The following is a 54,261-nucleotide window of genomic DNA, read 5'->3' on the forward strand; positions in this document are numbered from 1 at the left end:
TTAGCAAAGGCTCAACGAGTATTATCAAGACGTACAAAAGGTTCAGGGCGTTGGAATAAACAACGTATCCGTGTAGCTAAGCTGCATGAAAAAGTAGCAAACCAACGTAAGAACTTCCTTCATCATAAGTCTAAAGAGTTAGCTACTCATTTTGATGTTGTAGCTATTGAAGATCTAAATATGAAGGGAATATCGCAAGCACTTCATTTTGGAAAAAGCGTCGCTGATAATGCTTGGGGTATGTTCACTTCTTTCTTAGCTTATAAACTAAATGAACAAGGCAAACAGCTAGTGAAAATAGACAAATGGTTTCCTTCCACAAAAACATGTAGCAGTTGTGGAAATGTGAAAAATATGTCATTGTCTGAGCGAGTCTATTCTTGTATATGCGGTGTAAATCTCGATAGAGATTATAACGCAGCTATCAATATTAAAAATGAAGCAATACGCCTATTGGCGTTAGCATAGATAGCAATAAAATAACCCTTGGAACAAGGGAGTTAGCTCGGCTGTCTTAGGACGAATTCGTTAGCTACCAAAAGTAACGACTAACCGAGAAGCCCCCACTTCAAACAGTCCGTTAGGGCGTTAAGTGGCGGGTAGTTCACTAGGTGGGGAGAACCTAATGATATAGCTGATATTGTAGGTTTTCTTTCTTCATCAGACAGTCGTTGGATAACTGGTGAGTTAATTGATGCAAGTGGTGGATCTTGTTTATAATGCTAGAGGAAAAGCCGACTTAAATAGAGTTGGATTTGCAACTCTATTCTTTATTTGTTAAAACACCGAACTACACAGCATTTATTAGCTCTTACAAAAAACAGCTTGAAATAAGGCAAAATGTATTAAGTCAATCAAGATAGAGAAGCAATTATGCTGTAGTAGGATTAGTAATAAGTGTAAATAGTAAAAATGCAATGAATATGCACAATTTCATATGTAAATAGGTACTTTTTGTTAATTCTTTCATAGAGAAGGAAAGGTATGAATTTAGTATGATAGAATCAATTTGTATTAAATATAAAGGGGATGAGTATATGCTAAAAAGAATGATTTTAGGAGTTTCATCATTAGTAGTGGGAGCAACAGTTGGCTTAGCGACTGATGTATCCGCAGCACCTGCACCACCATTAACATCATTAAATGTGGTAAAAGTTGAATCTCAATTAGGCGGGGTTGAATTTATTGGTCCTAATAATTTAAGTACAGTTAAAGATCATGGAGGGAGCTATTTATACATTTATACAAATGAAATGGGATATGGTAGAAATCCAATTGCTCAAATGAGTGGTCAAAAACTAAAAAAAGTAGATTCTAAGATGATTGATATAAATGGGGATAGAACAGTGGATGGATGGGAATATAAATGGGATGCTTCAGGACAGCAAAATGGGCAATTTAAATATCAAAATACATCTACAAATGCACCTTGGAATACATTATCTATGTCATTAAATATTAAATAAACTAACAGAAGAATGCGATGTTATTTTTTTATGTTTGTTATATATGTAATGTATAGATACCTAAAGGAGTCTACGTTTTTAAGTAGGCTCTTTCTAAATAATGATAAGATATCAGCAAATTGATAAACTATTTTGTCTAATCGGCAAACCGAAGTTTACATAACATTTTTCTAGTAAACAATTCTGGGTTTAATAGTGTAATCAATAACGAAAGGAAATCTTTTATAAAATCAATTAAGTTATTTAGTGGGTCTTTCATCATAAATATCTAAAACTACATATTTATGAAATTTTATAAAATTTTCACTTTATATTTAGCCCTAAATCATATGATTTTAATACAAAATACTATAATTTGATTAATAATAGCAGTGTAAAAAACATTAAATATATTTAGATTTTAGAGCTAATGTTACTTTATTACCTAATTTGTTTAAAGGGATATATAGGGTTATTATTCAATGTAACTAAAATAATTTAAAAGGAGATAGGAAGTTATGTTTAAAGTAAAAACAAGGGGAAAAATAAAAAGAATTGTTATGGTTTCAACGGCTTGTACCATGTTGTCAATGTATGGAGCACCAATTTCTAGTACAGAGGCAGCAACCCGATCGCATGCCCCATCAGTTTATGTAACACCACAAAATACTGCTGCTTCAGATATTATTAGTATAGACTGGTCACCAGTCCAAACAGCACCTTATACGTATTGGGCTGTGCATAACTGGAATCAGGGAGGGGAGGGTGGTGGTTATGCGGGCTTCCAACAACAAAGTGGTTTTGATCAATTCGGTAAACGTACCCTTCACTTTGCACTTTGGGATCCAATAGCATCAAACCAAGCAATAAAAGCTGAATATTTATCGCCGACTTCAGAAGCCAGCAGATTTGGTGGAGAAGGAACAGGTCTGAAGGTACAAACAACTTATAATTGGAAAGATAGTGAATGGTATAGAATGACTCTACGCTCTTGGCAAGAAGATGGCCATACAAAGTTTGGCCAGTGGATAAAAGATAATACATTAAATCAATGGAAGTTAGTTGCTATTATGGATCATCCAGTTGCGAATGTTGCATTTAACTATGGTTTATCGATGTTTCAAGAGGACTGGGCTGGTAATGGACAAGATGTAAGAGAAGCACGTCTTAAAAATGGATACAGCAGAAAAGTTTCAGATAAACAATGGAATTCTTGGAATAATCAGCGTATCTCTGGGCAACATGATACGTCCTATCAATACGATGGAGGAGCAACTTCAGAATATCTATGGGTTAGGGCAGGAGGAAATACTCAATCAACTATTGGTACTGGAAAAACTTTTAATATAAATCAGCTTAGTCAACCAGAAATGGGAAATTTAGATTTTGATATCCAAAATACTCGCTTTGAAGCTGGAAAATTAAATGTTTCATGGAAATTGAAAGAACAAAGTACTCCACAGTTTAAAGGGAAAATTGAAATCTATGACAATGAAAAGTTAATGGGACAACCTTTAAAAGTAATTGATAATATTAAGTCCTACCAAACTGAGGTAAGTCAAACTATGCAATTGCCTCAAACAGCTTTTGCTAAAATTACATTAACAGATATATTTGATCGAACTGTAGAGAAAAAAGTAGGAATTACAAATGGAAATTCTGATATTTTAGTAGGGAATCGATTTGCATGGTCCCTAAAAGGAATTAGTGATTTTGAGTTTGCAAAAATCAATTTCAATAAGTCGACAGAAGAAATGCAAATTGACTTAAAAGCAGGCGTACCGCATCATTATTTTAATGAAACGTATGCGAGTATTAAAGTACAAAATGCATCAGGAAAAGTAGTATATAATAATGACATTTATGGAAACAAACAACAAAATGCTGAATCGCAAAAAGTTCCAGTGAAAGTAGGAGATTATATTGAATTAACACATCTTGAAGGTGTACATAGAGCGAATTTCACAAATTTAGACAACAGTAAACAAGAAAGCTTTGGAAAAAAAGCAATGTATGAAGTCACACAAGAAGGCTTGAAGAAAGTAGAAAAAATGCCAGAAGCAACAATTTTAGACGGAAATCAATTTACATGGTCCCTAAAAGGATATAGTGATCGAGAAATTGCAAAGATGGATTATAATAAAGCGGCAGAAGAGCTGAAAATTAAATTAGAAGCTGGTGTACCGCATTCTTACTTCAATAGTACATATGCAAGTATTAAAGTCCAGAACTCGTCTGGTAGCGTTATGTACAATAAGGAAATCATAGGAAATAGACAACAAAATGCTGAAACCCAAACAGTGCCCGTAAAAGTGGGAGATTACATTGAATTAACTCATATAGAAGGAGACGCTGTAAAGGAAAAAACACGCGCAACATTAATGAATCTTGAAAATAACAAAAATGAAACTATTGGAAAGACAGCAAGATACCAGGTTACAAAAGAGGGCTTAAAGAAAGTAGAAAAAATGCCAGAGACAACAATTCTAGATGGAAAACAATTTACATGGTCATTAAAAGGATATAGTGATCGAGAAATTGCAAAAGTAGATTATAATCAAACAGCAGAAGAGCTGAAAATCAAANTATGCAAGTATTAAAGTCCAGAACTCGTCTGGTAGCGTTATGTACAATAAAGAAATCATGGGAAATAGACAACAAAATGCTGAAACCCAAACAGTACCTATAAAAGTGGGAGATTATATAGAATTTACTCATATAGAAGGGGATGCAGCTAAGGAAAAAACAAGAGCGACTTTAACTAACCTTGAGAATGGAAAACAGGAATATATAGGAAAGAAAAGAACATATCAGGTTACATCTACAGGATTAATAAGACAATAAATGTATAAAAAAGTTGGGGGAATCCTCAACTTTTTTGTCATTTTAGCCAAGAAGACTCCTTCCTCAAGGAGCGTGAAGGGTCACAGCCCAGTGAGTAGGTGGGAGATGAATTGGCTTCGAACAAGGGATGGCAGGAAGCCATCTTAAATGTTCGACATATAGAAAGTATTACTCCACTAACTATCGAATGTATGTTTGGTGTGTAATAGTCATATAACGAAATGGAGGTGAATTAAATAATGATGAATAAAGCCTATAAGTTTCGTATCTATTCAAATCAAGAACAAGTAATTCTAATCAACAAAACGATTGGGTGTTCTCGTTTTGTATTCAATCATTTCCTAGCCTTATGGGATCACGCATACAAAGAGACAGGAAAAGGCTTGACCTATGGTATATGCTCTGCCAAACTACCTGCCATGAAGAAAGAGCTGGTTTGGCTAAAAGAAGTGGATATTATTGCGATTCAGTCGTCTGTTCGCAACCTTGCGGATGCTTATACGCGCTTTTTCAAAAAACAAAACAGCGCACCGCGCTTTAAATCTAAGAAGAACAACGTACAATCTTATACCACAAAACAAACAAATAAAAACATTGCCGTTGTAGGGAACAAAATAAAGTTGCCGAAACTAGGCCCTGTTCGATTGGAGCGTTTTTCGTAATAATACCATCGCGGCCCAAAAACAACCATCATGATATAGAGGCAAATAATAAGAACATGTTAATTAAAACATGTTCTTATTTAATATAATCGATTCACTTCTTTATAAAAAGTTTGGTTATTTTATTGAAGCTTATTCCACAAAACCCAACCGCTTGTTAACTTTTTTACTGTTTGAAAGCCATACTTTTTATATTGATTCATTTATTGGAAAAACTGAAAGTTTTAAAATCTCTCTATTACATATTTATTTTTGGAAAAATAGCCTAACTCCAAATACTAATAATACTGTGCCAGTAATACCCTCTATTGTACGGTTCACTTTTTCTTTTCTTAAAAAAGTTCTTAATTGACGTATTAGAGAGATATAAAGTAAATACCATATTGCTGTCAAAGTCGTAAATGTGAGTCCCAACAAAAGAAATTGGAAGAAATGACTTTGATTACTCACAATAAATTGGGGTAGAAAACTAAGGAAAAATACAGCCGTTTTTGGGTTTAAGATTGCCGTGGTAAATCCTTGTCTAAAACCTTTGACCGTTCCAATATCCTTAGAGTTTATTTCCACTGAACCTGACATATCTTCTTTTTTAGAAAAGGCACTTTTAATTGACTTTACAGCTAAATAAATTAAATAAAATGCCCCAGCATATTTTATTAATGTAAATAGCATAGCAAATTTCATTAAGATAGCAGAGAGTCCTAGTGTAGCCATTATTGTATGAATCATCATTCCAGATACCGTTCCTAAGACGGTCTTTATCCCACCATTTCTACCATGAGAGATAGTGTTTTTTGTAACTAAAGCAAAACCAGGACCAGGCATCATTATAATAAGGAGTGCTGTAAGGATAAATAGCAAATAGTTTTCCATGTTCTGGTATTTCCTTTCTGATTTTTAGTTTCGCTTATAGTATAGCTTTTTTTCTTAAAACATTAAATATAAAAAGTGTGATCAGGATAGTATCATAAACTTTCAAGGTGTTGTAATTGAATTATAGAGGGCTTCACTTGAATAATGTTCTTCTGTAAATGAGCATTTTAATGGAATGCCAATTAAATAAATAATCAGATTTTTGTATGAAAGGATAACTCAATTAAATAAATTAAGAGTATTCTTTAATTGCTTTTTCTCGGAACACTCTTAATTTTCTTTCGTTTATCGAGGGTATTAGTATCAACTTGACCAAATATTATCCAAAAACTACATTGATAAAATACACAGCAAAGCTATGCATACATTTTCTTTAGACAATTAGCTAAATATCATCTAAGCTGTAATTTTATGAAAATATAATAGCTGATTTCAAACGTAATTGGAAATAAACGTAAGTCTATGCCCTATTTTTACACGTATCTCGGCTATACCCCATATTGATAAAAAGACGTTATCCTTTCCTATGATTTCTCAGAAAGAATAACGCCTTTTTCTTTTTAGGGGGTATTTTCTCTAGTTAGCTTGATAGCGATGTGGTGGTACCCCATGCCCATCAATTTAAGGAATGTAAACACCCCCAAAACAAAAAATGAGCTGACTTCTCAAAATAGTTTCACAGAAAAAAGAAAAGCAGACTCCCATAAAAGAGCCTGCCTTCCCTGCTTTGTAAAATTAAGAAGCTTTACGTACGTTTGAAGCTTGAGGTCCACGTTGACCTTGTTCCAAATCAAAAGTCACTGCTTGACCTTCTTCTAAAGTTTTATAACCTTCGCCTTGAATCGCTGAGAAATGAACGAATACATCGTCTCCACCTTCACGTTCGATGAATCCGAAGCCTTTTTCGCCATTAAACCATTTTACATTACCTTTTTCCATTTGTATTGCCTCCTAGTGTGTAAACACACACAATGTAATACTATCCTTGCTCTCAGTGATCATAAAGGTGAAAAGTTACAAATCCTTTACACCGAACAAAAATAATTCATTTTAATAATAACATTTTTTGTAATAAATGTCAAGGTGAAGAAAAAACAATCAATTTAACTGCTATCTTTAAGAGTTTCTTACATCTAATGAGACAGTGTATAGTAATTGTTTATCTTCTTTACGTAAAATTGATAAACGAACTGGTAACACTATATGGTCAACTACAAAAAAATGGTTTCCAGAACAGGAAACCATTTTAAATTTTATTTACATACAAATAGTAAATTAAGCAATAAGAAGGAGTGCACACATGAAAAAAATGTTAACAAAAGAATTAAGTAATGAATTAAAGAAGCGAGAAGAGAGGATCCTTTTTGTTTGCTGCAACTTTTATTTGATGTGTTGGGGCTAAAAGGAAGGAGAGGGTCGGGATTATCATGGTGGAAAGCTTAATATTGGTAGGATTTCTTTTTACGTTATATAAATTAGTTAATAAAAAAACAAACTAATTTATATAACGATATATTGTTTCCTTTTTAAGGGCGAGATTTATTTGATAGTGAAATGGATAATTTAAAGGAGGAATTTAGATGGATGCAAGGAAAGAACGCATAAAATACGAAAAGATGTCAAAGAATTATGACCGTATTTATTCAGTTTCGTTTATCCTATTAATTATACTTGTTTGTAGTAGTGTGATTATCATAGGAGCAACAGGAGGAAAATATGGAGTGTTTTTATTGTTAGCAATTTTACTTAATGCACGTATTACGAAAGAATCTCAAAAAAAGTATGAGCACTATTCTAATAAAGGGCGTATTTAAAATCATACATATGCTAAAAGGAACAAACTAGATGTACATTCAAAATATCCCTTTATCATCTCCTGTTAACTGGTAAAAGTAGCTTTTTAAATCATTTTTTTAGCAATGTAGAAATAGAAACCGTACCCTATTAAAATGTTATTTCCGTTCCTATAATGAATTATCCTTCTAGCATATTTATAAGATTTATATCATATATTAGGAGAAAGAATGCAAGTTAGAAAGGAGTCTTATAGAATGAGTTATTCGAAAGGAAATGACTTGAGTGAACAACATATGGTAAGTACATCTAATCCCTACGTATATCAGACATTACAATCAGTAATTGGTAAGCATGTGGTTATTGAAACTGTAAGAGGTAATGTAAGAGGAAAGTTAAAAGATGTGAAACCAGATCATTTGCTCATTGAAGATACGGCGCCATATATTGTACGCATTCAACAAATTGTATGGATTATGCCAAAACAATAATCCAATTTATAAAAAATTAATGTCATAGTCCACCAAGTAAAAACACAGGGTTTTATCTCTGTGTTTCTTCAAATTTCCGTTTTTGAATATATGCTTGAGCATGAATAAGTTCTTTCTGAAGCTCTTTTAATTCTTTTGTAGATTCTGATTCAATAGCCATGTAAGTAGTAACTAAACTAATCATCATATCCATCTTCTCTACTATATTTTGAATGACCTGTTCAGAATGCTCTTTTTCAGGATGTTGTATTGCTATTAAAGCATTTTCTATATAATTGTTTTTTCTTTGCTGGATATCATAAATAAACTGTTTTGTGTTTGAATTCATTTGTTATCCCTCCGTTTTGGATATATTTTTATTCTATCATATTTGAATAGAAAATATTGAATGGGCCGTTCTTACTTGCAACATTCATCAGTCAAAGGAATTGTCACAAGTGATTTTGATGAAGAACTCAATTATAAATGGTATGAAGTTAAGGGGTAGGTGAAAAGAGTGATTCTAAACCGAGTCCCTCTTTTGTTGTATGATTTTTAAATCTTAATAGGTTAAATTTATTGTAAAGAAGAACAAAGTGATGGTGAACGCAATAAATTTTTACCATTTTGTTTAGGAGGTGCTACTGTGAAAACTATAGAAATTGAAATTGTTAGATCTGGGAGTTGGAAGAATTCAACAGTACTTACAGAAAGTAGCTCCATATACTTATGAAGGTCCAAATGGCCCGAAGACAATAAGGTTAAGAATGGGTGAGTTAGCGGGAGACAAACATCCTGTTACAGGCATTCGGTATGATTTAGATGATTTCCTTATTTTTTAAAGCTATTTCTGAAGTTAAATTAAAAGAAGCTGATTTTAAAAAATCTAGACCAACACATGATAGAATATGTAGTAAAGCATTATACGAAAAAATAATGAAAGACCCTAAGTTAGCTGCAAAATTCACAGAAGAAGAAATAGAGTTGTTCAAGCTAGGTGAGGTACCAGAAAATTATACATGGCATCATCATCAAGAAGCAGGACGAATGCAACTTGTTGATTATGAAACACATCGAAAAACAGGTCACACTGGTGGATATAAAATTGGGGAAAAGACAGCGATACGTAAGGAAGAGTACATATGAGAAACGTTACTTGGATTGGAGTAAATAAAAAAGAAATTACAGATGAAAACATTCAGAAAGTAGAACAATATTTCAATATTATATTCACTTTTATCTTTTCTTTTAAATTACAACATATACATGGGCAGAAACAATAGGATTCATAGAATCATACCAATCAATTCAGTCCTGCAAAGACGGTAGAGTAAATATTACACATTAAAAATAAAAATCTTATATTATTTGAAGTGTAAACCTGGAAAGAGACTCTTATTTTAGAGTTCAATTTTTGGTTTTTTACTACCTTAACGAACAGATAACGTCTAGTTCTTATATAAATCACTTTTTCAAGATTTATGTTACTGGTACTTATTCAGTTACTAAAATGGGTGGGGGGGATGGATAACATTGCTAAGCGTTGCAGCACATGTATTGAAAAATCCTCCAATTATACCATACAATAAGAAGGTACACATCTAAAAAAATAAATATATTCAATTTACGAAGAGGGGAATTAGCATGGGAGGAACCATTAAACTAGGAAGATTGTTTTCTTTATCAGAAGATATGTTACGCCATGATATTGATTACCAGGTTGTAAATGGAATACGCTATAAAAACAATTTAGAAATATGTGCAATTTTCAAGCATGATTATAAAGATATAAATAATAAGAAAAAGTATGATGAAATTACAAATAAAGTATATACATTGGGCTTATTTAAAAGAGGAACTAGAGAATTTTTGGAATTACCATTAAAATATGAAGTTAAAGGGAAATATAAGTCATTTACATTACCATTAGTAGGCCCAAACGATAGTTTATACAAAGACCTTTGTGAGTTCTTGGAAATTGATTATACAAAAAACGGTCCTTTTAAACCACTAGATTTTTTCAAGGCTCTACATAATGCTATTCCAACAAAAGCTAGTATTAAGTTTAAAGATAGATTGGCTTGTTCATATTCATATCCTACCAGTAAAGATAATGAACAAGAAAAAATTTATTTTCGCAGTTTCCTTAATAATGATATAAATGGAAACAAACGGAGTTTAGAAAATAAAGCGAAAACGGAAAAACTTTTACCAGATGCTCATAAGGTTATTGGTACAAGGAATATTTCCGTATGTTTCACGCATACACCAAAAGATGAACAAAAAGAAAAAGAAGAGATCGCGTCTAAATTTAATGAACTCCAACCTCAAATCTAGCTCAGAAGAACCAGGCAAAAATTGCCTGATTCTTTTTGTATATTTAACTGCTTGACATTCAATTTTTAGCAGTTAATTGAAAATTTAACATGATAGAGGGAATCGTTTATAAAATAATGTCAACTTTCTTGTCCAAATGGTTTAGACTTTCATATCTTTTTACAGTACGAGAATAACTACAGCAGGGGATAGTAACGCCCTTTCTAACTGTCCGCAAATTTTAATTTAACGAACAGTTGACAAAAGAAAAACAACTTTGCGATACCTGTTTCAATAAAGGGGAGATTTACCGTATAAAAATAATATAAAACAAGGATGATTATTTTGAAATCAGGGGTCACCATACACATCCATCAACCTAAGAAGAATAAACGCCACCTAAACAAAAAAGCCCTAAATTTTTCTTGAAAATAAGTTAGGGCTTTTGAACTAGAAAAGTATATTTTTAACTATGAAAACTACGATAAATTTTTCCTTTTTTCCTACTTACTAAATTCAGCAAGTAAAATATTTTTAAAAGGATTAGGACTATCAATTCTACCCAAACTATTCCAATTGACGACCAACGTATGCTTGCCCCCAAGTTTACCTCCAACAAGAGTTGTAAACCCTAGAATGCCACCTGTGTGTCCCCATATCGAGACACCGCTTGGAAGCTTAGTTTCATAGATTCCAAGACCATATCCATCGATTCCTTCTTTTCCTGTAGGAACTGTAGTAAGCATTTGTTTTAGTTGCTGTTCCTTCAGTAATTTGCCACCGAGCAAGTAAGAGAAGAATTTGTTTAAGTCGTCAGCAGTAGAAATCATATCTCCAGCAGAGCTAGCTGCACTTGGGTTATAATAAGTAACGTCTTTTAGCTCGCTTGCTCCGTCTGGTTGGACATATCCACGGGCATGGTTAGTGCCTGCAATAACACTTGAGTTGCCTGGTAGGAATGTATTCGACAATTCAAGTGGTTCAATAATCCGATTTTCAATCTCTTCCGCATAGCTGTTTCTGGTTACTTTTTCAATAAGAATGCCCAGTAATACGTATCCTGTGTTTGAATAAGACCAGCCCTTTCCTGGGGCAAAGTCTGGAGGCAGAGAAACCCCCATCTTCACTAACTCTTCAGCCGTATACGATTTTTTTGTATCCGTAAAATCAGCGTCTTTTGACCTTGAGTATTCAGCGATACCACTTGTATGGTTCAATATATGCCGGATAGTAATCTTGTTACCATCATATCCATTTCCTTGAATGACACCAGGCAACCAGTCTTCGATGTAATCGTCTAGATTCAGGCGATTCTCTCCAGCTAATTGAAGTACAACTGTTGCGGTAAACGTCTTCGTCACACTCCCAATGCGAAAGCGAAAATCTGTTTTCATTGGTTTCTTGGTTCTCAGATCCGCTATTCCAGTGGCATACCCCCACGTTTTTCCAACCTCAGAAGTTTTAGCAAGTATCCCCGGGTATCCAAGTTGCAATGTATCCCGCATTGCTTGCTTGACGGAAATATGATCTCGTTGAGTATTTGTTTGTAACGAACTAGATACATTTTGAGTGGGCTCTGCTTTTACAATTGAGGTTGGTATTGTATATAACAGGGAACTTCCAGCTATTAAAAGGGCCAGACTTGCACATGTAATTTGACTACGTATTTTCATAAGGCATTCCTCTTCTCTATTCATATTGTATCAGTGTTTGCTTACTGTTCCTTACTTCCTGACAAGACTTAGGGAAAGGCCCTCACGCATATAGATTAAAGCCCCAGTACAAAGGTATCTATCAATACCAACAATTTGAGCCATTTAAATCTCCATCCCTCCTATAACAAAATTATTCAAAGGTATGAAAGCATATTATGTACCCTTAGTTATTGTTAGGATTAACACAACACGAGACATAACCTCAACCCATATTTTACTTTATTTATCTATAATATGTATTGAGAAAGAATGTAAATTCGAATCCTTTCCATAACCCAACTATTGATCGTTTTTTCACCTATTATAATTAGTTATTTAGAATTTCATAATAAAAAACTGTAAAAAAAATAACGAGTCCCTTAACGTACAGGAAGCGCTTGAAAAATATGTCTATACGCACAATTTTCTTTTTTTGATATGGTGACCCCATCGCCATCAAGCTAAGGTTTTGAAGTACCCACTAAATGAAATTTTTCTTTCTCTACAGTTAGTTATTTTGAGAAGTCATCTCATTTTTTTGTTTTTGGGGTGTTTCTTTTTCTTAAGTTGATGGATGTGGGGTCTCGCCACATCGCTATCAAGCTAAGCTTATACAACTTCAATTATAGTAGAGGTTATTTCTTTTTTCTAAAGGCTACGTGTAGGGAATTTAAAGATTTGCATACGAAATAAACCCTAACGGGTTTCATTTTTTTGATTTAAGCCGCTTGATTATCAGACATGATACAATTGTAAACGACACCTAATATATCAAAGACTGTTTTCTTCTCATACCTATGAGATTTTCGCCCGTTTTGCTGTAAGAGTTTGAACAGGCGAATGAGAATCTTTGATAGCTCTTGGGTGTCTTTCTGTATAGCTTGGAAAAGAAGAAGAAAGTAATCTTTAATCATATATATGGCCTTATATTCACTCAGTTCTCGTTTCTTTTTCATAAGAAGTAATTGCCGCATTTGAAACATAGTAGAAGAACAGAGTAAAATGGCAATCAGTTGCCCATACAAATGGCATTCTAATCGTTCTCGTTTTATTTTTTTACAATGGTGAATATGAAAGAATGATTTCCACGTTTTAAATAAAATCTCGATTTGCCAACGTAAAGAATACCAATCATGCACTTGTCCCATCGGGACAATCTCTATAGGCGTGTTTGTCATATATACATTGATACCACTGAGTCGTTTGCTACGGGGAGAATACTTCATTCCTTTCTTTTTTTCTCGTATAGCTTGATCCCGCAATCTTTTTTGTTGCTGTTCTGCTGTAAGTCGATGAACAATGACACGAGCTAGTACTTTATCGACCATTCCTACATAAGCATCAGATATTTCATGTGTTTGTCCTGGCTGAAGAGAATTCATTACTACCTCCATATCTACCTGTTTATATTCTGTTCCCTTCTTTAGTTTTCCATTTTGATAATAAGTAGGATTGGGATTTTTTTGATAAATACGTGTATTCGATTTGATACGTGAGATGTAATAAGCCTTTTTATCCTGTATATATTGAAGATCTTTCAGATGAAAATAGCCTAAATCCCGAATACACAAATCATCTTCTTTTACAGTGGGTACGCAAAGAGAACCGTAAGTTCGATCATGTTGTTTCCCTGGTCCTGTATGAATATGTAGAAAACGCCCACTTAAAAGATCATACTCAAGTTGAATTTTCATTCCTGCAGTATGGCTGCAACCTCCCGCACCAGGATAAACGGAAGAAAATATATTCGGAAGCTGAAAAGCCGTAGAATCTAGAATACGAATACGCTTAAAAATTGAAGTACATGGAGAAGCAATTGATATAGATGAAGTTAATTTTTTGTTTAAGAGCTCAGCTAATATATGTTGTAAAAGTTGTACAGCTGCTGGATTAAATCGTTGATTCAGTCCCTCAGGACTGATAAGTATTTCTGTTGATGCCTCTAAACAACTAGATAGCTGAGCTAAAGAAGTTGTCGCGACATTTTGACTCATCCATACACATAAAGCGACTAAATCTTGTGCTTGATATTTACTAATCCGCTTTACAAAACCAACACTTCGCGCAACAGACCTTAAGGTCTTTGGAGATAGGGCACTTTGAATCTCTTGAGCAAATAGTTGTAATTCGTCAGACACAGAAACAGACATAAAAAACGCCATCCTTTCCTATGATTCTACAGAAAGAATAGCGTATTTTTTCATTTTAGAGGAATTTTATATTGTCGGCTTGATAGCAATGTGGTGCTACCTCATCGCCATCAACTTAAAAAAATCATTGCAACATTTCTTTAGAAATTAAAGCTTTAATTGAACCAATTCTAAAAACTTGTTCACTTTTGATGGACTTGAAAAATTAGAGAATACAATAAAATCATCTTTATGATTCATTGTTAATTTTTGGATAACAGGAAGAGCAGATATCTCTAAAATTAGACCTCTTGTATCACCGAAGTTCGAAATTTCAGTGTATTCATACTCCCACTTAAGTCCTTTTCCAAACATAGCATCAGCACAGAACAATAGCTTTTTATTTGTAGCAACTAAGATTCCAGATCTACTAATATAACCAAAATTTATTGTGCAATAAATTGTAGAAAGGATTTCTTCATTGTTTTTCAAATGTTCTTTTACGGTCTCTAAATTGGCTTTCACAATTAATTCCTCCATGGTTGATTGTTAATAGTAAACTACATAAATTTTATACAATACTTATTATTGACGTTTCTTATGCATTTATTATTACATTTAAATAAAGATAGAACTATCTAATAACCTTACATAAAGGTGACAATTTTGTAATAAATTCAATAATATTAAGAGTGTTTAATACAGCACAATTTAAAACAAGGTTAAAATGACTCAAAAAACACTTAACAGGTTTTTTTTCAAAGATACTAGTATACCAATAACTTGAAATTCATGGAATTTTATGAGTTTATTCATATAGCGCCACACTGGCATCAAACTAGGCCAAAACAAAAAATTTACAATTTTCGTTTTGGGGGCACTTCTAAATATTAGCTTGATGGCGATGGGGTCTCGCCACATATCCATCAAGTTATCTAAATAAAATACCCTCTAAAAATTAAGGGTATTCAAAAATAAAAATAGACATTTATTTACTTCGTTTGTTATAATTCAAACAAAATAAAAAAACGTTTACATTTTACACTTAACGATATCAAATTTACTGGAGGGGACAAAGATGAAAAAAGCACTTTACATCAATATAGGTGGAGAAGGACACTTAAATCCAACGTTAGGATTAGTACAGGATTTAGTACAACGTGGAGACAACATTGTCTATTATTCATCAAATGATTTTAAAGAAAAAATCAAAAAAGCAGGTGCACAATTCCGTCCTATCAATCAAGAGGCACAAAGAGAGCTTTCGGAAACTATGAATCTTATGACTTCCCATCCTCAAGAGTATTTATTACACTTCTTTCATGCTATGGAAAGAATTACTGATTCCATTTTTGAAGAAATCTCCAAAGAAACATACGATTACATCCTCTATGATGCACAGTCTTTACCTGGAAAATGGGTTGCTCACCATAGAGGTTTAGCATCTATTGCAACTTGGACCACGTTTGCTTTTTCACAAGAACTAAAAGAAAATATGAACCTGACAGGAACAAGAAACATAGAACAAAAACAGGAACGTTTAGCCATGCTACAAGCATTTTTGCAATTAGAAGAAATAGCAAAAATGAAACAATATTTAGAAGGAAAATATGAAGTATCTCTATCTGATAATTTTTTACTTTGTCCGGGTTCAGGCGATTTGAATATTGTTTTTACTTCTCGCTATTTCCAAAGAAACAGCAAGGATTTTAAGGATGACTATATTTTTATCGGTCCTTCCATTGCTGAAAATGAAACTCTAAATGATTTTTCGGTTGATGAATTAAAAGGAGAACGTGTGATTTATATTTCTATGGGAACCATAATTAATAATCAGCCTGAATTCTATCAAAAATGTTTTGTCGGTTTAAAAGATCTCAATGCGAAAGTAGTACTTAGTATAGGCAAACAATTAACAGTGGAGCAGCTAGGAGATATACCTGATAATTTTATTGTTGGTAACTATCTTCCACAATTAGATATACTGCGTCAAGCGGATGTATTTATTAGTCATTGTGGAATGAATAGCACAAGTGAATCACTTTATTTTGAAGTACCTCTAGTTATGCTCCCATTTATAAATGATCAGCATACGATTGCTGAGCGAGTATACGAACTTGGCGCAGGATTTATGTTAAATATCCAGCAATTATCGGCCGAGGATTTAAAACGTGCCGTTAATGAAGTGTTGCAGCATTCGATTTACAAAGAGAATGCCAAAAAAATTAGTCAATCATTCCGTGAGGCAGGTGGTTATATCAAAGCTGTTGATGAGATTATTACATTTACTCGTTAATTCTGCTATGTATGCCACTCAAGGCCTATTAACTTAAGAATTTTATAACACCCTATAACAAGAATATAGAAGATAGAAGAAATGCTGGCAGTATCCCATAATCATCAAGCTAAGAAATTAAATACCCCATCACTATCAATTCTTAAGTTGATAGTAATGGGGTACAGCCACATCGCTATCAAGCTAAGCTTATGCAAAGTCCATTTTAGGCGAAATTGTTTCTTTTTCTAAAGGGCAAGTGTAGGTGATTGAAAGATTTGCATACGAAATAAACCCTAGCGGGTTTCACTTTTTTGAATTAAGCGGCTTGATTATCAGACAGGGTACAATTGTAAACGACACCTAATATATCAAAGACCGTTTTTTTCTCATATCGATGAGATTTCCGCCCGTTTTGCTGTAGAAGGTTGTACAGACGAATGAGAATCTTTGATAGCTCTTGGTTGTCTTTCTGTATAGCTTGGAAAAGAAGATGAAAGTAATCCTTAATCATATATATGGCCTTATATTCACTCAGTTCTCTTTTCTTTTTCATAAGAAGTAATTGCCGCATTTGAAACATCGTAGAAGAACAGAGTAGAATGGCAATCAGTTTCCCATACAAATGACATTCCAAGCGTTCTCGTTTTATCTTTTTACAATGATGAATATGAAAGAATGATTTCCACGTTTTAAATAAAATCTCGATTTGCCAACGTAAAGAATACCAATCATGTACTTGTCCCATAGGAACAATATTTATAGGAGTATTCGTCATATATACATTGATACCACTAAGCCTTTTACTACGAGCAGAATACTTCATTCCTTTCTTTTTTTCTCTTACAGTTTGATCGTGTAATCGTTTTTGTTGTTGTTCTTTTGTTAGTCGATGAACAATTACACGAGTAGAGACTTTATCGGTCATTCCTACATAAGCGTTGAATATTTCGTGTGTTTGTTCTGGCTGAAGAGAGTTCATTAAAACCTCCATATCTAGCTGGATATACTCTGTACCTTTCTTGATTCTGCCATCTTGAAAATAATCAGGTTTAGGATTTTTTTGATAAATACGTGTATTCGATTTGATACGTGAGATATAATAAGCCTTTTTATCTTGTATATGTTGAAGGTCTTTCAAATGAAAATAGCCTAAATCTCGGATACATAAATCATTCGCTGTTACGGTTGGGGCACACAGGGAACCGTAGGTTCGATCATGTTGTTTACCTGAACCTGTATGAATATGAAGGAATTGACCACTTAATAAATCATACTCAAGCTGAATTTTCACCCCGGCTGTATGACTACATCCTCCTGCACCTGGATAAACGAATGAAAAAGGATCTGGAAGTTGAAATGCAGTTGAATCTAAAATACGAATACGCTTGAAAACAGAAGTGTATGGCGAAGAAATCGGCATAGATGCGGCCAATTTTTTGCTTAGTAGTTCGGCTAGTAGCTGTTGTAAGAGTAGGACGGCCGACTTATTAAACCGTTGATTCAGTCCCTCAGGACTGATGAGTACTTCTGTTGATGCTTTTAAACAGCTAGATAACTGAGTTAAAGAAGTCATAGCTACATTTTGGCTCAGCCATACACATAAAGCTACTAAATCTTTTGCTTGGTACTTACTGGTTCGTTGTACAAAACCAACATCTCTAGCAAGATCCCGTAAGGCATTTGGAGATAAAAAACTTTGAATCTCTTGAGCAAATAGTTGTAATTCGTCAGACACAGAAACAGACATACAGAAACGCCATCCTTTCCTATGATTCTACAAAAAGAATAGCGTGTTTTTGCGTGTTATGAAAAGCAAATACCCCAAAATAAGAAATTTGACATCTCCAGATAAAATGTACTGTCATAGACAACAAAAGCAACATAGTTTTATCGATTTTTAAATAAGAAATCTACTTGATTCTTTAAAAATATGGGGGAATTCTAGATATGTAAGAGACCGAAGGCTACTTACTAGATATATTTTAAATCCCTAAAGAATAATGAAGATGTCCTTAAAAAGTAGGAAGTATCATATATGATAAACTTAAATGATTTGGAATCTGGTATCTGGATCTTGTTCGCTCAATTCATAGTGGCTCGTCGAACTTCTACAAGACAGCAGAGCTTTTAAGAACGTCTACAAGGATATTTGAATACAATTGATTTTGCCAAAGAAGCTGTGCCTGTATGGAATATTTTTGAGCAAACAGTAGACGGCTGTATGATTACAATAAAGCCATGGATTATACAAGAAGATTGTAGATATACAAAGTTGTATATTGATGCATAAAATTACTTAATAAATTATACAGATAAAAAGCGTGGCTATTTTTAGACCATGCTTTTATTTTGTTAATGAGTTCTTTTTAAGTGTGAATTTAAAAGAAAATACTACATTTTTGGAGTAATGAATGGAAAAAAGCGGGAGTTTTTTTCTTGATTTTAAAAGGAACGCTATTGAAATGTCTTTTACAAATGGTACAACTTATTAGTAAACATCCTTTTTTGTTTCATTATATTTAAACCATTGTGTATTTTATATTTTTTAGGGAGAAAATAAATAAAGGGAAATCAATAAACAAGAATATATACCATGAAGTAAGGGACAATTGCATGCTGATATTGAAAAAATACTCATTTGCTTTTTGAATATTTTAATCGATAAGAATAGTAGAGTTAAGAAAGGAAAAAATAATGAAACTAGGTTTAGCTTTAGGTGGCGGTGCTGTACGGGGATTAGCACATATTGGTGTACTAAAAGTATTAAAAAAGCATAACATTCCCATTGATTTTATTGCAGGAACCAGTATGGGAGGAGCCATTGGTGGATTAATTGCTGCCGGCATTGATGTGGAAGAAATTGAGGATTTTGTTCTTACTACTACACCATCGTATCGCATGGTTGATTTGGGGATTGGAAAAAGGGGGCTTGTGGCAGGAAATAAACTGTATGGAATGTTACTTCAATTTTTAGAACAAAAGGGATTATCCAATATTCAAATTGAACAACTTCCAATTCCATTTCGTGTGGTCTCTGTAGATTTAAAAAAGGGAAAAGTTTTCATTTTCGAACAAGGAAATTTAAGTTTAGCTATTCGAGCAACTACATCCGTACCTGGACTTTTTATACCTGTAAAGCATGAAGATAAAGTATTAGTGGACGGAGGAATATTCAATAATTTGCCAACGGATATCCCACGAAAAGCAGGAGTAGAAATTGTGCTCGCTGTAGATGTGGAGAGAGAGCATGAGGAAAGAGAGCCAAGAAGTATAATTGAGGTATTAAATCGATCCTTATCTCTTATGATGGTTGAAATGAGAAGAAAAAATCTTCAGTTTGCAGATGTAATTTTTCGTCCAAGTGTAGGACAGATTCAAGCATTTGATATTACAAAGATTAAAGAATGTATAGACGCTGGAGAACAAGAGGCAGAACGAAAAATCATGGAAGTAGTTTCATTAATTAAAAATTGAAATCGAAATTGACAATGCGGAGTTGACTTCAATGACAAACATATTAAAAAAAGGATTGACATTAGGATTAGGAATGATAGTTACTACACAAGAACAAGCTAAAAGAATTGCAGATGAGCTAGTGAAACGAGGAGAATTAAATCAAGAAGAATCTAAAGAGTTTATTAAAGAGATGCATGAAAAAGGAAAAGAAACCAAATTAGAGTTAGAACAACTAATCAATGAAAAAACAAAAGAATTATTAGGCGAATTAAATATAGCTACCAAAGAAGATATCCAACGACTAGAACAGCGTATTGCAAACATAGAAAATCAACAAAATAAATTTGAGTAAGTGTATTATAAGGAGGATGTATTATTCTTGAAAATAAGAATACGACACATTCAACGTTATCGTGATATCGCAATGGCCTTTTCTCGTAATGGGTTTGGGCTGATTGTTAAGGAATTGGGGCTGCAAGACTTACTTTCACTTTCTAAACGATTTAATACGGTGGAACAGCCGGAAATTCATTTGAAAACAAAAGCTGAGCGCATTCGATTGTTCTTAGAAGAATTAGGCCCCACTTTTATAAAAATGGGGCAAATTGCTAGCACAAGACCGGATTTAATCCCGGATGACATCATTCATGAGTTGGAAAAACTTCAAGATAAGGTAGCTTCTTTTTCTTATCAGGAAGTAAAACAGATAATTGAAGAGGAATTAGATTGTACTATAGGAGATACATTTGAAGAGATTGAAGAAAAGCCTTTGGCTGCAGCTTCTATTGGACAAGTCCACTATGGATTATTGAAATCTGGTGAACGAGTAGCAATTAAAATTCAACGTCCTAATATCGAAACAATTATTAAGACCGATTTAGAAATTTTGCAGCATTTAGCAGAACTCGCTGAGCTTCGATTGGAGTGGGCTGCTAGATATCAGATACGTAATATTATTGCAGAATTCTCTAAATCTCTTCAAGCTGAATTAAATTACACAATAGAGGGCCAAAATGCAGAAAAGGTAGCTCACCAATTTAAGTATCATCCTGATATTTGTGTTCCGAAAGTCTATTGGGATTATACATCTTCAAAAGTACTGACTATGGAATACATGGAAGGAATAAAATTGAATGAGTTCAAAAAATTGGATGACCAAGGGCTAAATCGTAAGGTACTAGCTGAACGGGTAGTTCAAGCTATCCTTCATCAAATTCTAATTGAAGGCTTTTTTCATGGCGATCCACACCCTGGTAATATTCTTTTGTTACCAGGCGAAGTCATTGCTTTTATGGATTTTGGTATGGTTGGAAGTCTTAGCCCTGAATTAAAACAGCATTTAGCGTCGTTAGTTATTTCTATGATGCGTCAAAATACAAGAGGGGTTATCAAAGCGATTACAGGGATGGGGTTGGTACCTGATGATGTAAATATGAAACAACTGACAACTGATGTGGATTATTTAAAACAAAATTATTATGATGTCCCTTTAAGCCAGGTTAGTCTTGGGAAAGCTCTCCATGAATTATTTAATATTGCATATAAGCATCATATTCAAATTCCATCAGATATAACGTTATTAGGAAAAACTCTTCTTACTATTGAAGGGGTGGTGGAAAAGTTAGATCCCGAACTTAGTATCCTTAAAGTAGCTGAACCTTTTGGTCGTCAATTATTAAAGGAACGTTATCATCCAAAAAAAGTTGCAGAGGATGTACTAGACTATGTAATAGAAAATGGAGAGATTTTGATTCAACTCCCAAAACAACTCAAAGAATTAACCTCTGTAATGCAAAAGGGTAAAATGCGTATAGCCATAACAATCCCAGAATTGAACCTATTATTAACAAAATTAGATCGTATCAGTAATCGACTTTCATTTAGTATTGTATTGCTTTCCTTTAGCATCATCATGATGGGTCTTATTATTGGTTCAGCATTGAGTAGGAAATCCACTCTTCTTTGGAACCTACCAGCCATTGAAATTGGATTTGGAGTAGCAATTTTGATGTTTCTTTGGTTGTTATATTCTATATTTAAATCGGGTAAATTCTGATTTTGTATAAAAAAGAAAAGTAATATCTCTTCTTATATTGCAAGAATGATATCACTTTTCTTTTTAAAGATATAAATGGTATTTATTTACGTTTTCTAAATAAAACAATTAAAGCTGGTAATATCGTTAAAGCACAGAGTAAAGAAAGTGTTGTGTCTATAACGGTTGTAATACCAAATTCACGTAAAATTGGGAAGTTTACAAAGATTAATGCTGAAAATCCAACAATTACTGTTAACCCAGAAGCGGTAATTGCTTGTCCAACTTTTGAAAGAGAAACACGAATTGCTTCTTGAGCAGACAATCCTTTTTCCTCTTCCTCGCGAAATCTTTCCATAATAAGAATGGTAAACTCTGTCCCAATTCCAAGTACAAGACAGCTAAGAGCGGTTGTAAGTGGATTATATGAAATATCGAGTAATTTTAAAGCGCCAGGTGAGAATCCTAATACTAAAGCAATTGGTATCAACGGATATAAAGCATGTTTTACACGGCGATACACAAGGAATAACGATAGGAAAATAATTAAAAGTCCTGCACCAATCATGAGTTCACTGTTTGCACCGATATTATCGATACCGTATAACATCATAACTTGTGCGCCTGCAGGCTTAATTTTCACACCATCTATCGCTTTCATATCTTTCGATATTTTATGCATCAATTTTAGTTGATCAGCAGAAGAAAGATCTGGATTTACTTGATATTGGATCGTTGCATATTTTTTATTTGCGCTCATAACAGTGTCTTTTAATGAACTTGGCACGTTTTCAAGTTCATTTGTTATTTGTGAAGCAGAGTCTGGTAGTGTATCTTTTCCATTGATTTGTAAAATAACACTAGGAAGTGAGATAACATCACTCACATCTTTATATTTACTATCAACCTTTCTACTTTCTTCTTGCATCCAAGACATTACTTTTGGTTCCGTGACATCCTCCGCTTCTACTAAATACGTAATATACGTTGTAGATCCAACTATCTTTTGTAAATGCTTTGTATTTTTTAATGATTCCATGTTCTGTGGAATCATTTTGGTTAAATCTGTTTCAGTTGGTATAGACTTTTCTGCCATAAATCCAAGGCCAGATAAAATAACGGAAACAATTAAGATAGGAATAGCAAATTTCATAGCGATATTAGCATATTTATTTAAAAATCGTGCTAATAACGTATTTTCATTTTGTTTGACCTTAATAGTAGTTACTGTTTTTTTATGATCCAATAAGTAGAATGTTGAGAACATTAGTACTAACTCAACCACATAACAGAATAAAACACCCATTGCTAAAGTTAAACCAAATTGTTGCATCATTGGTGCTTTAGATAAATACATTGTTAGGAAGCTTAAGGACATGATAACAACTGCAATTCCTACGCCTGGTCCAATATGGCGTACTGCATTTCGTATTGCAAGTTCTGCGTCAAATTGACTATTTTTAAATTCTTCTTCGTATCTGTTATGAAATTGAACGCCAAAGTCAGTGCCAAGACCAATAATGATTGGTAATGTTGCCATAGTTGCGAGTGTAATTGGAATTCCAGCCCAACCCATAAATCCAAATGTCCATATTAAACCAATTAATACAAAGCCTAATGAAATAATGCGTCGTCTAACAGGGAATACAAAGAATAATACAACAATCATTAATATAACCGCTAGACCAAGCATAATCCCTAAAGTTTTGATAACTTCTTCTTGTATATCACCAAGGATAGTTGGCATTCCAGCTACTTTAACTGTTACACCTGAATTGAAATTTGTATTTTTAATAAGTTCATTTAACTCTTTATTTATACGTACATAGGTCGTAATTTCTGTATTATCGGATGTATGAAGCTGAATGATAACATGTTTCCCATTTTGAGGGATAAGCTGTTTGAATTGTTCTGGTACTTTTCCTTGATCAGAAAAAATGATTTCATGAAGTAAATCATTATTCATGTTTTGTACATTTGGTAAAGCCTTAACAATATCTCTTTGCATATTGTCTTTTTGTTGTTGTGTTAAGATGCTTTTTGTATAATCCGTTACTTCGTCATTCTGTGTGTCTGTTAAAACAGCTTTCATGATTTGTTCTTGTTCATCAGCTGTTGGCATATGACCTAGAGCAACCAATTGTTTTTGCACTTCTTGCATTTGTTCGGTTGTAAGTTGTTGTTGAATAAATGTACCCATTTTTTCACGTTGCTCATCAGTTAAACTATTTTTTACGTTATTATTAATTTCGCTCATTTTTTCGCTTGAAATAGAATTTTTCAATACTTTTTCTAAATTCTTGTTTGTTTCCCCTTTATCAAATGCTGAAAATGACGGGGAAGGAGAGTTTAACATTTCATTTAATAACCCTACATAATGCGTTGATCCTGTAATATCTTTAATATCTTCTGCCTTTTTGGTGAATTCTACAATTGCTTTATTTGTTTCTTGTGAAATTAACTTATCGTTATCTCCACTAAGTAATACATATATCCCATCTCCACCAAATTGTTTTTGATACGTAGCCGTATCTTTATAAACATCTGATGTATTACTTAGGAATACATCGTTTCCCATCTTCATTTCAAGTTTTGTAATGCCGAATCCGAAAAAGATTGTTAGAAATAAAATAAGTGCAATATTTATCTTTGCGTACTTGATAATGAAATGTCCAATCTTGTCAAAAATTTTATTCATGTTTCACTTCCTCCTTTGTTATGCTTCTTAATCTAGCATAGGGTTTAGAGGAAATCGATGAACACAAAATAACATATGTCTCAAAATGAGACATATGTGCTAAAATGGTTCATTTATCTATAAATTCTTAGAAATCTGAATCAATTCTTCTTTTGAAAATGGATATTCATTGCTTACCCATTTTTTTATAATCTCAAAAAAACCACTACAATAAAAATCACATGAAACTTTTGGATAAGCAGAGTTCCGGATTTTCATGGAAAGTGAATCGTTATATTCTAATGAATTTTCATATAAAATTTTTGCGCCAAATTGAATTAACTTGTCGTATAACTCAAGGTTACTATTTTTACTGGTAACGTTAAAAAACAATGTTCGATTAGCATCTATGTATTCAATTACCTCTTCAAATAATGTATGTTCTATATCTAAACCTTGATTAGTTTGTTCAAATAATGTTATAGCGATAGAATTGATTGTATCACTAAAAAGCTCATACTTGTCATCATAATAACGATAAAATGTACTTCTATGTATCATTGCTTTTTCACAAATGTGATTAATTGTGATATCTAAGAATGTTTTTTCGTTTAATAAATCCAAAAATGTATCTCTTATTAAAGTTTGTGTACGTAAACGAGTGTGATTACCCAATGTATGTATCCTCCTTATATTTGAAGCGAAAGTACTGCTTTAAATTATACTGGCTTTAGTTGGCTGATTCTTATTTTTCTTTAGTATGTCTTAATAAATTAAGATATGGAATTTTTTTATAACGATTTAAAAGATTGTATATAAAACTGATAACCCATGCAATGTAATAGAGTATTGAGATTTATTTGTTCAGTCACATATTAAGTATTTAATAAAAACTATAACAGGAACATAACATTAGACAAGAGAAGTTACAAAAGCTAATTGAAGAGGACTTTTAATTGGAATATGGAGGAGAGTGAACGAGAGGCTTTCAATCAAATGTATTAATATAAAATTAAAACTCCCAGTTTCCTGGGAGAAGAAGTTTAAAATCTCAATATGTTTGAGAGCGTATTGAGAGAAGCATAATTATACTATCGGTATGTTTATAAATTTATCATAAGTATTAGAGAAAAACGATGAACAAAATCGTGCATTTGTATCAAAATAAGACAAGTGTCTCAAAAAAGTTTTGCTTTAGATAAATTTTTTTATAGAGCTAGCTATATATCAAGCAAAAGTTGCAAGATAGACACCTATTGGGTACAAGGTTCAAGAGAAAAGTAGTTACATTATATTAGTTAAAAGATATTGCAGGGTAAAAAAGTTATTAAAAATGGTATAGGGAATATATAGGGAAACGTAGAAAAATTTGCTAGAGATCACAATCATGAGAATTTTATAATACAGGAAGATAAAAATGGCATGAACAAATAGTACACAAGCATCTTGTGCTTTACAGTAAAATTAAACATGAATTATTATATCGTTAGTTTAGAACCATCTTTTAATAAGACAAAAGCTTACCTCTTCGTATATACAAATCGTCGAATCAACTCAATCTTCCTATTCTGAGTTATATCAATCAACAGCGATTTCGAAACGCATGACCGTCAAATGCGTCGGTTACGGATTGGCACCGGAGCACGTTTATCCAGCCTGCACACGACGATGTGGTTTAAGCTACATATATTGTCCATCAGTACCTCATCAACACCAAGTTGAAATTTTATAATGCCCCAAAAACGAAAAATTAGAGTCCTTTTTAGCAATGAAGTTCATTTTTTTCGTTTTGGGGGCAACCTGTTCTGTTAGCTTGATGGCGATGGGGCGGTACCCCTTATAGTGCAAAATAACAATTAAAATAGATGAAAAATAATCCTAAAGTGAAATCGTATGGAACTTAGATGTAACTAAATACTGTCTCAAAAATAATTTGTCACAATATAATTCTTCTACCTTTTTGTTACATGATTGTTTATTAATTAGGATTTTCTGTCTTATTCCCCTTTTTCGGTGAATAGGCAAAGAAATTCTACCATAAATCGTAATGATTATTATTTATTGCGAATTTCATAAAGATGTATTATACTAGGTTCGCAAACTAAAGCGTAATCATTACGTTTTATATTAAGACGATATTTTCTTCATAGAATTGGAGGAAATAAACTTGTAAAAAAGAAAAGAGGAGAATTTTATGCTAAAAAAATCAACTATGTTTTCATTCCTACTTATTTTCACTTTAATTTTTGCTGGTTGCTCAAATAAAAAAGAAGAGACTGCAAAAAAAGATGAAAAGCTAACAGTTTATACAACTATTTTCCCACTTGCTGATTTCGCAAAAAAAATTGGTGGAGACTATGTAAATGTTGAAGCAATTTACCCTCCTGGTGCAGATTCTCATACATTTGAACCAAGCCAAAAACAAACAGTGAAAGTTGCAAAAGCTGATTTATTCATTTATAACGGTGCAGAATTAGAACCGTTTGCTGAAAAAATGGAAAAAACCTTACAAAAAGAAAATGTTAAAATTGTAAATGCATCAAAAGGAATCGAACTGCGTGCCGCAACCGAAGATGAACATCATGATCATGGAGATGGACATAAAGAAGATGAACATCATCACGATAAAGACCCACACGTGTGGTTAGATCCTATACTAGCGATGAAACAAGCTGAAAAAATCAAAAATGCTCTTGTAGAATTACAGCCTGATCATAAACAAGAATTCGAAAAGAATTTTGCAGCACTTCAAACTAAATTTACAGATTTAGACGATCGATTTAAAGCTGCTGTAGCAAATGCAAAAACGAAAGAAATTTTAGTTTCCCATGCAGCCTATGGCTACTGGGAACAACGCTATGGTTTAAAACAAATTCCTATTGCTGGGATTTCAGCTTCTGATGAACCATCTCAAAAAAAGCTTGCTGAAATTACAAAAACAGTTAAAGAATACGGTCTAAAATACATTTTATTCGAAACGTTTTCTACTCCAAAAGTAGCATCAGTTATTCAGAAAGAAACTGGTACAAAAATTTTACGCTTAAATCACCTTGCTACTATTTCTGAAGACGATGCGAAGAATAATAAAGATTACTTCACTTTAATGGAAGAAAACGTGAATTCTTTAAAAGAAGCAACACAATCCGCATCAGTTGCAGAGAAGCTTTCTGAAAAGCAAGAGCAAACAACTGAAAGTCATACACATGAAAATGAACACGATCACAGTCATAATCATAGTCATGCTCATGACAAAGCAACAGAAAGAATTTATGAAGGATATTTTGAAGACAACCAAGTGAAGGATCGACCACTCTCCGATTGGAAAGGAGACTGGCAATCGGTATATCCATATTTACAAGATGGAACGCTTGATGAGGTATTTGCATACAAAGCGAAACATAAAGGTAAAATGTCAGCCAAAGAATATAAGGAGTATTATAATGAAGGATATCAAACAGATGTGAACCGTATCGTGATTCAAGGAGATACTGTAACATTCTACAAAAACAAAGAAGAATATTCTGGTAAGTATATCTATGATGGATACAAAATTTTGACATATGATGCAGGGAATAGAGGTGTAAGATACATATTTAAACTAGCAGAAAAAACAGAAGGAGTTCCTCAATATATTCAATTTAGTGATCATGGTATTTATCCGAATAAAGCTGATCACTACCACTTGTATTGGGGTGACAATCGTGAAGCTTTATTGGATGAAGTCATACACTGGCCTACCTACTACCCATCGGATATGGATGGACATGATATTGCCCACGAGATGATGGAGCATTAAATTAGGAGCCACGATGATTATTTCTTTGACAAATATGTAAGATTCAAAGGTTATCAGTCTAGAATAGCATTGTTTAATACTCAAAAGTTAACTATAAAAAATACTCCTTTATAATAACGAGTGATTTATACATGCTCTTGGTAGATATTTTAGTAAATGTACTAAATCAAATAAATTGAGAAAAAGTAATCCTACACTTCGGTAAACGGGCTTGTAAAGATACGGTTGCAATAGAATTGTTTGTGGAAGTAGGGTGTTCACCTAACGTGAAATCAACTGAACTAAAAGCAGAAGAAATTCATTTAATTACTAATATAAACCATAAAATGAAATTAGCGGTAAATCGTTTATGCGTATAATGCATCTAATCCCTAAAAATTCATATTTTTGGGGAGTTTTCTTTAAATAAATTATATTCTTTCGAATTTATTTATTTTGTTTAACATTAGGTTAAATGGATATTATATAGATCTAAAAAATTTCAGTTTAGAGTTTCTTGTCCCAACTAAGTTCTCGAAATGAAAGTAGGAAATTATTTTATAGTGTACAATGCTAAATTATCTACTGATACATTTCATTTAGTACCCACTTTCCTGTCCATATATCGAGATAAGAAAATGGGTACTTTTTTAAACAAAGACACCAAAGTGGAAACTTTGTAAAAATAGCAAATACTAAATAGATGTGAAGTTAAAATCCAGTTCTATAGTAGTAACAAAAATATTCATGAAGGATTTACTTTCTTATCTCATTAGCAGGACATGAGAGTCTAAACTTCTTTTAATTTTTTCCATTCTTATGTTGATGGGGATAGGAAAGGATTCCACAAACACCGAACAAGCTTGACAACAAGAGATTACAAGTGTAATATTCAGTTGTGGATTACAAATGTAATACGAGGGGTGTAATTTTAAACAATGAATGAATTACCTAAAATTTCAGAAGCTGAGTTAGAAGTTATGAAAGTACTGTGGTCAAAATCTCCACAAACGGCAAATGAGGTGATTGAAGCGTTAGAGGTGAAAATGGATTGGAAACCAAAAACAATTCGAACGCTGATTAATCGATTAGTCCAAAAAGAAGCAGTTGCTTATCATCAATATAAAGGACGTATGTATGCTTATTATCCTTTGGTATCCCAAGATAGTTATTTACAAGTGGAAACGAAATCTTTACTTAAACGTTTCTATGGTGCAGCATTTAAACCTTTACTTGTAAATTTCTTAAAAGAAGAAAAGCTGTCTTCAGAAGATATTAACGAACTTAAACGTATTCTGGATGAGAAAACTGAGGAAAATCAGAGGAAGGATAGATTATAGTGATAGAAAAATTTATAAATATCTATCTACCTGCTTTTTTTGATTGGATGATTGAGACTTCCATTATGGCTAGTATATTAGTGGGCCTAATTTTGTGTATCAAGGTCTTGTTTAGAAATAAGTTAACTCCACGTTGGCAATATATGCTATGGATCATATTAATTATAAGACTTGTATTACCTTGGTCGCCAGATAGTTCCTATAGTATCTATTCTGTTCTTACTTACAAGAATGATGATGTATTTATTTCTAGCCAAAACCCTGTAGCTAGTATTCTTACAAAAGAACGTATGCAAGAATTGAAGAATATAGATAATACAAAGGAGCTCACAAAAGAAGATACTTATACCTCAAGTTCAACACAAACTACTCAGACAAATAAGACACAAACATATAATAATGAAAAGCAGGATGAAAAGACGGTTCCATTCTATACAATCTTTATATACATTTGGCTTACTGGAGTTATCCTTCTATGCTTTGCTACTTTTATAATGAACAGGCGTTTATTACTTTACATAAAAAAACAACCTGTTATTACAGATGAAAAGATTATCCAGATTTTTGAAAAGTGTAAGCACTCTATGTCTATTCAACGGAATATCCCTCTATTTGTATCTGGAAAGGTTTCCAGTCCAACAGTGTTCGGATTTATTCGTCCCAAGTTGTTATTGTCAACTGTACATATGGAAATATTAGATGAACAACAGTTACGATATATTTTTTATCATGAATTAGCTCACATCAAGCGAAGAGATGTTGGTGTGAACTGGCTTATGCATGGCTTACTCATTTTAAATTGGTTTAATCCAATTCTATGGTATGCCTACTCATGTATGCGGGAAGATCAAGAACTAGCATGCGATGCATTAGCTCTTACATGTATAGATTCAGAGGAACAAATTGCGTATGGACATACTATTATTAGTCTATTGGAACACTACTCAAGTTATTATCAAATACCAAGTATAGCAAATTTTAGTAAAAACAAGAGAGCGTTAAAAAGGAGAATTCTAATGATTAAAAAATTCCAAAAAAAATCATATCGTTGGTCTGCGATAGGGGCTGTGGCAGTGATTGCAGTATCATCTGTATCCTTATTAAACGCCCGTGCTGATCAGCCGACTAACCCTGAGAAACAACAATTAGAAGTGAAAAATAATATGAAAGAATTAAAAACACGAACAGATGCTCCTATACAGCGAATTGTAGAAAAAATGATTGGTACAAAAGAACAAGCAGAAGCAGAATTTTTTGTTTCCGAAGGAGACTATAATACTTTACTTACAGAGATTGGAGTGGCGAGGAATCTGTTTACGAAAGAAGAATTTGATCGATTCATTACATTGGAAACAGAAGCACATATTTTAGATAAAAAAGTAAGGCAAGTAGGAAGTCCTGAAAAGTTAGACCCAGAAGAGGAAAAAAAATATGAGAAAAACAGTGAAGAAATTGGACCATTTAGAGAGAAAATTCATTCGCATTTTAGATTAACTAAAAAGGAAGCACAGAAATATGTTGATTTTCCAATTAACACCCCAAGTTATGTGGTAAAAGGGTTTAAATTAACTGGAGAAGGTGTTAATACACCGATGACTACTGGAAAAATGAATCCCGATTTTATTTATGAATATCAAAATGAAAGTAAAGATAATGTATATATTGTGCACCAATCTGCAGTTACTGCTGAGGGAATAGAATTCTCGAATAAAAAAGCGGATTATAATGAAAAGGTAACAAATTATGAATTAGAAGGTACAAAAATAACCTTAGTTGAAAGTCTTGATACAGAGGAAACCTATAAAGTAATGCAAATGATTGTTCCTGCAAAAGGAAAGAATAGCGCTTTTCAAGTCTTTATTATTGCAGGTGATTTAAGTAAAGAAGAAACAGAGAAAGTTATGCTGTCCTTTCTAAAATAAAAATAGAGTCTCAGGATCCCGTTCTTGAGGCTATATTTTTTAGCTTAAACGAAACCTATAAGTGGGAAGAGAAATTAGTATAGTCTATATAATAAAAAAGTAAAATGATATTTAGATTTGCTAGCTTGATTGAGGTGGATAAAAAATAACAATTTAAAACATAAATTGAATCTAGGTAGGTATATTGTATGGAGAACAGGAGGGAGTATAATTCAAAAAGAAGTAATGGAAGAATACTAGCAAATGGTGATGTATTTTACCGCTATCACCTGGATCTCAAGTAAAACCTCATCATTTAGATATAGTTTTACGTGCCCTTTTATAATAAATGCTATTTCTTCACCTTTATGTGCCACAGGCTCCATAGATGAAGCGGTTTGAGGTAGCTGATTGATTAAAGCCAATTCCAGTGATCCATCTAAATTAGGAGATAATAACTCATACGAAACATTACCGCTTTCAGGGAAAGTTATTTTTATCTTTGGTTAGCTCTTACAACTAATTCTTCTGTATTGGTATTTTCCAAGAAAAAATTTAATAAAAGAATATTTAATGCTACAGAAATTAACTTTAGTGTTTGTAAGGGTGGATTCGTGATCCATTGATCAATCTTACTTAACATGGAAGGCGTTGTATCAGCTATTTCAGCTAAATGTTTACTAGTTAATCCTGCACCTTTTCGAAATGCCATAATTTTTTGAACAACATTAATATTGTTCATATAAATAATCTCCATTAAATGAGTGGAGTATATTAAATTTAAATTAATTTTATTTACTTATACTTAATATAATGTTAATATATATTTAATTAAAATAAATTAATATTAATTTTCAAACTGTCAACTGATGCGAAACCGTGGGAAAAAATCTACTTAGAAGTAAAGGGATTACTGTTATTGAATATACAACAGACTATAGTAAAGCGATAGAAAAAGAAGAATACAAGCTAATAATGTATTCTTAAGTTTTTAAAGGACGTGAAATGAACATGAAACCAGTTTTAAAATATATAATTATTTCCCTTGTTTTTTCAATAGTAGGGGTGTGTTGGGCGCTGTTTGACATCTTTATGTTAGATGCAGACTGGCTATTGATTTGGATAGGTGTATTAATGGCATATCTATCGTTGTATATTGTGATAGGTCTATATAGTAGAAAAACGTACGATTCAAAATTGGCTAAAGTGCTTCTAAAAACAATAATTACAACCTTTAGTTTTGGAGCATTAGGAATATCATTCGGAGTTGTACACGAGATATTAGGACCATTGAGTCTTACTTTAATGACATGGTATTGGTTTATAATGATATTTTTATATTTAATACCAATAATATTATTATCGATTTTAGTATTGGTAAGTAGTAAAAATCATAATTTCCCTGGGGTATATAGTATACTTATAATTCTAAATATACTTCTTACGTTATGGCCGTTATTATGGCCATTATTTATTAATTTTATGGGATCTGGTATGAATGCAAGTGCAGGATGGTAGCAGCTCACAGATTATAAAAAGATTAAATGAAAAAGGTTATGAATTTGAAGCTTATAACCGAATAAAAAAAAGGATGAATAAGTTAAATGAATGGAATAAGAAATTAATATAGGGTTTAAATATTGGTAAGAGTGTGTTTAGCTAAATATATAACAACACGCTCTTTTAACTGGCTATTTTTTATTATTTAAATTTTTAAAAATAATATTGATTAAATGAAAAGAGAGTTTTGCTCTCTTTTTTTGCATTTCAGCAAAACCTTATTAAATGTGAAGTGAAAATTCATTTGGAATTTATATTAGTAACGAAAGATATTCAAGAAGTATCTACTTTCGTGTCTAAAAAGTATCCATTTTCATGTCTCAATAACGGGACATGAAAGTCTAAACTTTTTGAACATAGGACAAGAAACTCTAAACTACTTAGCCAATAATAATACAATAAAAAGAAAGTAAACTTTTACCCAAAAGTTTACTTTCTTTCAATCACTGTGTTTATAACATTTCTTCATATTTCGAATAAATATCCAAAAAGGATACATTCAAAACACTGTTATTTTGTTTGTTATGAACAATTGCTACTTTTACATAAAAAACAGTCGAACAGCTTAAGAATTATATTTACGTGTCCGATTAACTAAAATGATTTATCAAATCAAAAAAGAGAGTGAGGCAGATGAAAATAAAATTCATAGTTGGTAAGTTGAAAGTGTATTTCGAGATTAACAGAGCTACATTTAAATTAATAGACGAGTTAATAATGAGGTCGCGCCAACTAAACGCGAACTTCGTATGCTAAGGAATTTCTAAGTTAAAAACCTGGGTTTTACCGTACGTTAACAAATTTCCATAAACGACATTTAATGTTTGTTATGGGATTTTGTTTTTAGTAATGAGTTTAAGAACTGGTTTTTGGCCGTATTTCTTTCAGATATCATCTTTATTTATTATATATAGTTTGGAAAAATTACCATTTACACACAATCAGTATTAGTGTATTATTCACCTAGTACACTAATACTAAGGAGGGAAGAAATGGAAATTGATTTTTCTCCTAATATCCCGATTTATATTCAGGTAATGGAATACATAAAAAAGGAAATTGTAACAGGTCGTTTAGCACCGGGTGATAAAATCCCAGCTGTACGTGAACTAGCCAGTGAATTACAAGTGAATCCCAATACGATTCAACGCACATTTCAAGAGCTAGAACGAGAAGGTATTGCTGTGACACGAAGAGGAACAGGGAGATTTGTAACGAGTGAAGGAGAAAAGATTACTGAACTACGCAAAGAAATGGCAACAGAGTTGCTTGATAATTTTATTAATGGAATGGACAATTTAGGATTTACGAAAGAAGAAATTCTTCCAATCCTCCATTCTTCATTAGAAAAGAAAAGGAAGGAAAACTAATGACAGAGTTATTAAAAATTGAAAATCTGTGGAAAAGATATAACTTAAAAACAGTGCTTCAAGATTTAAGTGCAACAATTTCTGAAGGGAAAATTATTGGTCTTGTTGGTGATAATGGTAGCGGAAAAACGACATTTTTAAAAATGATTGCTGGTTTGCGTTATCCTTCTAAAGGAACTATCACAATTGAAGGTCAGAAGGTAGGAATAGAAACAAAGAAAACTGTTTCATTTATGCCTGATAGTCCTGTTTTTGACGAGTGGATGACGATAAAAGATGCTGTAGTTTTCTATCGGGATTTTTATAGTGACTTTGATTTTCATCAGGCAATGGACTTAATAGCTGAGTTTAAAATGCCATTAGAAGAGCATATAGTTGCTTTATCAAAAGGTGGAGTGGAAAAATTACAACTTATCTTAACTTTCTCCAGGAAAGCAAAGTTATATATATTAGATGAGCCATTGGGTGGAATTGATCTTGTTTCTAGAAAACATGTACTAGATTTAATTCTTAAATTTTACCGAGAAGATTGTACCATTCTCATTTCAACTCATTTAATAGAAGAAACCGAAAATATATTTGATGAAGTAATCTTTTTAAAAGACGGAACTATTATATTACATGAAAACGTAGAGGAAATTCGTTTTCATCACGGGAAAGCAGTACATGAATTGTTTAAGGAGGTGTTTGAGCAATGAACCCACTTTTTCTCTATTTATATAAGTGCAATAGAAAAAAAATAGCAGTCTTTTATTCTGGTTTTATTATTATTTCTTTACTTCTTTTATTTAGTACGATAGGACTCTCAAGGGTACTACCTCCGTTTATAAAGGATTTAGTATTACTCATATACCTAATAATAATTGGTATAGCTGCATTTTTACTTCTTCTAATAGCGCTGCCTTCTTTCAATAAAATATTAAAAAATTCTATGATTCGTTATACAGCCATCCCAACCCAAAAATATATATATACGAATTTATTATTTTTTACATTAATGTTTATTATTTTATTAGGTATAGGCTTAATTTTTTCATATTATTTTTCACAAAGTCTTTATGATGGAAAAGTAATTGGTTATAATCCGAGTCTTTATGGTGGGGAAGTAACCGGAGAATTTCGACAAGAATATCACAAGTTGTATAGTTACGGAATCTTCCAACACATATTTGCTTTTCTTTTATGGGGAATCGATTTCATGAGTATCCTTATTTCTTGTTATTTTATCATAGCCATTATAAGGCTGTTTCCAGTGAAGTCATGGATGAGTAAAATAATTTTATTCATCATTTTCGTTGCTATCTTTTCAACAATACAAACAATAGTAATGAATGTGTTAAGTAAATTAGAGAAGTATGCAGTTACTATTAAAAGTTCTGGGTTCATGGATAAGAATGATTTTTTTGATACATCATTTTACCCTATTGAAGATTTCACTATTTTGGGTCTATGTTTTACTTGCTTGTTAATAATTGTACTCGTAGCGATTACAGGTCGCATTATCAATAAGAAATTAGAGATATAAAAAATCACTTTATAAGTAAAAGATATTTTGGGAGGAAAGCATGAAAACATCTAATCCAATGTTAAAAAGAGACAAATTCCATGAAAAGAAGACAAGCGCTTCTACGATGACAATAGGTGGAACGATAGGAAAAACATTCATTTTGCTTATCTTACTTCTTGCAGCATCTGTTTATTCCTACGTACAGATGACACAAGAGACAATGAAAATACCCGTGTTAATTGGAATTATAATAGTTACTCTAATTGTCGCTTTTGTGGTTATATTCGTTCCGCGCATATCCCCAATTTGCGCACCGATTTACGCAATATTACAAGGGGTTTTATTAGGAAGTATTTCAGCATATTATACAATGCGCTTTGGTGATTCTATCGCTTTAACTGCCGTATTACTAACAATTTCGATTTTATTTTCCATGTTAGTGTTATACGCAACTCGAATAGTAAAAGTAACTAAAAAGTTTCGTGCGGTTGTAACGGTTGCAACACTTGGAATTTTTATTATGTATTTTATTGTTTTCTTATTGAGCATCTTAGGGGTGACTGTTCCATATATTCATCAAGGTGGGACAATTAGTATTATCATAAGTGCAATTGTAATTGTTGTTGCTGCATTAGATTTATTACTAGATTTTGATTCAATTGAACATGGTACTCATAGTGGAGCACCAAAGTATATGGAATGGTACAGCGCAGTAGGACTTATGATGACATTAGTATGGTTATATCTAGAGATCCTTCGTCTGGTTACTTACATTATGAAAAACAAAGACTAGAAAACATCCTGCATGGTTCAAACATGCAGGATGTTTTTGTATTTCGTAGTATCAATTAGGTCACGTTATGTAGAGAAAGAAAAATTTCATTTAGAGGGTACTTCAAAACTTTAGCTTGATGGATGTGGGTATGGATCCCTTTAATTCGCAAAAATAGGAAATGTACATTTTAATTTTATGATATTTTCCCTTTGTTGTATTCATTGCGAGTGACTAATATTTTAAAAGCGTAGAAAGATCTTATTTCTACGCTTCTTTTAATAAGTAGTAGATTTAGTGTTTTTTTAAATTTGTTATATAAGATTTTACAGCTTGCAATAAGAATTCTTCCTGTCTCATACCAGCTTCCGCTGCCATTTGAACTACTTTTTGCTTAAATTCATGATCTGCATGAAAAGTTAATGGCTCTACATTACTTTTAAAGTAAATACCTTCTACATGTGGAAGAATCGTGCCAGATTTCATATGAGAATGTAAGTACTTAATCTCTTCTTGAAACTGCAATGGATCTACTTGTAATACGAAAGGTTTAATTTCTAATTTGATAGTATCTGCTGAAATACTCAATCTCATATTTGTGATACCTAGCTCCTTATAAAATAAGTTTATTAGATTATAAGTAATGGAATTAAATAATTGAGGTTTTTTAAAGGAAAAAGATAAATACCCTCGTTTTGTAATTACCGCTTTTTTAATGAATGGTTCAAAGGTGTAATCATGTTGTTTATAAGTGGATATAGGGAAAATATCCTCGTCTTCTGTAAGAATCTTACCGTCTGCTCCATTGATCTCTATTACCCTAGCTGTTTTTCCGTTATGTTGATGTGTTAATAATTGATATAAGTATATATCTTCATTTTGAATTTTCGTAATGAATGTTTTTCGCTCTTTTGTTTTGGTTTTTTCATAATCAAGCATAAAAATCTCTAGTTCTTCCTCATCGATAAGATATACTTGTTTTCCTCTTTTTTCTATCATTGTGGCGGGTAATTTTCCAGATTTGATGTATGTAAAGATAGTAGATGGTGCAACATTAAGAATTTCAGCTACTTCTTTTGTGCTAAGGCCTTTAACCTTATTTTGATTTTGTAAACGTTCAATATCCTCTAAATAGAAAATCTTACTACCGAATTGCTTCCAGTTATCTTTATATACACATTCTATTAATCCATCTTTTTCTTTTTTTAAAATTGTTTGTACCGTTACTCCTAATAAGTCAGCTGCCTCTTTGGTCGTTACAGTAGGTTTTGTAATGAACAATAAATCTTGTGTCATAAAAGGACACCTCCATAACTATCGTTTGTTAATATTTTAGGTATGTATATATCATATCAGAATCTGATTTATATTTAAAATAAGAAATAGATTTTATTAAATATAGTATTCATTGTTATGGTTTAGAAATATTTTTCATTCAATCTATATGTTAATGAATTGTTATAGTTGTTTTTATTATAAAATCACTATGAATTTTAATTATTTAATTGTTAAAAGATATCTATTTAATAATAAATTATAAAAAATATAATTATAAGTAGATAGAGAAGAATGTAGCGTTCTTACAGAAGGAAAATGAATTATCAATTGTATAATTAATAGAAGTAAAATAAAATAATAATTATAGGTAATAAAGAGAATTATTATTATAATCTTCAATAGGAGAGGTAAATTTGAAATATGGATAATAAAAATGAAAAAGAAAATTTATCTATTATAAATAAACATAGTGAATATATAGATACATATGTAGAGAATTTAAGAGATGTAGTTCCATTTCTTTATAACGATAGTTATGTGGATAAATTGGAAGAGAAAATGGAGCTTGCAGAAAAAGAGGGAAAGAGTAAATATACGTATTTAAGTGACCTGGAAGTTATTTATCATTTCGTACATTTACAAAAAGATATGGATGAGAAGAAGAATAGAAAAGAGGATACGAAAAAGAGTTATGTTTCTGAAATCTTGTCATTTTGTCAGTGCATGGTGCAGCATGCAGAAGAATTTGAATTGAATGGGGAAGAGGTACAGAAAAATGACTCTTTATTGAAAACATTGCAACCTTGGCATATTCGTAAATACAATTCTTGGCTGAAACGAGTAGAGAACGGTAGGAATGGTGACACATATGCAGTCGCAACACTTGCAAAGAAAACAGTACTCATTCGTTCTTTTCTAAAACATCTTCATGTATTTTCTTATATTGAAAAGCCTCTTCATGAAGAACTGCAGCGGGCAAATGTAAATGAGCAGGATCGGCCAAATCGGGACTTATCCTATGATGAGGTTATGAAAATTTTAGGGTTTTATAAAGAAAGAGGACATTTAGTAAACTATACAATTTTACTTGCTCTGGCAAGTACTGGTGCAAGAATTCAAGAATTGTGCACCGCGAGAGTGAAAGATTTACATTATGACGGAAAGTACTGGTTAAAAGTCACTGGAAAAGGAGATAAAGTGCGTGAACTTTTCATTTCGGAACACTTATACCAGTGTATTTGTGAAATGAGGCGGAGAAGGGGATGCCAAACGGTATTGGAAAAAGGGGATGAGAGTCCGTTATTTATAAATCAAAGAGGAAATACTTATAACTCTAAAACACTATCGAATCAAGTAACAGATATGATAAAAAAGACAAACTTAGAGTTTCTAAAGTATCGTGAAAATCCTGTAACGGCACATACATTCCGTCATGCATTCGCAATCATGGCAGTTGAACAAGGAAATGCAGATTTATATCATTTAATGCAAACATTGGGGCATGAAAACATTCAAACGACAAAGATTTATTTAGAAAAGCATATGAAACGAGAAAATAATGTAGGTACCTCATTTGCAGATCTATTAGTGTGAATTTGAAACACTCCAAACCTTATTTAATTATGTATTTTTTATATAATTAAATAAGGTTTTATTCGTGCGGAAATGTAAATGGATAATTATTGGTAAGTAAATAAAATTATAATTTCACCTGTTAGTTGGTAGATAAGTATAGAGACAGCTAGTGAATTAGGAGACATTTGGGTTAGAGAAATTTTCACATGTAAATAGTTCTGTAGGTGGAAAAATTACGAGATATTTATTTTGAATTAGATAGGAATAATTATCAGATGAAAAGACCTGAAACTGTTTTCCGTATAGCCATAATAAAGTTGTTTAATTTCTAATAAGAGTAGCACTACATGGCTATCAACTTAAGAATTTATAATTAATCCAGAACAATAAATTTTCGCGCAATTTACTTGATTTCATTGTTTTAGTGTAGTTTATTTTGTTAGGTTACAAGTGATGTGGCAGTACTCCTATAAAAATACATAAAAAAATCATTATACATATACAAAAGAGGATTATGTCAATACTAAAATTAAATATTTTAATATATAGAACTTTTAAGAATTTTACATGTTTTTATATTTTAAAAATTAATATCGTATATTTTAGATTCTTAGTATACAATATATTATCTGAACTATATATAAGAATGGAGAGTTTTAATTGGAATTTTTAGCAAACAGTAAGGTTGGTACAAAACTAAACATATTAATACTTATATCTTGTATCTCCTGTATAGTATTATCCCTAATAGGCGGATGGGGTCTAGAAAGAGGAAAAAGTGCTTCTTCTAATATGTATGAAGATGACTTAAAATCAATCGAGTGGATAGGAACCATAGAATCTAACTTTTACCATGTTAATATGAACTTTATGGAAATAATGCTATCCAAAGATGAGAAAAGAATGAACGATTTGATAAAAGAAATGGATGGGATGCGTAAGGAAAACGATCAGTTATTAAAGCAGTATGAAGCTAAAATTATCTCTAATAAAGAAAAAGAACTATATAACAAATTTCATGAAGCATTTAATGAATTAAGAACTCAAATAAAAAAAGCACAAGAATTAGGGAAATCTAATAATGAGGAAGCTTATGCCTATTATCTAAAAGAAATTGAACCTAATATGCAAAAAACAATTCAGTCAATTCGTGAACTAATTATATATAATAGTAATAATGCAGACCAGTTACAGAAAGTTAACAATAGCAGTGCTCAAAATACAATGATAATGTTTGTGGTTATTTCAATTTTAGCAATTGTCATAGTTATATTTATTGGATATATTATTAAACTTACTATACGAAAACCACTTATTTTATTACAAAATGATATGGAAAAAGTAGCTGCAGGTGATTTAACAATACGTACTTCTTATAAAGCAAATAATGAGTTAGGAATCATTGTACAGTCTTTTAATAGTATGTTAGATAACCTCCAACAATTAATTGCCAATGTTAAGGCAACAACACAAGAGGTGATTTCTTCTACGGAGGGGGTTTTACAAGATACAAAGCGAGCATCTAATATTTCAAATGAGGTTGTTCAGACTATTACTGAAGTAAAAGAAAAAATAGCAGGACAGGTAACTAGTATTCAAGAGAGTTCATCGTCAATGGAAGAAATAACAATTGGTGTCCAAACAGTAGCTGAATCTTCAGCAGTAGTTGCTGAGGTAGCAGTAACAACCACGGAACAAATACATAAAGGTAGTGAAGTGATAAAACATTCTATTCTTCAAATGAATAGTGTTCATGATGTTGTCGAGGAAACATCAAAAGTAATAGATAGACTTGTTACACGTACACAACAGATTGATACAGCTTTGGATGCAATTACTAATATTGCCGAGCAAACTAATCTTCTTGCTCTAAATGCTGCTATTGAAGCGGCACGTGCTGGAGAGAACGGGAAAGGGTTTGCAGTGGTTGCAGCAGAAGTGAGGGATTTGGCCGAAAAGTCTAAAGAGTCCGCGAATGAAATTAATCATTTAATCAAATCAATTCAACAAGATACTCAAGATACAGTTCATGTCATGCAAAAAGGAGAACAAAAAGCAGCAGAAGGAAAAGAAGCGGCCCACAAAGCGGATCAAACATTCTCATCTATTATGAGAGACATTGATAAAATTACAAGTCAAATTCAAGAAGTCTCTGCAGCAACAGAAGAGATGTCTGCTGGCACAGAAGAAGTAAATGCGTCTCTTTCACTAGTATCTGATACTGCAGCACAAGTAGAAAGAGAAACAACTCAAACAGTACAATCAATTCAATCACAATCAGATTCGATCAAAAAAATTTCAATACAGTCAAACAATATGAAAGAAAAGGTAGAAGCATTAACAGAATTACTCTCAAGATTTATTATTACAGAACAAAAAATAAATAGTAAATCAAAAGACAATTTGGAACAATAAATAAGAAATATCTTTATATAATAATTTTAAGATAATTGAAATAATATGCGATATTTTAAGATGCAAAAACACCTTTCATTCACTATTAATGAAAGGTGTTTTTGCATGTATCTTTTCGAGCATTACTTATATAAATTTATGTTGATGATATTTCGCTTTGTATAATCCCCTTAGTTTACCTAGAATAGATGGGCTAGGAGAGAATTCAATGAATCAGGGATTAATATATAAGTTAAATTGTAACGATTCTTTTAACTATTAAAACAGTATGTAATATTGCAATTTATCTTGAAAGCAATTCTAAATATCTAATTCCATTAGGATTTTTGAATAAAATATATATAATCTATATAGAAGAGATAACATCCTTTTTTATACTAGTGAATAGTGCAAAATTAGTACTTAAAGGCTTATGAAGAAAAGTTGTTTTTTTCTAAAAAATGAATGTTTATACGTTATTTATTATTTTTATGCTAATGTGATTTTATATATCATAAACTTATTAATTTCCATCTACAATAATTATTTATTACAACAGCTTATATACCTAAAATAAGATGTTTCGACAATGGACGATATAAGTATCTTTATAATGACTTTCCAACATAATCAATGTGTTAATGAAAGGAATTCTGTATTATTTTTGCTTTTATACTAACTAATACAGCTTCAAACAAAGGACACAATTGCTACATCATAAGTGTAATCTATTACCTATTCAATATTCTGTTTATTCAATCATTCTAAAAATAAAAAAAGATTAAACTCATAAATATACAAGTTATAATGAGGGCGTTGAAAGATAATTTATTACTCTCTAAAGAAAATATTAAAGCTAGTTTTGTGAAAAAATTATAAAGACCTTGCAAGTAACCTTCAAAAATTAGACACTGATATGATTATACTACGAAATTTTTTTGATCCGAGAGGAAATTTATTCGACAAAAAAGAAAGCGCTATCAAATAATCTTATTTTCAATTAATCATTGTAATAACCTAGATTTAACTACAATTAAAAATTATAAATTATGGAGGTGCTTTATAAATATGAATGTAGCATCTATTAAAGAAAAAAAGATTATCAAATACAAAAGTTGTTTTGATGTGATTGGACCCATAATGATAGGTCCTTCAAGTTCACATACTGCAGGTGCTTTGGCTATTGGAACAATTGCGAATAAATTATTTCAAGGTCTTCCAAAAAAAGTCGTGGTAAGATACTATGAATCATTTGCTGAAACCCATAAAGGACATGGAACTGACTTTGCAATTATTGCTGGAATATTAGGATTTGCTGCCGATGACAGCAAAGTGCCAGATGCTATTAAAATAGCAGAATGTAAAGGAATTGACATTACTTTTATTGAAAAAGCGGGCGATAGTCCTGCTGGTCACCCAAATACGGCAGATGTATATTTAGAGGATGAAAGTCGGAGTATTAGAACGATGGGTATTTCAGTCGGAGGTGGATTAATTGAAGTGAAGCATGTTGAAATTGACGGTTTTAGTTTAGATCTACAGGGGCCATTGCCAGTTATTATTGCGATTTCTGAAAGAGCTGATTTTGAATTTGTCTTACGCAGGATCTTTAAAGAATATGATGTGGAAATTAACAACTTTCATAGTTTAGAAAAAAACGAAAAATATTTATATGCATTCGCTTTGGATTCGTTATTACCTGGTAATGTTCAGAAGGAATTAGGAAAATTAAGAAATAAAGCTAATCTCATTATTCTTTAGTTATATTAAGGAGTGAAAAAATATGTATTTGGCCATAAAAGAAATTGTAGATGCAGCTAATAAAACCCAAAAGCCAATTTATGAATTAGCAATTGAACAGGAAATCGAACAAACTAAAACTTCTTATGAAGAAGTTCGGAGTAAAATGGAACGAAATTTAGCGACTATGGAAAATGCCATAAATAAAAGTATCGAGGGCGAAGGGGTATTTTCTCCGACCGGTTTAACTGGAGGTGATGCCGTTAAAATTAAAAACTATAGGAAAAATAGGAAAACTCTTTCTGGAGATTTGATGGTGTTAGGAATACAAAATGCTATCGGTGTTAATGAAGTAAATGCTGCATTAGGGGCAATTTGTGCAACTCCAACAGCTGGTGCGAGTGGGACAATCCCAGGGGTCCTATTTAGTATTAAAGATACGTTGCAGTTAAGTCATGAAGAGATGATTCATTTTCTATTCACTTCAGCATTATTTGGAACAATAGTCGCAAACAACGCTTGTATTTCAGGAGCGTACGGAGGATGTCAAGCTGAAATAGGCAGTGCCTCAGCGATGGCTGCAGCAGCAGCGGTAGAAGCAGCCGGTGGAACGCCACAGCAATCTTCTGAATCTTTTTCAATCGCGTTACAAAATTTACTCGGTTTAGTTTGTGATCCGGTCGCTGGTTTGGTAGAAATTCCTTGTGTAAAGCGAAACGCTATTGGAGCGACAAATGCTTTAGCAGCAGCGGACATCGCATTAGCTGGCGTAAACAATATCATCAATGCTGACGAAGTTATTGAAGCAATGTATAGAGTTGGAAGACAGATGCCTCGCGAATTAAGAGAGACAGGTTTAGGTGGAATTGCGTCTACACCTACAGGGATTGCCATTAAAAATAAAATCTTTGGAGAGAAACAATCAAATTAATTAACAGTTATCGGATATATTGTGAAATAGTTAACAATATATTCTCTATTGTTCTCCTAAGGATGTCAGTATATTAGGGGAAGTATCAATAAAATTTACTACTATATAATTGAAACATTCTGTAAGTGGTAATGAACCCATCCGGTTGCTGCTTCGCTAATTTTTTTGACTTTGATCAACTTAGAAGAAGGATATACGATGTGGCGCACTTTATAAGTATTTCATTTTTCAAGAACGGTCTCTATTCCTATGCCTTAAATTAAGAATAGGACACAAGGAGGAATTATTATATGAATGGGAACACTGCAAAAAACATAGAATTTCAAGCTGATAATACTGCAGTAAAAAATGAGAAATATCTAGATCCGCAAAAGTGGCATAAACAGGATACTACCTGGGCATTGAGTCTATTTGGAACAGCAATTGGAGCGGGAGTACTCTTTTTACCGATTAATGCAGGTTCAGGTGGTTTATTATCATTGCTGTTAATTACCATACTTGCATATCCTGTTATGTATTACTCACATAGGGCGCTTGCTAAAATGATATACGCTTCGAATTCTGCCGAAGAGGGGATTACGGGTACAATAAGAGAGTATTTCGGAAATAAAGCAAGTATCATTTTTAACATCGTATACTTCGTCTCAATTTATACAATCGTGCTGATGTATTCGGTTGCACTTACAAATACTGCAAGTAGTTTTATTGTGCATCAATTGCACATGCCGGAGCCTCCAAGGGCTATTCTATCACTTGTATTAGTACTCGGTCTTATCGCTATACTAAATTTTGGACAAGATATTACTGTAAAGATAATGAGCATGCTAGTATATCCTTTCATTGCTTCTCTACTTTTTATTGCAATATCTTTAATTCCACAGTGGAATACGTCAATGCTAAGTTTTTCAAGTATTTCTACTGATTCAACTGGAACAGGGTATTTTGGAACGATTTGGATGATACTACCGATCATAGTATTTTCGTTTAATCATTCACCTATGATTTCGTCATTCGTTATGAAACAGAGAGCTACGTATGGAATAGAGGCTACTGATGCTAAATGTGCTCATATACAGAAAGTTTGTTATATCATGACATTTGCTGTTGTTATGTTCTTTGTTTGGAGTAGTACTTTAAGTTTGACTCCAGATGATCTTAAGGTGGCAAAAGAACAGAACTTATCAATCCTATCATATCTTGCTAATGAGCTTAATTCGCCAGTAATTACTATTGCAGCACCTATCATTGCGTTTATGGCTATTACAAAGTCTTTCCTTGGTCATTATATAGGTGCGTATGAGGTAATGCGTGACATGATTATCAAGTCCGGTAAAAAACGTGGGAAAGATTTAGGAGAGAAAACAGTTAAGACAATGATTCTTACTTTTGTCGTATTAACATGCTGGTATGTTGCTTATACAAATCCAAGTATTCTTGGAATCATTGATGCCCTTAGCGGTCCGTTAGTTGCTGCTATTCTATGTCTACTACCAATGTATGCAATTCGTAAAGTGCCTGTACTAGCAAAATATAGAGGAAAGATGAGCAATGTATTTGTAATTGTTATAGGAATACTTACTGTTCTGGCAAGTATTAAGTCATTATTCTAATTTACTATTGTTAGTTCAGATGCAAAAATAGTAGGAGGTGAAAAGAGAATAAAAGACTTTTAGCGGAAATGAATTATATATTCTTAAATCAGAGAGATTATGGTTTTGGACAAACTATTCACCCGGGATAGTTTGTCCTTTTTGGAAATGAAAGAGATACAGTAATACTTTGTTCAATATTGATTTATATATAAATTCATTTAATGTAATATGAAATAATACATTTTTTAATAATTTATTAAGATAAAATGTTATATTTTTGTGTGGAATATATAAATGGAGGAAATGTAATGAACAAAAATTTTAAATTTACTCAACTGATAATCGGTATGAGTACGATGGCATTATCATTTGGAAGTATTCAAACACAGGTATCAGCTGAAGAAAAAGCACCCCATAATCTGTTGCAGATGAAACCAATTGGAACAGAAACTTCAAAAGATGAAATGGCTCATGCTACAAAAGCGGACGAAACATTGAATTTTGAAGAGCGTTTAAAAGTAGGCGATTTTTCACAACGACCTACTTCGGTGATGAAACATGATGAAAGGCAATTAAAGCAAAGCTATACTCTGGCAGAATTGAATAAAATGTCTGATAGTGAATTCATTGATACGCTATCAAGAGTTTCATGGAATCAAATTACAGACTTATTTCAATTCAATCAAGATACGAAAGCTTTTTATCAAAATAAAGAACGTATGAACGTTATCATTGATGAATTAGGACAAAGAGGGACATCTTTTACGAAAGAGGATTCAAAGGGAATTGAAACTTTTGTTGAAGTATTACGTTCTGCTTTTTATGTGGGATATTTTAATAATGAAGTAGGTTACTTAAAAGAGAGAAGCTTCCATGACAAATGTTTACCATCATTAAAAGCAATTGCAAAAAATCCAAACTTTACATTAGGTACAGCTGAGCAAGATAGAGTAGTAGTTGCGTATGGAAAGTTAATTAGTAATGCTTCTAGTGATGCTGAAACAGTACAGTATGCAGCAAATATTTTAAAACAGTTTAATGATAACCTTTCTATGTATGCTAAAGATTATACGAAAGAACAAGCTGTATATGAAATTGTAAAAGGTATTGATTATGATCTACAGTCTTATTTGCAGGAAACGAATAAAAAACCTAATGTAACAATGTGGTATGGAAAAATTGATAATTTTATAAATGAGGTTAGTAGAATTGCTCTCATACGGAATTTAACAACTGAGAATAGTTGGCTAATTAATAATGGTATTTATTATGCAGGGCGTTTAGGGAAATTTCATAGCAATTCAAATAAAGGGTTGGAAGTTATTACACAAGCGATGAATATATATCCTCGTCTAAGCGGACCTTATTTTATAGCGGTAGAGCAAATCAAAACAAACTACGGTGGAAAAGATTATGATGGAAATGCAGTAGATTTACAGAAAATACGTGAAGAAGGAAAGTTACAATACTTACCTAAAACATATACATTTGATGATGGATCTATTGTTTTTAAGACAGGCGATAAAGTAACAGAAGAAAAAATTAAAAGGTTATATTGGGCAGCCAAAGAAGTAAAGGCACAATATCACCGTGTAATTGGAAATGATAAAGCACTAGAACAAGGTAACGCAGATGATGTACTGACAATTGTAATTTATAATAATCCAGATGATTATCAACTGAATAGACAATTATATGGATATGAAACGAACAACGGTGGTATCTATATTGAAGAGAAGGGTACTTTCTTTACATATGAGCGTACGCCAAAACAGAGTATTTATAGTCTAGAAGAGTTATTCCGTCATGAATTCACTCATTATTTACAAGGAAGATACGAGGTTCCTGGTTTATTTGGGAGCGGAGAACTATATCAAAATGAACGCTTAACTTGGTTCCAAGAGGGGAATGCAGAATTCTTTGCAGGATCTACACGTACAAATAATGTCGTTCCACGTAAAAGTATTATAAGTGGCTTATCATCTAATCCAGCAAGCCGTTATACTGCAAAGCAAACTTTGTTCGCAAAATATGGATCATGGGATTTTTATAATTATTCCTTTGCACTACAGTCTTATCTATATAATCATCACTTTGAAACCTTTGATAAGATTCAGGACTTAATCCGTGCAAACGATGTGAAAAATTATGACGCGTATCGTGAATCATTAAGTAAGGATGCACAGCTGAATACAGAATATCAAACGTATATGCAGCAATTGATTGATAATCAAGATAAATACAATGTACCGCAAGTAACAAATGATTACTTAATACAACATGCACCTAAGCCGTTAGCTGAAGTGAAGAAAGAAATTGTAGATGTAACTAATATAAAAGATGCAAAAATAACAAAACATGAGTCTCAATTCTTTAACACATTTACTATGGAAGGTAAGTACATAGGTAGTACATCAAAAGGTGAGTCTGAAGATTGGAAAACAATGAGTAAACAAGTCAATCAAACCTTGGAGCAGTTGTCTCAAAAAGAATGGAGCGGCTATAAAACAGTTACAGCTTATTTTGTTAACTATCGTGTGAATGCAGCCAATCAGTTTGAATATGATATTGTTTTCCATGGTGTTGCAACAGAAAAAAAAGAAAAAACAACGACTATAGTAAATATGAATGGACCATATAGCGGGGTAGTAAATGAAGGAATTCAATTCCATAGTGATGGTACAGAAAGTGAAAATGGAAAAGTTATTTCTTATTTATGGAACTTTGGAGATGGTACAACGAGCACAGAAGCCAACCCTACTCATGTATATGGAGAAAAAGGAACATATACTGTGGAACTAACAGTAAAAGATAGTAGAGGAAAAGAAAGTAAAGAACAAACAAAAGTTACTGTAAAACAAGATCCGCAAACTGGTGGGTCCCATGAAGAGGAGAAGGTACTCCAGTTTAATAAGCTTGTAAAAGGAAATCTGATTGCTCCGGATCAAACAGATGTTTATACGTTTAATGTTACAGTTCCAAAAGAAGTAGATATTTCTGTGGTAAATGAACAAAACATTGGGATGACATGGGTACTTTATCATGAATCAGATATGCAAAATTACGTAGCTTGTGGTGAAGATGAAGGAAATGCTATAAAGGGGAAATTCGTAGCGAAACCAGGGAAATATTATTTGAATGTGTATAAATTTGATGATAATAATGGTGAATATTCATTAATCGTAAAATAAATTTATTTTCAATATGTATATAACGGTTGTTTTTTAGGAGGAGTCTATCACGATAGGCACCTCCTATTTTTTTATGGTCTCTGCCACAAGGTAATAATAAAAACAGAAACGTTTTCGTTAGATAGAGGGAATTGTCTTAAGATGATGAAAAAGTTTTTGAATTTTTAAACATAGAGATCTAAAATATTTAACAGAAAGGATAACGTCTTTTTTGCTTTATAAATAGTGCAAAATCTTAGTTTAATATTGTTGAGATGTTTTTAAATAAATTTTTCGGTACCTTGCAATGAATAGTAGCATATGGTAAGTTATTACATAATATGTATCAAATAATGTTCAGTACTGTTTAATGGATAGTACTGAACATTCAAGAAAGGAGTGAGGATTTATTAAATATACAAATATAAAAAGGGTATTTTGGAACAGTTTGTCCTTGTGTGGGTGTATGAGTCAGAATCTTCAGTCTATTTAATTTTAAAGAAGACTTCAACTTAAATCAAAATGAAAAAATAGTAACAAGAGTGTTCTAAGGAAAAGAAGTAATTTCTAGGTTTAAAATACATGTGAAAAGAGTAGGATTACCGTTTGTTAAGACAGAGTGATGCTTGTAAAAATAATCATTATGAAGATGATTACGAATTTGATGTTACCCTTTTAACATTGGTGGAGATAATAGAGCTAAGTAGTTAATACGAACAAGCAAGCAACTACACTTACAATACGAATAGAGGAGAGGAATGCCTTTTGAAAATACGTAGTCAAATTACATGTGTATGTCTGGTCCTTTTAATAGGTGGAAGCTCTCTATTAAACACAATGCCAACCTCAATTGTAAAAGCAGAGCCCATCCAAAATATAGTTGGTTCATTACAAACAAGTACTCAACGAGATCGTACCTCTGTCAAACAAGCAATGCAAGATACATTGCAACTTGGATACCCAGGAATACTCGCTAAAACTTCTTATGATGGAAAAACGTGGGGGTATGCCACTGGTGTAGCAGATTTAAGAACTAAGAAACCAATGAAAACAGATTTTCGCTTTCGGATTGGAAGTGTAACGAAGACGTTCATTGCAACGGTTATCCTTCAATTAGCCGGAGAAAATCGATTAAACCTAGATGATTCAATTGAAAAATGGTTACCGGATGTTATACAAGGAAATGGATATGATGCTAAACAGATTACTATCCGCCAAATGTTGAACCATACAAGTGGTATAGCTGAATACTCAAGGTCAAAAGAAGCTGATTTTACAGATACCAAAAGATTGTATACCGCTGACGAGCTAGTGAAGATTGGACTCTCAGCACCTCCAGATTTTGCTCCAGGAAAGGGGTGGTCCTATTCAAATACTGGTTACGTATTATTGGGTATGATTATTGAAAAAGTAACTGGAAACAGCTATGCAGAAGAGATTGAAAATCGAATTATTGAACCACTCGAATTGTCAAATACATTCTTACCTGGAAATTCAAGTGTTATTCCGGGTAACAAGCACGCCCGTGGCTATGTCCAACAAGAAGAGGGAAGAGAGTTAAAAGACGTTACTTATTTTAATCCAAGTATAGCTAGCTCGGCTGGAGATATGATTTCTACTGCAGACGACTTAAACAAATTCTTCTCTTATTTGCTTGGTGGAAAATTATTGAAAGGAAAGCAACTAAAACAAATGTTTACTACAGTTTCTACAGGGAAGGGAGGAATCAATGGATATGGTCTAGGAATCTTTGAAATTAAACTTCCTAACGGTGTCACGATATGGGGACATACAGGTGGCATTCCAGGTTTTGATACTTTTGCTGGAGGGACACATGGAGGTAGGCATATGTTGACCGTCAATTTGAACAGTATGGGTAGAACTGAGAGTCCGGGGCTTTTTAAAAGTATTTTACTTGCTGAATTTAGCAAGTAAATAAAAAGATGTAATGGTGATTTATTGGATGTTTGTAGTTGGACCAATAAGGAATGAAATCAAACACTTATCTAAGGAGGCATTTCTCTTATGGAAAATAAACAATTTGGGGTGTTAGCTGCTACCTTGGTTCTAACGATGATTCTACCAAAAGGAGCGATAGCCTCTTCTAGCAGTAAGGCTCTGATTGTAGCTAGCCAAGAAGTTGCTAGTAAAGAATTGGAGAAGATTGCTGTAGAGAACGCTGCGCTGCTCACGAAGTCCTATGAGACGACTAGTGTGCAGTATGCGCTAATTGATAATGGCAAACTGATTTTGTCGGGTCAGACAGGCAAGAACGATATAGAGGGGAAACAGCCATTAACCAAAGATACTCTTTATGGGATTGGTTCAACCAGTAAAGTATATACAGCTGCGGCTGTTATGAAACTAGTAGACGGAGGTAAAGTCGATTTGGATGCTCCTGTCGTACGCTATATTCCCGAGTTCAAAATGAAAGATAAGCGATACAAGCGCATTACGCCACGTATGCTGTTGAATCATTCTTCGGGTTTGCAAGGTATGACGTTCAATAATGCATTTTTATTTAAAGATAATGATACTTATGCCCATGATATGTTGTTGCGGCAACTATCCAGTCAAAACTTGAAGGCGGACCCTGGCGCATTCTCGGTATATTGCAACGACGGCTTTACACTGGCTGAGATTTTGGTGGAAAAAGTAAGTGGGATGAGTTTTACTAAATTTCTACATGAAAAGTTTACAAAGCCATTAAAACTGGAGCATACGCAAACACCTCAGGACAAATGGAGGGACGAAAAGCGGGCTGGACTTTATTCTCCGAAGTACCAAGGACAGCTTCCCATTGAAATGGTGAATGTGATTGGTACGGGAGGAATCTCTTCTACTGCAGAAGATGTGGTGCGATTCTCGCAATTATTTATGGGACAGGGAAAAGAAATCCTTTCTAATAAGGCAATCAAGGAGATGGAACAAGAGGAATATAAAAAAGGAATGTGGCCAGGGGATGGAGATAATGTGTTCAACTATGGTCTTGGCTGGGATAGTGTGAAACTATACCCATTTGATAGATATGGGATAAAAGCTTTGTCTAAGGGCGGCGACACAGTCCTGCAACATGCGTCATTGGTCGTGCTTCCAGAACAGAAGATGGCAGCAGCTGTGTTGTCATCCGGTGGTAGCAGTATTACAAATCAATTGTTGGCAAAAAAGTTACTGCTAGCCACGCTTAAAGAGAAAGGGACAATTAAGGATATAAAACCAGATAAATCTTTCGGCAAGCCAATTAAGGCTAAAGTGCCTCAAGACGTGGTAAAAAAAGCAGGATTTTATGGAAATAGCTACAGTCATTTCAAAATAGAAATCACGAAGAAGGGAGAACTGTTTTTACCAACTAAACCGGAAGAAAAATATGTATATACGGCGGATGGAAGCTTTATAAATGAGAAGGGCACTTCCAAGCTTAACTTTGTCACTGAGAAGAATGGAAAAGTTTATTTGAGAGAGAGCACATATGAATTATCGCCGGGATTGGGGCAAAATGTGCTGACTCACTATTTAGCCCAGAAATTAGAAAACAATGTGTTACAGAAGAAAACAGCTGCTGCATGGGCGAAGCGTGAGAGCAGCAAGTTCTATCTCGTTAATGAAAAATTTAATTCTATGAACTATCTAGGACAACTAATACCTCTTAACACACAAATTATGCTCAAAGATGGCTATTGGGACGGCCAAAAAATTACAGGTCCGAATACGGCGACGCATCAAATTCAGCTTCCTGTGATGAATGGGCGTGATACGAAGGAAGCACATTTCTATATAGAGGACGGCAATGAATACATGGAGATGGCCAGTTTTTTATACATCAGTGAATCCAACGTGAAATCGCTTGATGCAGGTCAATTATCAAAGGTTACACTGCAAGCAAATGGGCATGCGAAATGGTTTACGATCCCGCAAGAGGCAGCAGGGAAAACGATGACGGTGGAGTTGCTATCAGGGAATTCATCATTTGCGGTATATGATGAGAAGGGAGGATGCGTCAATTTTACCGTTGTGAGCGGCAATAACAAAGTGAAACTTCCGGAGAACGGAACGATTGTATTTGCTGGCGTTCCGAAATCTGAATTTTCAATCGTGTTGAAATAGCAACAATTCGAGATAGACTTCAATAAAACAGTGCAACATGGAAGAGATGTTTTATTTGTATCTTACGTATTCCCTTTACAAAGTGAAATTCCACTAATGATATTACACTTAAATTCTTAGCTTAATATTGATGGGGATTTCTTTTTATTCGTAAATTTAAAATGTTTAATATGAGGGGGTGTGTTCCCACATCCATCAACTTAAGGTATATTTTTAAACAAAATGCGGTCTTTCCATATAGTTTTTTATTATCTTTTGTAGATTTTATAAAAGCGGGCATATCAAATAAACCCTGACGGGTTTCAATTTTTTACTATGCTACCTGATGAGTAGAAGTGGTATACTCATAAACAACACCCAAAATATCAAAGACTGTCTTTTTCTCGTATCGATGAGATTTTCGTCCGTTGTGCTGTAGGAGGTTAAACAGACGAAGGAGAACCTTTGATAATTCTTGGGTGTTTTTGTGTAATGCTTGGTAAAAAAGTGAAAAATAATCCTTAATTATGTACATCGCTTTATATTCACTTAGCTCTTTCTGTTTCTTACGTAATAGGAGTTCTCGCATTTTAAACATAG

General features: G+C 32.8%; 34 protein-coding genes and 9 pseudogenes. 31 read left to right on the top strand and 12 right to left on the bottom strand.

Going from position 1 to position 54,261, the window contains the following annotated elements; genetic code table 11:
* The 5 genes and pseudogenes from BAQ53_RS04510 to BAQ53_RS04530 all read left to right on the top strand — a co-directional run.
* The coding region (locus tag BAQ53_RS04510; protein WP_141533799.1) for an RNA-guided endonuclease InsQ/TnpB family protein at positions 1-468 on the top strand (468 nt) is incomplete at its 5' end.
* A 135-nt stretch (positions 469-603) separates the two neighbouring features.
* Positions 604-720, top strand: a pseudogene (locus BAQ53_RS04515) (short-chain dehydrogenase); the annotation flags it as partial.
* 317 nt (positions 721-1,037) lie between these two features.
* Positions 1,038-1,466 (top strand): DUF4879 domain-containing protein, encoded by a 429-nt coding sequence (locus BAQ53_RS04520; RefSeq protein WP_208906525.1) that lies wholly within the window; start codon positions 1,038-1,040, stop codon positions 1,464-1,466.
* 497 nt (positions 1,467-1,963) lie between these two features.
* A pseudogene (locus tag BAQ53_RS04525) lies at positions 1,964-4,289 on the top strand (putative mucin/carbohydrate-binding domain-containing protein).
* Positions 4,290-4,528: 239 nt separating this feature from the next.
* Positions 4,529-4,942: pseudogene (locus BAQ53_RS04530) on the top strand (helix-turn-helix domain-containing protein); the annotation flags it as partial.
* A gap of 255 nt (positions 4,943-5,197) precedes the next feature.
* On the opposite strand, the gene BAQ53_RS04535 reads toward BAQ53_RS04530, so the two are convergent.
* Together BAQ53_RS04535 and BAQ53_RS04540 are read right to left on the bottom strand one after the other, a co-directional pair.
* Positions 5,198-5,824, bottom strand: a complete 627-nt coding sequence (locus BAQ53_RS04535) for a LysE family translocator (protein ID WP_000432976.1) — start codon at positions 5,822-5,824, stop codon at positions 5,198-5,200.
* 735 nt (positions 5,825-6,559) lie between these two features.
* Positions 6,560-6,763, bottom strand: coding sequence for a cold-shock protein (locus tag BAQ53_RS04540; RefSeq protein WP_000410775.1), 204 nt, complete (start codon positions 6,761-6,763; stop codon positions 6,560-6,562).
* Between the two features lie 641 nt (positions 6,764-7,404).
* Between BAQ53_RS04540 and BAQ53_RS04545 the strand changes: the two genes are divergently transcribed.
* Positions 7,405-7,638 (top strand): hypothetical protein, encoded by a 234-nt coding sequence (locus BAQ53_RS04545; RefSeq protein WP_000340038.1) that lies wholly within the window; start codon positions 7,405-7,407, stop codon positions 7,636-7,638.
* Positions 7,639-7,875: 237 nt separating this feature from the next.
* Positions 7,876-8,109, top strand: coding sequence for a YuzF family protein (locus tag BAQ53_RS04550; RefSeq protein ID WP_208906526.1), 234 nt, complete (start codon positions 7,876-7,878; stop codon positions 8,107-8,109).
* 52 nt (positions 8,110-8,161) lie between these two features.
* On the opposite strand, the gene BAQ53_RS04555 is transcribed toward BAQ53_RS04550, so the two are convergent.
* Entirely contained in the window at positions 8,162-8,437 is a 276-nt protein-coding gene (locus BAQ53_RS04555) for a hypothetical protein (protein WP_109140934.1), read from the bottom strand.
* A gap of 331 nt (positions 8,438-8,768) precedes the next feature.
* Here BAQ53_RS04555 and BAQ53_RS04560 point away from each other — a divergent pair.
* From BAQ53_RS04560 to BAQ53_RS04570, 3 genes and pseudogenes are all read left to right on the top strand, one after another.
* A pseudogene (locus BAQ53_RS04560) lies at positions 8,769-9,218 on the top strand (HNH endonuclease); the annotation flags it as partial.
* A 12-nt stretch (positions 9,219-9,230) separates the two neighbouring features.
* Positions 9,231-9,332: pseudogene (locus BAQ53_RS26155) on the top strand (SMI1/KNR4 family protein); the annotation flags it as partial.
* A gap of 400 nt (positions 9,333-9,732) precedes the next feature.
* On the top strand, positions 9,733-10,425 hold the full coding sequence (locus BAQ53_RS04570) for a DUF6037 family protein (RefSeq protein ID WP_000509528.1): 693 nt from the start codon (positions 9,733-9,735) through the stop codon (positions 10,423-10,425).
* A gap of 482 nt (positions 10,426-10,907) precedes the next feature.
* Here the strand turns inward: BAQ53_RS04570 and BAQ53_RS04575 are convergent, their stop codons facing one another.
* The 3 genes from BAQ53_RS04575 to BAQ53_RS04585 all read right to left on the bottom strand — a co-directional run bounded on the left by BAQ53_RS04575 (position 10,908) and on the right by BAQ53_RS04585 (position 14,752).
* Complete coding sequence (locus BAQ53_RS04575; RefSeq protein WP_208906528.1) at positions 10,908-12,077, bottom strand: serine hydrolase domain-containing protein; 1,170 nt, start codon at positions 12,075-12,077, stop codon at positions 10,908-10,910.
* Between the two features lie 740 nt (positions 12,078-12,817).
* A complete protein-coding gene (locus tag BAQ53_RS04580; protein WP_208906529.1) occupies positions 12,818-14,248 on the bottom strand; it encodes an IS4 family transposase in 1,431 nt (476 codons plus the stop codon).
* A gap of 147 nt (positions 14,249-14,395) precedes the next feature.
* Positions 14,396-14,752, bottom strand: a complete 357-nt coding sequence (locus BAQ53_RS04585; RefSeq protein WP_208906530.1) for a PH domain-containing protein — start codon at positions 14,750-14,752, stop codon at positions 14,396-14,398.
* 553 nt (positions 14,753-15,305) lie between these two features.
* On the opposite strand from BAQ53_RS04585, the gene BAQ53_RS04590 reads away from it, so the two are divergent.
* Positions 15,306-16,523 carry a macrolide family glycosyltransferase gene (locus BAQ53_RS04590; protein ID WP_046945795.1) on the top strand — a complete coding sequence of 406 codons (1,218 nt, stop codon included), beginning with the start codon at positions 15,306-15,308 and terminating at the stop codon, positions 16,521-16,523.
* Positions 16,524-16,821: 298 nt separating this feature from the next.
* On the opposite strand, the gene BAQ53_RS04595 is transcribed toward BAQ53_RS04590, so the two are convergent.
* Complete coding sequence (locus BAQ53_RS04595) at positions 16,822-18,252, bottom strand: IS4 family transposase (RefSeq protein ID WP_208906531.1); 1,431 nt, start codon at positions 18,250-18,252, stop codon at positions 16,822-16,824.
* A 947-nt stretch (positions 18,253-19,199) separates the two neighbouring features.
* On the opposite strand from BAQ53_RS04595, the gene BAQ53_RS04600 reads away from it, so the two are divergent.
* The 3 genes from BAQ53_RS04600 (at position 19,200) to BAQ53_RS04610 (ending at position 22,017) form a co-directional block, all read left to right on the top strand.
* Positions 19,200-19,979, top strand: a complete 780-nt coding sequence (locus BAQ53_RS04600) for a patatin-like phospholipase family protein (RefSeq protein ID WP_208906532.1) — start codon at positions 19,200-19,202, stop codon at positions 19,977-19,979.
* Positions 19,980-20,010: 31 nt separating this feature from the next.
* A complete protein-coding gene (locus tag BAQ53_RS04605; protein WP_208906533.1) occupies positions 20,011-20,313 on the top strand; it encodes a phasin family protein in 303 nt (100 codons plus the stop codon).
* Positions 20,314-20,385: 72 nt separating this feature from the next.
* Entirely contained in the window at positions 20,386-22,017 is a 1,632-nt protein-coding gene (locus BAQ53_RS04610; protein WP_208906934.1) for an ABC1 kinase family protein, read from the top strand.
* Positions 22,018-22,099: 82 nt separating this feature from the next.
* Here the strand turns inward: BAQ53_RS04610 and BAQ53_RS04615 are convergent, their stop codons facing one another.
* On the bottom strand, positions 22,100-24,694 hold the full coding sequence (locus BAQ53_RS04615) for an efflux RND transporter permease subunit (RefSeq protein ID WP_208906534.1): 2,595 nt from the start codon (positions 24,692-24,694) through the stop codon (positions 22,100-22,102).
* Between the two features lie 117 nt (positions 24,695-24,811).
* A complete protein-coding gene (locus BAQ53_RS04620; RefSeq protein WP_208906535.1) occupies positions 24,812-25,348 on the bottom strand; it encodes a TetR/AcrR family transcriptional regulator C-terminal domain-containing protein in 537 nt (178 codons plus the stop codon).
* Positions 25,349-26,867: 1,519 nt separating this feature from the next.
* Here BAQ53_RS04620 and BAQ53_RS26160 point away from each other — a divergent pair.
* From BAQ53_RS26160 to BAQ53_RS04635, 4 genes and pseudogenes are all read left to right on the top strand, one after another.
* Positions 26,868-27,812: pseudogene (locus BAQ53_RS26160) on the top strand (metal ABC transporter substrate-binding protein); the annotation flags it as partial.
* Positions 27,813-27,839: 27 nt separating this feature from the next.
* Positions 27,840-28,469 (top strand): annotated as a pseudogene (locus BAQ53_RS26165) (ZinT family metal-binding protein); the annotation flags it as partial.
* 917 nt (positions 28,470-29,386) lie between these two features.
* Positions 29,387-29,788, top strand: coding sequence for a BlaI/MecI/CopY family transcriptional regulator (locus BAQ53_RS04630; protein ID WP_001004323.1), 402 nt, complete (start codon positions 29,387-29,389; stop codon positions 29,786-29,788).
* Entirely contained in the window at positions 29,788-31,710 is a 1,923-nt protein-coding gene (locus tag BAQ53_RS04635; RefSeq protein WP_000570336.1) for a M56 family metallopeptidase, read from the top strand. The genes BAQ53_RS04630 and BAQ53_RS04635 overlap by 1 nt, the downstream gene beginning before the upstream one ends.
* Positions 31,711-31,962: 252 nt before the next feature.
* On the opposite strand, the pseudogene BAQ53_RS26170 reads toward BAQ53_RS04635, so the two are convergent.
* Positions 31,963-32,431 (bottom strand): annotated as a pseudogene (locus tag BAQ53_RS26170) (MerR family transcriptional regulator); the annotation flags it as partial.
* A gap of 269 nt (positions 32,432-32,700) precedes the next feature.
* Here BAQ53_RS26170 and BAQ53_RS04645 point away from each other — a divergent pair.
* The 5 genes from BAQ53_RS04645 to BAQ53_RS04665 all read left to right on the top strand — a co-directional run bounded on the left by BAQ53_RS04645 (position 32,701) and on the right by BAQ53_RS04665 (position 36,919).
* Positions 32,701-33,207, top strand: a complete 507-nt coding sequence (locus BAQ53_RS04645) for a DUF3902 family protein (RefSeq protein ID WP_000805762.1) — start codon at positions 32,701-32,703, stop codon at positions 33,205-33,207.
* Between the two features lie 1,034 nt (positions 33,208-34,241).
* Positions 34,242-34,619: a GntR family transcriptional regulator gene (locus tag BAQ53_RS04650; RefSeq protein ID WP_046946208.1), complete on the top strand. Its 378-nt coding sequence runs from the start codon at positions 34,242-34,244 to the stop codon at positions 34,617-34,619.
* Complete coding sequence (locus tag BAQ53_RS04655; protein ID WP_208906537.1) at positions 34,619-35,317, top strand: ABC transporter ATP-binding protein; 699 nt, start codon at positions 34,619-34,621, stop codon at positions 35,315-35,317. Before BAQ53_RS04650 ends, BAQ53_RS04655 begins: the two co-directional genes overlap by 1 nt.
* Entirely contained in the window at positions 35,314-36,144 is an 831-nt protein-coding gene (locus tag BAQ53_RS04660; protein ID WP_001068583.1) for a hypothetical protein, read from the top strand. The genes BAQ53_RS04655 and BAQ53_RS04660 overlap by 4 nt, the downstream gene beginning before the upstream one ends.
* Positions 36,145-36,184: 40 nt before the next feature.
* Positions 36,185-36,919 carry a Bax inhibitor-1/YccA family protein gene (locus BAQ53_RS04665; RefSeq protein WP_208906538.1) on the top strand — a complete coding sequence of 245 codons (735 nt, stop codon included), beginning with the start codon at positions 36,185-36,187 and terminating at the stop codon, positions 36,917-36,919.
* Positions 36,920-37,192: 273 nt separating this feature from the next.
* On the opposite strand, the gene BAQ53_RS04670 is transcribed toward BAQ53_RS04665, so the two are convergent.
* Positions 37,193-38,194: a helix-turn-helix domain-containing protein gene (locus BAQ53_RS04670; RefSeq protein WP_061884985.1), complete on the bottom strand. Its 1,002-nt coding sequence runs from the start codon at positions 38,192-38,194 to the stop codon at positions 37,193-37,195.
* Between the two features lie 402 nt (positions 38,195-38,596).
* Here BAQ53_RS04670 and BAQ53_RS04675 point away from each other — a divergent pair, with 402 nt between their 5' ends.
* From BAQ53_RS04675 to BAQ53_RS04710, 8 genes are all read left to right on the top strand, one after another.
* Positions 38,597-39,769, top strand: a complete 1,173-nt coding sequence (locus BAQ53_RS04675; RefSeq protein WP_074625146.1) for a tyrosine-type recombinase/integrase — start codon at positions 38,597-38,599, stop codon at positions 39,767-39,769.
* A 642-nt stretch (positions 39,770-40,411) separates the two neighbouring features.
* Positions 40,412-42,166 (top strand): methyl-accepting chemotaxis protein, encoded by a 1,755-nt coding sequence (locus BAQ53_RS04680; protein WP_061663026.1) that lies wholly within the window; start codon positions 40,412-40,414, stop codon positions 42,164-42,166.
* Between the two features lie 1,041 nt (positions 42,167-43,207).
* Entirely contained in the window at positions 43,208-43,906 is a 699-nt protein-coding gene (sdaAB, locus tag BAQ53_RS04685; protein ID WP_061663028.1) for an L-serine ammonia-lyase, iron-sulfur-dependent subunit beta, read from the top strand.
* Positions 43,907-43,928: 22 nt separating this feature from the next.
* Positions 43,929-44,816 (top strand): L-serine ammonia-lyase, iron-sulfur-dependent, subunit alpha, encoded by an 888-nt coding sequence (sdaAA, locus tag BAQ53_RS04690; protein WP_208906539.1) that lies wholly within the window; start codon positions 43,929-43,931, stop codon positions 44,814-44,816.
* Between the two features lie 290 nt (positions 44,817-45,106).
* A complete protein-coding gene (locus BAQ53_RS04695) occupies positions 45,107-46,426 on the top strand; it encodes an aromatic amino acid transport family protein (protein ID WP_061663032.1) in 1,320 nt (439 codons plus the stop codon).
* A gap of 290 nt (positions 46,427-46,716) precedes the next feature.
* A complete protein-coding gene (gene colA, locus BAQ53_RS04700) occupies positions 46,717-49,599 on the top strand; it encodes a collagenase ColA (protein WP_208906540.1) in 2,883 nt (960 codons plus the stop codon).
* A 744-nt stretch (positions 49,600-50,343) separates the two neighbouring features.
* The gene (locus BAQ53_RS04705; RefSeq protein ID WP_206904948.1) at positions 50,344-51,513 is read left to right on the top strand and encodes a serine hydrolase domain-containing protein; all 1,170 of its coding nucleotides are present in this window, start codon (positions 50,344-50,346) and stop codon (positions 51,511-51,513) included.
* Positions 51,514-51,603: 90 nt separating this feature from the next.
* Positions 51,604-53,682: a serine hydrolase domain-containing protein gene (locus tag BAQ53_RS04710; RefSeq protein ID WP_208906541.1), complete on the top strand. Its 2,079-nt coding sequence runs from the start codon at positions 51,604-51,606 to the stop codon at positions 53,680-53,682.
* A gap of 313 nt (positions 53,683-53,995) precedes the next feature.
* On the opposite strand, the pseudogene BAQ53_RS04715 reads toward BAQ53_RS04710, so the two are convergent.
* Positions 53,996-54,261 (bottom strand): annotated as a pseudogene (locus BAQ53_RS04715) (IS4 family transposase); the annotation flags it as partial.

It is taken from the genome of Bacillus sp. B25(2016b) (assembly GCF_001679765.1).
Lineage (GTDB): Bacteria > Bacillota > Bacilli > Bacillales > Bacillaceae_G > Bacillus_A > Bacillus_A thuringiensis_K.

What these genes read in the sequence shown, in the direction of transcription:
- BAQ53_RS04675 (WP_074625146.1), top strand. Translation starts at nt 38,597, where the DNA reads ATGGATAATAAAAATGAAAAAGAAAATTTATCTATTATAAATAAACAT.
- BAQ53_RS04590 (WP_046945795.1), top strand. Translation starts at nt 15,306, where the DNA reads ATGAAAAAAGCACTTTACATCAATATAGGTGGAGAAGGACACTTAAAT.
- BAQ53_RS04540 (WP_000410775.1), bottom strand. Translation starts at nt 6,763, where the DNA reads ATGGAAAAAGGTAATGTAAAATGGTTTAATGGCGAAAAAGGCTTCGGA.
- BAQ53_RS04615 (WP_208906534.1), bottom strand. Translation starts at nt 24,694, where the DNA reads ATGAATAAAATTTTTGACAAGATTGGACATTTCATTATCAAGTACGCA.
- BAQ53_RS04660 (WP_001068583.1), top strand. Translation starts at nt 35,314, where the DNA reads ATGAACCCACTTTTTCTCTATTTATATAAGTGCAATAGAAAAAAAATA.
- BAQ53_RS04695 (WP_061663032.1), top strand. Translation starts at nt 45,107, where the DNA reads ATGAATGGGAACACTGCAAAAAACATAGAATTTCAAGCTGATAATACT.
- BAQ53_RS04630 (WP_001004323.1), top strand. Translation starts at nt 29,387, where the DNA reads ATGAATGAATTACCTAAAATTTCAGAAGCTGAGTTAGAAGTTATGAAA.
- BAQ53_RS04555 (WP_109140934.1), bottom strand. Translation starts at nt 8,437, where the DNA reads ATGAATTCAAACACAAAACAGTTTATTTATGATATCCAGCAAAGAAAA.
- BAQ53_RS04535 (WP_000432976.1), bottom strand. Translation starts at nt 5,824, where the DNA reads ATGGAAAACTATTTGCTATTTATCCTTACAGCACTCCTTATTATAATG.
- BAQ53_RS04655 (WP_208906537.1), top strand. Translation starts at nt 34,619, where the DNA reads ATGACAGAGTTATTAAAAATTGAAAATCTGTGGAAAAGATATAACTTA.
- colA (WP_208906540.1), top strand. Translation starts at nt 46,717, where the DNA reads ATGAACAAAAATTTTAAATTTACTCAACTGATAATCGGTATGAGTACG.
- BAQ53_RS04550 (WP_208906526.1), top strand. Translation starts at nt 7,876, where the DNA reads ATGAGTTATTCGAAAGGAAATGACTTGAGTGAACAACATATGGTAAGT.
- BAQ53_RS04545 (WP_000340038.1), top strand. Translation starts at nt 7,405, where the DNA reads ATGGATGCAAGGAAAGAACGCATAAAATACGAAAAGATGTCAAAGAAT.
- BAQ53_RS04670 (WP_061884985.1), bottom strand. Translation starts at nt 38,194, where the DNA reads ATGACACAAGATTTATTGTTCATTACAAAACCTACTGTAACGACCAAA.
- BAQ53_RS04575 (WP_208906528.1), bottom strand. Translation starts at nt 12,077, where the DNA reads ATGAAAATACGTAGTCAAATTACATGTGCAAGTCTGGCCCTTTTAATA.
- BAQ53_RS04580 (WP_208906529.1), bottom strand. Translation starts at nt 14,248, where the DNA reads ATGTCTGTTTCTGTGTCTGACGAATTACAACTATTTGCTCAAGAGATT.
- BAQ53_RS04600 (WP_208906532.1), top strand. Translation starts at nt 19,200, where the DNA reads ATGAAACTAGGTTTAGCTTTAGGTGGCGGTGCTGTACGGGGATTAGCA.
- BAQ53_RS04520 (WP_208906525.1), top strand. Translation starts at nt 1,038, where the DNA reads ATGCTAAAAAGAATGATTTTAGGAGTTTCATCATTAGTAGTGGGAGCA.
- BAQ53_RS04610 (WP_208906934.1), top strand. Translation starts at nt 20,386, where the DNA reads ATGGCCTTTTCTCGTAATGGGTTTGGGCTGATTGTTAAGGAATTGGGG.
- BAQ53_RS04605 (WP_208906533.1), top strand. Translation starts at nt 20,011, where the DNA reads ATGACAAACATATTAAAAAAAGGATTGACATTAGGATTAGGAATGATA.
- BAQ53_RS04645 (WP_000805762.1), top strand. Translation starts at nt 32,701, where the DNA reads ATGAAACCAGTTTTAAAATATATAATTATTTCCCTTGTTTTTTCAATA.
- BAQ53_RS04665 (WP_208906538.1), top strand. Translation starts at nt 36,185, where the DNA reads ATGAAAACATCTAATCCAATGTTAAAAAGAGACAAATTCCATGAAAAG.
- BAQ53_RS04570 (WP_000509528.1), top strand. Translation starts at nt 9,733, where the DNA reads ATGGGAGGAACCATTAAACTAGGAAGATTGTTTTCTTTATCAGAAGAT.
- BAQ53_RS04710 (WP_208906541.1), top strand. Translation starts at nt 51,604, where the DNA reads ATGGAAAATAAACAATTTGGGGTGTTAGCTGCTACCTTGGTTCTAACG.
- BAQ53_RS04650 (WP_046946208.1), top strand. Translation starts at nt 34,242, where the DNA reads ATGGAAATTGATTTTTCTCCTAATATCCCGATTTATATTCAGGTAATG.
- sdaAA (WP_208906539.1), top strand. Translation starts at nt 43,929, where the DNA reads ATGTATTTGGCCATAAAAGAAATTGTAGATGCAGCTAATAAAACCCAA.
- BAQ53_RS04595 (WP_208906531.1), bottom strand. Translation starts at nt 18,252, where the DNA reads ATGTCTGTTTCTGTGTCTGACGAATTACAACTATTTGCTCAAGAGATT.